The sequence below is a fragment of the Chitinibacter bivalviorum genome (assembly GCF_013403565.1).
Taxonomy (GTDB): Bacteria; Pseudomonadota; Gammaproteobacteria; order Burkholderiales; family Chitinibacteraceae; genus Chitinibacter; species Chitinibacter bivalviorum.
The window spans coordinates 2,821,862-2,877,785 of sequence record NZ_CP058627.1; the positions used below are offsets into that span (position 1 = coordinate 2,821,862).

The 55,924-nt window shown below is 49.4% G+C and carries 59 protein-coding genes, 1 other RNA gene and 2 pseudogenes (2 of these 62 cut by a window edge); 42 read left to right on the forward strand and 20 right to left on the reverse strand.

What is annotated here, in order from left to right; all coding sequences use genetic code 11:
• The 3 genes in view from HQ393_RS13415 to HQ393_RS13425 are tightly spaced (each overlapping or abutting the next) and all read right to left on the reverse strand, a layout consistent with a single transcriptional unit that may run on beyond the window.
• A protein-coding gene (locus tag HQ393_RS13415) for an ABC transporter permease (protein WP_179355657.1) crosses the window boundary here: on the reverse strand, positions 1-608 show its 5' portion. The gene continues 178 nt to the left of window position 1, outside the view; 608 of the gene's 786 nt are visible here — the first part of the coding sequence; its start codon is at positions 606-608; its stop codon lies beyond the left edge, outside the window.
• On the reverse strand, positions 605-1,630 hold the full coding sequence (locus HQ393_RS13420; RefSeq protein ID WP_179355658.1) for an ABC transporter ATP-binding protein: 1,026 nt from the start codon (positions 1,628-1,630) through the stop codon (positions 605-607). The genes HQ393_RS13415 and HQ393_RS13420 overlap by 4 nt, the downstream gene beginning before the upstream one ends.
• A complete protein-coding gene (locus HQ393_RS13425) occupies positions 1,624-2,628 on the reverse strand; it encodes a phosphotransferase (protein ID WP_179355659.1) in 1,005 nt (334 codons plus the stop codon). The genes HQ393_RS13420 and HQ393_RS13425 overlap by 7 nt, the downstream gene beginning before the upstream one ends.
• A gap of 58 nt (positions 2,629-2,686) precedes the next feature.
• On the opposite strand from HQ393_RS13425, the gene HQ393_RS13430 reads away from it, so the two are divergent.
• Positions 2,687-3,598 carry a helix-turn-helix transcriptional regulator gene (locus tag HQ393_RS13430; protein WP_179355660.1) on the forward strand — a complete coding sequence of 304 codons (912 nt, stop codon included), beginning with the start codon at positions 2,687-2,689 and terminating at the stop codon, positions 3,596-3,598.
• A 50-nt stretch (positions 3,599-3,648) separates the two neighbouring features.
• Here HQ393_RS13430 and HQ393_RS13435 read toward each other — a convergent pair whose 3' ends face one another.
• On the reverse strand, positions 3,649-4,155 hold the full coding sequence (locus tag HQ393_RS13435) for a biotin/lipoyl-containing protein (RefSeq protein WP_179355661.1): 507 nt from the start codon (positions 4,153-4,155) through the stop codon (positions 3,649-3,651).
• Positions 4,156-4,343: 188 nt separating this feature from the next.
• Here HQ393_RS13435 and HQ393_RS13440 point away from each other — a divergent pair, with 188 nt between their 5' ends.
• From HQ393_RS13440 to HQ393_RS13450, 3 genes are all read left to right on the forward strand, one after another.
• Complete coding sequence (locus tag HQ393_RS13440; protein WP_179355662.1) at positions 4,344-5,537, forward strand: acetate/propionate family kinase; 1,194 nt, start codon at positions 4,344-4,346, stop codon at positions 5,535-5,537.
• A 162-nt stretch (positions 5,538-5,699) separates the two neighbouring features.
• On the forward strand, positions 5,700-6,464 hold the full coding sequence (locus HQ393_RS13445; protein WP_179355663.1) for a BPSS1780 family membrane protein: 765 nt from the start codon (positions 5,700-5,702) through the stop codon (positions 6,462-6,464).
• Positions 6,461-6,835: a diacylglycerol kinase gene (locus HQ393_RS13450; RefSeq protein WP_246307893.1), complete on the forward strand. Its 375-nt coding sequence runs from the start codon at positions 6,461-6,463 to the stop codon at positions 6,833-6,835. Before HQ393_RS13445 ends, HQ393_RS13450 begins: the two co-directional genes overlap by 4 nt.
• Before the next feature lie 64 nt (positions 6,836-6,899).
• Here the strand turns inward: HQ393_RS13450 and HQ393_RS13455 are convergent, their stop codons facing one another.
• The 3 genes from HQ393_RS13455 to HQ393_RS13465 are packed head-to-tail and all read right to left on the reverse strand — an operon-like array spanning position 6,900 to position 9,070.
• A complete protein-coding gene (locus tag HQ393_RS13455) occupies positions 6,900-7,310 on the reverse strand; it encodes a DUF2721 domain-containing protein (RefSeq protein ID WP_246307894.1) in 411 nt (136 codons plus the stop codon).
• Positions 7,300-8,073, reverse strand: coding sequence for a LytR/AlgR family response regulator transcription factor (locus tag HQ393_RS13460; protein WP_179355664.1), 774 nt, complete (start codon positions 8,071-8,073; stop codon positions 7,300-7,302). Before HQ393_RS13460 ends, HQ393_RS13455 begins: the two co-directional genes overlap by 11 nt.
• Positions 8,042-9,070, reverse strand: a complete 1,029-nt coding sequence (locus HQ393_RS13465) for a sensor histidine kinase (protein WP_179355665.1) — start codon at positions 9,068-9,070, stop codon at positions 8,042-8,044. The genes HQ393_RS13460 and HQ393_RS13465 overlap by 32 nt, the downstream gene beginning before the upstream one ends.
• 58 nt (positions 9,071-9,128) lie before the next feature.
• Between HQ393_RS13465 and HQ393_RS13470 the strand changes: the two genes are divergently transcribed.
• From HQ393_RS13470 to HQ393_RS13480, 3 genes are all read left to right on the forward strand, one after another.
• Positions 9,129-10,622: a YifB family Mg chelatase-like AAA ATPase gene (locus HQ393_RS13470; RefSeq protein WP_179355666.1), complete on the forward strand. Its 1,494-nt coding sequence runs from the start codon at positions 9,129-9,131 to the stop codon at positions 10,620-10,622.
• Between the two features lie 110 nt (positions 10,623-10,732).
• Positions 10,733-11,491, forward strand: coding sequence for an HAD family hydrolase (locus HQ393_RS13475; RefSeq protein WP_179355667.1), 759 nt, complete (start codon positions 10,733-10,735; stop codon positions 11,489-11,491).
• Positions 11,492-11,565: 74 nt separating this feature from the next.
• Positions 11,566-12,039, forward strand: coding sequence for a WbuC family cupin fold metalloprotein (locus HQ393_RS13480; RefSeq protein WP_179355668.1), 474 nt, complete (start codon positions 11,566-11,568; stop codon positions 12,037-12,039).
• 15 nt (positions 12,040-12,054) lie between these two features.
• Here HQ393_RS13480 and HQ393_RS13485 read toward each other — a convergent pair whose 3' ends face one another.
• Entirely contained in the window at positions 12,055-12,279 is a 225-nt protein-coding gene (locus HQ393_RS13485) for a hypothetical protein (RefSeq protein ID WP_179355669.1), read from the reverse strand.
• Between the two features lie 53 nt (positions 12,280-12,332).
• Positions 12,333-13,253, reverse strand: coding sequence for a LysR substrate-binding domain-containing protein (locus tag HQ393_RS13490; RefSeq protein WP_179355670.1), 921 nt, complete (start codon positions 13,251-13,253; stop codon positions 12,333-12,335).
• Positions 13,254-13,357: 104 nt separating this feature from the next.
• On the opposite strand from HQ393_RS13490, the gene HQ393_RS13495 reads away from it, so the two are divergent.
• The 4 genes and pseudogenes from HQ393_RS13495 to parE all read left to right on the forward strand — a co-directional run bounded on the left by HQ393_RS13495 (position 13,358) and on the right by parE (position 16,888).
• Positions 13,358-13,621, forward strand: a complete 264-nt coding sequence (locus HQ393_RS13495) for a DUF2917 domain-containing protein (RefSeq protein ID WP_179355671.1) — start codon at positions 13,358-13,360, stop codon at positions 13,619-13,621.
• Positions 13,621-14,298 carry a glutathione S-transferase family protein gene (locus HQ393_RS13500; RefSeq protein ID WP_179355672.1) on the forward strand — a complete coding sequence of 226 codons (678 nt, stop codon included), beginning with the start codon at positions 13,621-13,623 and terminating at the stop codon, positions 14,296-14,298. Before HQ393_RS13495 ends, HQ393_RS13500 begins: the two co-directional genes overlap by 1 nt.
• Positions 14,295-14,792 (forward strand): annotated as a pseudogene (locus HQ393_RS17700) (DUF3291 domain-containing protein). The gene HQ393_RS13500 and the pseudogene HQ393_RS17700 overlap by 4 nt, the downstream one beginning before the upstream one ends.
• 122 nt (positions 14,793-14,914) lie before the next feature.
• Complete coding sequence (gene parE, locus HQ393_RS13510; protein WP_179355673.1) at positions 14,915-16,888, forward strand: DNA topoisomerase IV subunit B; 1,974 nt, start codon at positions 14,915-14,917, stop codon at positions 16,886-16,888.
• Between the two features lie 302 nt (positions 16,889-17,190).
• Here parE and HQ393_RS13515 read toward each other — a convergent pair whose 3' ends face one another.
• Positions 17,191-18,099, reverse strand: coding sequence for an HD-GYP domain-containing protein (locus tag HQ393_RS13515; RefSeq protein WP_179355674.1), 909 nt, complete (start codon positions 18,097-18,099; stop codon positions 17,191-17,193).
• Between the two features lie 147 nt (positions 18,100-18,246).
• On the opposite strand from HQ393_RS13515, the gene HQ393_RS13520 reads away from it, so the two are divergent.
• Positions 18,247-18,459, forward strand: a complete 213-nt coding sequence (locus HQ393_RS13520) for a DUF6500 family protein (protein WP_218871181.1) — start codon at positions 18,247-18,249, stop codon at positions 18,457-18,459.
• 225 nt (positions 18,460-18,684) lie between these two features.
• Here the strand turns inward: HQ393_RS13520 and HQ393_RS13525 are convergent, their stop codons facing one another.
• The 3 genes and pseudogenes from HQ393_RS13525 to HQ393_RS18140 all read right to left on the reverse strand — a co-directional run.
• Positions 18,685-19,266 carry a PEP-CTERM sorting domain-containing protein gene (locus HQ393_RS13525; protein WP_179355676.1) on the reverse strand — a complete coding sequence of 194 codons (582 nt, stop codon included), beginning with the start codon at positions 19,264-19,266 and terminating at the stop codon, positions 18,685-18,687.
• Between the two features lie 316 nt (positions 19,267-19,582).
• Complete coding sequence (locus HQ393_RS18135; RefSeq protein WP_438833124.1) at positions 19,583-20,005, reverse strand: CZB domain-containing protein; 423 nt, start codon at positions 20,003-20,005, stop codon at positions 19,583-19,585.
• Positions 19,991-20,275 (reverse strand): annotated as a pseudogene (locus HQ393_RS18140) (methyl-accepting chemotaxis protein); the annotation flags it as partial. The pseudogene HQ393_RS18140 and the gene HQ393_RS18135, both read right to left, overlap by 15 nt.
• A gap of 474 nt (positions 20,276-20,749) precedes the next feature.
• On the opposite strand from HQ393_RS18140, the gene HQ393_RS13535 reads away from it, so the two are divergent.
• The 7 genes from HQ393_RS13535 (at position 20,750) to HQ393_RS13565 (ending at position 29,133) form a co-directional block, all read left to right on the forward strand.
• Positions 20,750-21,256, forward strand: a complete 507-nt coding sequence (locus HQ393_RS13535; protein ID WP_179355678.1) for a nucleoside 2-deoxyribosyltransferase — start codon at positions 20,750-20,752, stop codon at positions 21,254-21,256.
• Positions 21,257-21,345: 89 nt separating this feature from the next.
• Positions 21,346-22,197: a transporter substrate-binding domain-containing protein gene (locus HQ393_RS13540; RefSeq protein WP_179355679.1), complete on the forward strand. Its 852-nt coding sequence runs from the start codon at positions 21,346-21,348 to the stop codon at positions 22,195-22,197.
• A gap of 126 nt (positions 22,198-22,323) precedes the next feature.
• Positions 22,324-24,708 carry a DNA topoisomerase IV subunit A gene (gene parC / locus HQ393_RS13545; protein ID WP_179355680.1) on the forward strand — a complete coding sequence of 795 codons (2,385 nt, stop codon included), beginning with the start codon at positions 22,324-22,326 and terminating at the stop codon, positions 24,706-24,708.
• Between the two features lies 1 nt (position 24,709).
• Positions 24,710-25,345 carry a glycine-rich domain-containing protein gene (locus tag HQ393_RS13550; RefSeq protein ID WP_179355681.1) on the forward strand — a complete coding sequence of 212 codons (636 nt, stop codon included), beginning with the start codon at positions 24,710-24,712 and terminating at the stop codon, positions 25,343-25,345.
• Entirely contained in the window at positions 25,345-25,875 is a 531-nt protein-coding gene (locus tag HQ393_RS13555; protein ID WP_246307895.1) for a M15 family metallopeptidase, read from the forward strand. The genes HQ393_RS13550 and HQ393_RS13555 overlap by 1 nt, the downstream gene beginning before the upstream one ends.
• Before the next feature lie 210 nt (positions 25,876-26,085).
• On the forward strand, positions 26,086-26,256 hold the full coding sequence (locus HQ393_RS13560; RefSeq protein WP_179355682.1) for a hypothetical protein: 171 nt from the start codon (positions 26,086-26,088) through the stop codon (positions 26,254-26,256).
• Positions 26,257-26,643: 387 nt separating this feature from the next.
• Positions 26,644-29,133: a carbohydrate-binding protein gene (locus HQ393_RS13565; RefSeq protein WP_179355683.1), complete on the forward strand. Its 2,490-nt coding sequence runs from the start codon at positions 26,644-26,646 to the stop codon at positions 29,131-29,133.
• A 36-nt stretch (positions 29,134-29,169) separates the two neighbouring features.
• On the opposite strand, the gene HQ393_RS13570 is transcribed toward HQ393_RS13565, so the two are convergent.
• From HQ393_RS13570 to HQ393_RS13580, 3 genes are read right to left on the reverse strand one after another with little or no spacing between them, the layout of a single operon-like run.
• Positions 29,170-30,312: an HD domain-containing phosphohydrolase gene (locus HQ393_RS13570; protein ID WP_179355684.1), complete on the reverse strand. Its 1,143-nt coding sequence runs from the start codon at positions 30,310-30,312 to the stop codon at positions 29,170-29,172.
• Entirely contained in the window at positions 30,305-32,527 is a 2,223-nt protein-coding gene (locus HQ393_RS13575) for an ATP-binding protein (RefSeq protein WP_179355685.1), read from the reverse strand. The genes HQ393_RS13570 and HQ393_RS13575 overlap by 8 nt, the downstream gene beginning before the upstream one ends.
• 2 nt (positions 32,528-32,529) lie before the next feature.
• On the reverse strand, positions 32,530-33,669 hold the full coding sequence (locus HQ393_RS13580) for an FIST signal transduction protein (RefSeq protein WP_179355686.1): 1,140 nt from the start codon (positions 33,667-33,669) through the stop codon (positions 32,530-32,532).
• Positions 33,670-33,884: 215 nt separating this feature from the next.
• Between HQ393_RS13580 and HQ393_RS13585 the strand changes: the two genes are divergently transcribed.
• Both HQ393_RS13585 and HQ393_RS13590 read left to right on the forward strand, forming a co-directional pair.
• Positions 33,885-34,259: a DUF2845 domain-containing protein gene (locus tag HQ393_RS13585; protein WP_179355687.1), complete on the forward strand. Its 375-nt coding sequence runs from the start codon at positions 33,885-33,887 to the stop codon at positions 34,257-34,259.
• 196 nt (positions 34,260-34,455) lie between these two features.
• A complete protein-coding gene (locus HQ393_RS13590) occupies positions 34,456-35,469 on the forward strand; it encodes a sensor domain-containing diguanylate cyclase (protein WP_179355688.1) in 1,014 nt (337 codons plus the stop codon).
• Between the two features lie 50 nt (positions 35,470-35,519).
• Here HQ393_RS13590 and HQ393_RS13595 read toward each other — a convergent pair whose 3' ends face one another.
• The 3 genes from HQ393_RS13595 to thiD all read right to left on the reverse strand — a co-directional run bounded on the left by HQ393_RS13595 (position 35,520) and on the right by thiD (position 37,788).
• The gene (locus HQ393_RS13595; RefSeq protein WP_179355689.1) at positions 35,520-36,017 is read right to left on the reverse strand and encodes a DUF1993 domain-containing protein; all 498 of its coding nucleotides are present in this window, start codon (positions 36,015-36,017) and stop codon (positions 35,520-35,522) included.
• A 68-nt stretch (positions 36,018-36,085) separates the two neighbouring features.
• Positions 36,086-36,664 carry a chloramphenicol phosphotransferase CPT family protein gene (locus HQ393_RS13600; RefSeq protein WP_179355690.1) on the reverse strand — a complete coding sequence of 193 codons (579 nt, stop codon included), beginning with the start codon at positions 36,662-36,664 and terminating at the stop codon, positions 36,086-36,088.
• Between the two features lie 254 nt (positions 36,665-36,918).
• Positions 36,919-37,788: a bifunctional hydroxymethylpyrimidine kinase/phosphomethylpyrimidine kinase gene (gene thiD, locus HQ393_RS13605; RefSeq protein ID WP_179355691.1), complete on the reverse strand. Its 870-nt coding sequence runs from the start codon at positions 37,786-37,788 to the stop codon at positions 36,919-36,921.
• A gap of 70 nt (positions 37,789-37,858) precedes the next feature.
• Between thiD and HQ393_RS13610 the strand changes: the two genes are divergently transcribed.
• From HQ393_RS13610 to HQ393_RS17720, 12 genes are all read left to right on the forward strand, one after another.
• Positions 37,859-38,023, forward strand: coding sequence for a rubredoxin (locus HQ393_RS13610; protein WP_179355692.1), 165 nt, complete (start codon positions 37,859-37,861; stop codon positions 38,021-38,023).
• Positions 38,024-38,036: 13 nt separating this feature from the next.
• Positions 38,037-38,885 (forward strand): M48 family metallopeptidase, encoded by an 849-nt coding sequence (locus HQ393_RS13615; RefSeq protein ID WP_179355693.1) that lies wholly within the window; start codon positions 38,037-38,039, stop codon positions 38,883-38,885.
• A gap of 71 nt (positions 38,886-38,956) precedes the next feature.
• On the forward strand, positions 38,957-39,379 hold the full coding sequence (gene hemJ / locus HQ393_RS13620) for a protoporphyrinogen oxidase HemJ (RefSeq protein ID WP_179355694.1): 423 nt from the start codon (positions 38,957-38,959) through the stop codon (positions 39,377-39,379).
• Between the two features lie 12 nt (positions 39,380-39,391).
• Complete coding sequence (locus tag HQ393_RS13625) at positions 39,392-39,778, forward strand: DVU_2496 family lipoprotein (RefSeq protein ID WP_179355695.1); 387 nt, start codon at positions 39,392-39,394, stop codon at positions 39,776-39,778.
• Positions 39,778-40,239, forward strand: a complete 462-nt coding sequence (locus HQ393_RS13630) for a CYTH domain-containing protein (RefSeq protein WP_179355696.1) — start codon at positions 39,778-39,780, stop codon at positions 40,237-40,239. Before HQ393_RS13625 ends, HQ393_RS13630 begins: the two co-directional genes overlap by 1 nt.
• A 111-nt stretch (positions 40,240-40,350) precedes the next feature.
• Complete coding sequence (gene hemL / locus HQ393_RS13635) at positions 40,351-41,634, forward strand: glutamate-1-semialdehyde 2,1-aminomutase (RefSeq protein ID WP_179355697.1); 1,284 nt, start codon at positions 40,351-40,353, stop codon at positions 41,632-41,634.
• A 353-nt stretch (positions 41,635-41,987) separates the two neighbouring features.
• Positions 41,988-45,209: a PilC/PilY family type IV pilus protein gene (locus HQ393_RS13640; RefSeq protein WP_179355698.1), complete on the forward strand. Its 3,222-nt coding sequence runs from the start codon at positions 41,988-41,990 to the stop codon at positions 45,207-45,209.
• Positions 45,209-45,730, forward strand: coding sequence for a GspH/FimT family pseudopilin (locus HQ393_RS13645; RefSeq protein ID WP_179355699.1), 522 nt, complete (start codon positions 45,209-45,211; stop codon positions 45,728-45,730). The genes HQ393_RS13640 and HQ393_RS13645 overlap by 1 nt, the downstream gene beginning before the upstream one ends.
• 22 nt (positions 45,731-45,752) lie before the next feature.
• Positions 45,753-46,256 (forward strand): type IV pilus modification protein PilV, encoded by a 504-nt coding sequence (pilV, locus tag HQ393_RS13650; RefSeq protein WP_179355700.1) that lies wholly within the window; start codon positions 45,753-45,755, stop codon positions 46,254-46,256.
• Entirely contained in the window at positions 46,256-47,026 is a 771-nt protein-coding gene (locus HQ393_RS13655) for a PilW family protein (protein WP_179355701.1), read from the forward strand. Before pilV ends, HQ393_RS13655 begins: the two co-directional genes overlap by 1 nt.
• A gap of 8 nt (positions 47,027-47,034) precedes the next feature.
• A complete protein-coding gene (locus HQ393_RS13660) occupies positions 47,035-47,520 on the forward strand; it encodes a pilus assembly PilX family protein (RefSeq protein WP_179355702.1) in 486 nt (161 codons plus the stop codon).
• Between the two features lie 23 nt (positions 47,521-47,543).
• Complete coding sequence (locus HQ393_RS17720; protein WP_179355703.1) at positions 47,544-47,921, forward strand: type IV pilin protein; 378 nt, start codon at positions 47,544-47,546, stop codon at positions 47,919-47,921.
• A gap of 8 nt (positions 47,922-47,929) precedes the next feature.
• Here the strand turns inward: HQ393_RS17720 and HQ393_RS13670 are convergent, their stop codons facing one another.
• Positions 47,930-48,409 (reverse strand): TlpA disulfide reductase family protein, encoded by a 480-nt coding sequence (locus tag HQ393_RS13670; protein WP_179355704.1) that lies wholly within the window; start codon positions 48,407-48,409, stop codon positions 47,930-47,932.
• A gap of 366 nt (positions 48,410-48,775) precedes the next feature.
• Here HQ393_RS13670 and ylqF point away from each other — a divergent pair, with 366 nt between their 5' ends.
• The 9 genes from ylqF to ptsG form a co-directional block, all read left to right on the forward strand.
• On the forward strand, positions 48,776-49,687 hold the full coding sequence (gene ylqF / locus HQ393_RS13675; protein ID WP_179355705.1) for a ribosome biogenesis GTPase YlqF: 912 nt from the start codon (positions 48,776-48,778) through the stop codon (positions 49,685-49,687).
• 172 nt (positions 49,688-49,859) lie between these two features.
• On the forward strand, positions 49,860-50,060 hold the full coding sequence (locus HQ393_RS13680; RefSeq protein WP_179355706.1) for a coiled-coil domain-containing protein: 201 nt from the start codon (positions 49,860-49,862) through the stop codon (positions 50,058-50,060).
• Positions 50,057-50,368 (forward strand): cell division protein ZapA, encoded by a 312-nt coding sequence (locus tag HQ393_RS13685; protein ID WP_179355707.1) that lies wholly within the window; start codon positions 50,057-50,059, stop codon positions 50,366-50,368. The genes HQ393_RS13680 and HQ393_RS13685 overlap by 4 nt, the downstream gene beginning before the upstream one ends.
• Positions 50,369-50,385: 17 nt before the next feature.
• Positions 50,386-50,581: non-coding RNA, 6S RNA (ssrS, locus tag HQ393_RS13690), on the forward strand.
• 11 nt (positions 50,582-50,592) lie between these two features.
• Complete coding sequence (locus HQ393_RS13695) at positions 50,593-51,201, forward strand: 5-formyltetrahydrofolate cyclo-ligase (RefSeq protein WP_179355708.1); 609 nt, start codon at positions 50,593-50,595, stop codon at positions 51,199-51,201.
• Positions 51,202-51,316: 115 nt separating this feature from the next.
• Positions 51,317-51,592, forward strand: a complete 276-nt coding sequence (locus HQ393_RS13700) for an HPr family phosphocarrier protein (protein ID WP_179355709.1) — start codon at positions 51,317-51,319, stop codon at positions 51,590-51,592.
• 316 nt (positions 51,593-51,908) lie between these two features.
• Entirely contained in the window at positions 51,909-54,452 is a 2,544-nt protein-coding gene (ptsP, locus tag HQ393_RS13705) for a phosphoenolpyruvate--protein phosphotransferase (RefSeq protein WP_179355710.1), read from the forward strand.
• A gap of 11 nt (positions 54,453-54,463) precedes the next feature.
• A complete protein-coding gene (locus HQ393_RS13710) occupies positions 54,464-54,811 on the forward strand; it encodes a PTS sugar transporter subunit IIB (RefSeq protein ID WP_179355711.1) in 348 nt (115 codons plus the stop codon).
• Positions 54,812-54,998: 187 nt separating this feature from the next.
• Positions 54,999-55,924: the 5' portion of a PTS glucose transporter subunit IIBC gene (ptsG, locus tag HQ393_RS13715; RefSeq protein ID WP_179355712.1), read on the forward strand. Its footprint extends 811 nt past the window's final position; 926 of the gene's 1,737 nt are visible here — the first part of the coding sequence; its start codon is at positions 54,999-55,001; its stop codon lies beyond the right edge, outside the window.

The window sequence follows — 55,924 nt, forward strand, 5'->3', positions numbered from 1 at the left end:
GTTTGCACGCCAGCTGGCAGAAAAGCGAGCGGAATCAGCGCACCGCCGAGAAACTGCACCACGACATCCTTGCTGGCAGTAATGCCCCATAAATCGGTGGCGATGAAACCCGCGAGACCGACGACAAAGTCGATACAAAACAGCAGGACGAAGGACAAGGCAATTGACGCAAGTGCCAGCAGCCACGAGCTAGGGCTCAAACGCAAACCAGCCCACAGCAAAAACACGCCAAAGGCGGGCAGAAAATAGGCGGCTTGCGCCAACACGCGCCCCAAGGATAGCGCGGCGTGCCGTAGCGGCAGCGAGATGGGTTGCGTCAAGGCAGTTGCCACTTCGCCCGAGCGGATTTCTCGCGCCAAACGCCAATCACCAAAGGCCTGCATCATGGCAAACAAGGTCTGCGCGGTAACTACGTGCAATAGCGCCGACGAAAAACTCATCCCCGCGCGGGTCGGGTCACCGGCGTACAGCGCTTGCCACAGGTAGTACAGCAGCCACATGCCGAGCAGATAACCCAGGGTGAGTATGGCTCTGCCGCGCTTATCTGTTGCGACGATGCGGGCATTACCCCATGCCAATGCAGCACAGGCTTTCAATCTATGCTTCATACCGTGGCATCCTCCGCTGCATCGGCGCGCAGATTTTTGCCGATATAAAAGCCGTGCAGCAGGTCTTCAAAGCTTTGCTCCACTGGCTTGATTTCATGCACAGTAAATGGGGCAAGCGTCTTGACCAAATCAGCAAAGGGCAAAGCGTCGTCTTGACGCGCGATTTCTAGCCAGTCGCCATTGCTGCGCACCGGCAGGGCAGCAGGGTGAGCGGCGAGCACTTCATTCGCCGCAGCGTGTTGGCTGGCATCGACTCGCGCCGCCCACCAGCGCCCGTCGCCGGCGTGAGCACGAAAATCGCTCAAACTACCGTCAAAACGCAGCGTTCCATGGTCGATCAGCAGCAAACGTCGGGTAAGTCGCTCAATATCACCGACATCGTGCGAGGTAATCAACACCGTCGTACCCGCTTCCTGATTGAGTTTACGGATCAGTGCGCGCATACGCGATTTCATTTCCAGATCGAGCCCAATCGTCGGCTCATCGAGGAAAACGACTTCGGGCGCATGCAAAAAAGCGGCTGCGATTTCGCATAACATGCGCTGACCCAAGCTCAGGGTACGCGCAGGTCTATCCCAAAATTCATCCATCCCGCCATCGGCGCGAAATAGTTTGAGCTGGTGCTGGTACACGGCGTCGGGCACGTCAAACAGCGCCTGCAAGATGGCAAACGAGTCGCGTACCGGCAGGTCTTGCCACAACTGCGAACGTTGACCAAACACCACGCCTATCCGTTTGACGTATTGCTGGCGCTGCCGCATCGGGTCAAAGCCCGCTACGGTGACGCGCCCACTTGATGGCGCCAAGATGCCCGTGAGCATTTTGATCGTCGTCGATTTCCCCGCACCATTAGGGCCAACCAGCGCGACACATTCGCCGCGCGCAATCTCAAAATTGACGCCGCTGACAGATTTGTTTTCATCGTATTGGGTACGAATCAACTGCGTAAAACGCTCACCCCACGTTTTGGCTGGGCGCGGTGTTTTATAAATACGGCTGAGATTTTCGGCTTGAATTAACATTCTTTATCCTGAGAGCATTGCTGCGAGCTTTGCGCCATCATCGCGCCAAACTCAGCAAACGATTTGTCCAAAATTGCTAAATTGGCAAACTTCGCGTTAAACCATGCTTCGTCGTACCAAGCCAGATTGCGGCTGTGTTTGGCATCGTCCCATAAGGAAAAAAACCAGCGTCGCGCGGCAAAACCTTCGGGGGCGGCGTGGTGCTGTAAATAGGTTTCCAGCAATTGCAATTCGGGCGCAACATCGGCGAGGTGGAAAATATCTTGCTCGCGGTGGCGAAAGGCCACATCACACGGGTCGAGCGCCGCCAATAATTCGCCAGTATGTTCATCAAACAGAAAATTGCCCGCGTGCGGATCATCATGCACCAAGCTCGACGGCATACCCGCCAGTGGCGCCAGCAAGCGCGAGCGCTCTTGCCAGAGCCGCTGGTACGCAGCTTTTTGCTGCGGCGTGAAAGGCGAAGCGGGGCTCTGCACATAGTCATGCAGCGGCAGCGTCCACGCCTCAAAGGCGGCGATCAAATCAGCGCTAAATTGCCCGTCGGGTAGCTCAAAGCCGCGCGCATCGCTGACCGCGTGCCAAGCCAGTAACACTGCCACGACTTGCTCGGCGGTGAGCTGCGGCTTGGCCCAAGGCTTGGCGACATGCCACGGCGCGACACCGGGTAGGCGATTGAGCATCAATAGGTCAACTATCTTGCCATTGAGCTCAATCTGGCTTTGCAACAAGATTTGCGGCATCGCCGCCGGGCTATGTGGCTGTAAGCGAGCGAGCCCGATCACTTCCCGCGCAGCGCGACCCGCTTGCCAACCCAGCTTAACGACCACATCGCCAGCCTCACCACTGAGAATGACCGCATGGCCATAAAAGGCGGCGATTTCTTGCACCAACTGCGCGGTTTGGCCGAAATGCGCCTGATAACAGGCGAGGGCGGTTTGGGCGTAGACAGATAATGCGGCTGGGGACACTTCTGCTGAAGACGTATTTTCTGACATTTGCTTACCAATTGCTGAATTTATGCCTTCATTTAATCAGCTTGCATACCCAGTTGGAATGTCCGAAGATGTCGCTTCATTTGTCCAAAAATCACATCAACTCATCATGGCGCTAATCTATTACGAACGATTTGATTGCGATGACGACGGCGAAAATCGCCTGGTGGGCGCGCATGTATTTCACAAAGCGTCACACCCGCCAATGCGGGAGCGTGGTTTGTTTATGTGCGGCATCTCCGAGGCGCGGGGTAAAAGCGAAATTGAGCGCATTGACGCCAATTTTCATGTCCTGCTGTTTTGCTTGGGCGGAACGGGAGAGCTGTTTGAAGGCGAAACAACATGGCCGTTTCACGCCGGGCAAATGGCCTTTCAACCCGCGCGCGGGCAGCGCGGCTTTCGCCGGACGGGCACTGCGCCGCTGCAAATTGCATGGTTGCTGCTCTATAACGACGTGCGCTGGGCGCACCTGATCCAGCCGCATTGCTATGTGAAAGACAGTGATGCGGGCTGGGAAATACACGATGCCCTCTCCCTGTATCAGCGTGAAGCCCAACGTCAAAATGATGGACAGAGCTATACCCTAGTGATGCCCGCCTTGGAAATGTTGAGTTTGCAATTGGAGCGCGCACTGGGATCGGCCGATACGAGCTTGGGCTGGCCGCAGCAATTACATGCTTTATTTGCCGAGGTCGCGAAAGCGCCCGAACGGGAATGGCCAGTCGAGCAATTGGCGCAACAATTGCAAATCACCGCCGCGCACTTGCATCGCTTGTGTTTAACGCACCTGGGCATGGCGCCAGGGCAGCGGGTGTTTGCACTGCGCATGCAGCATGCACGCGCTTTATTGGTCGAAGGTTTTCCAGTCGGGCAGGTGGCTAGCAAGGTGGGCTATCAGGAAGTGGCCAGTTTTTCGCGGCGTTTTCGCCAACACTTTGGCGTGCCGCCGAGCAAGATCAATAAATTACCCTAGCCACGTATAGCGATATAGCTCTTTTACAGAAAAGGGTTGAAGCCAATACATCAAGAAAGTATTTGACGCAGCTTGGCCAATTTTTTCAGCTCCTGCCGAGCAAATTCTAAAACCGCATCTTCATCGATCGTTTCACCCGTGGGTAAGCGACTTAAATCCAGCCCCAGCTTGGCTGCCAGCGTGGCGGCAGCGGGCTGCACCTGCAATGTGCTCGTCGCAGCCTGTGGCTGGGCGGCGGCAGGCGCTTCAGCGGCGCTCGGCTCGTTCACCGCCAGCTCGGGCTCAACGAGCCAAGTGCTCCCAGTGGGCTTTTCGATAATTTCCATTTGCAGCAGCAAATCACCCGTCGTCACGAAATCGCCATACTCAACCATCAGACTGGCAATTTGCCCCGCATCAGGCGCCAAAATGGGCCACTCCTGATCGGAGAGCAAGAGCGTGAGCAATAGGGTATCGGCCTCGACGTGCTGGCCCGGTTTCACGTGAAACAGCAGCACTTGTGCCGCATCGGGTAATTCCGGGGCACATATCAGATGGGTGGTGTAGTCAATTGTCATTATTTACTATGATTCTGGGCTGCCTACCTTGATATTTGCCAATACCCAATGCTGCATTGCAAATTAAACTATGCTGCATAAATTGGCGCTGCTGCTGCGTGTTTGTGCAGTAGAGCCCCTAGTATCGATTAAACGAAGCGCGGCAGGCAAGCAGTATGCGCTGTGATTATCCAACACGGAGTTTTGATATGAGTGATCTGGTCTTAGTAATTAATGCAGGTTCGTCGAGCATCAAGTTTTCTTTGTTTGAAACCGCTGCTGAAGGCGACCCGCAAGTACTATTCAAAGGCCAGATGGAAGGCCTCTACGTTGAGCCCAAATTCAGCGCGAAAGACGCAAACGATGAAAAAGTAGCGAACGAAACGCTACCGGCCGATGTGCCAAAAAACCACGACTATGCTTTGCGTCATATGCTGGCTTGGTTGCAAGCGCGTTTGGGCGGCCGTGAGATTAAAGTCGTTGGTCACCGTGTCGTGCATGGCGGCACCAAATACTCGAAACCTGAATTGGTAACGCCAGATTTAATCGCTGGCTTGGAAGCGCTGATTCCACTCGCGCCATTGCATGAGCCACACAATATTGCACCGATCAAAATCTTGCAGGACATCTTGCCAAACGCACCGCAAGTCACTTGTTTTGATACCGCCTTTCACACGACTCAGCCTGATTTGAATCAGCTGTTTGCGCTGCCGTATGAATTTGCGCAAAAAGAAGGCATCCGTCGCTATGGTTTCCACGGCCTGTCTTACGAATACATCGCCAGCGTCTTGCCTGCGATTGATACCCGCGCCGCGGAAGGTCGCACTGTGGTTGCCCACTTGGGTAACGGCTCTTCAATGGCTGCTTTGTTGGGCGGCGTCTGCCAAGCCACCACGATGGGCTTTACTGCGCTGGAAGGCCTGCCGATGGGCACGCGGTGCGGTAGCATCGACGGCGGCGTATTGCTGCACCTGATGAACCATCTGAAAATGGATGCGAAGCAAATCGAAACGCTGCTGTACAAAGAATCTGGCCTCTTAGGTTTGTCAGGCGGTATTTCTAGCGATATGCGCGATTTGCAATCATCTGATCAGCCTTTGGCGAAATTTGCGATTGATTACTTTGCGCGCCGTATCGTTCGCGAAACGGCGTCTTTGGCCGCTGCGATTGGCGGTATCGATTGCCTGGTCTTCACCGCAGGGATCGGCGAAAACGACGCTCTGACTCGCGCCAATGTTTGTCATCAATTACGTTGGTTAGGCGTTGAAATTGACGAAGCGGCCAATGAAGTACGCTCAGGCGAGCCACGTCGCATTAGCTTGGCCGACAGCAAAGTGGCGGTGTATGTGATTCCAACGAACGAAGAGCTGATGATTGCCCGCCAAGCGCTGGCCACAATCTAAGCCTCACACTGCAAAAAACCGCTGCTCGATCACACGATCGACAGCGGTTTTTTTTGTGTATTTATATTCAATTCATGCCACTTTAATAGAACGCATGAAAAATGCCCTATCCAGAGATGTTACTGCTAGCATTAGGGCACTCGTCATTACCTTGGGTTCACCATGCAAGAACAGGATGTCATTATTGATCTGGCGCTCGAACCGCGCAGCGTACCGGCTTCACGCGGTTGGGACTGGATCGTGCAGGCTTTTCAACTCTTTCGCCAAGCGCCAACCGCCTGGGTGGGCATTAGTGCGACCTTTGTCGCCGTGATGCTGGTCATGAGCCTGATCCCTGTCCTTGGCGGCTTTATTAGCACCTTGCTAGGTCCAGTATTGCTCGGTGGCATGATGGTCGCCGCACAGAGCACGGCGCAAGGCCAAAAGCCTTTGCTGATGGATTTATTTGTTGGCTTTAAACTGCGCACAATAGACCTAATCAAAGTCGGCGCATTTTATATGCTAGGCACCATGGTGCTGATTTTGTTGTTCTCCACCTTGCTGGTTGTCCTGCAGTATTTCGGGATGAATACCGAGCTACCTAAAGAAATCGAATCGCTCGATCAAATCAGTCATTTATGGCCATTAGGCTTGTTGATGTTGCTGTGTTTTTCGATTGTCTACAGCACCTACTTTTTTGCCCCGATGCTGGTGATTTTGACCGGAATGAATGCCCCCGATGCCATGAAAATGTCGTTTCTGGCCTTTTGGCGTAATTGGCCTGCGATTATGTTAATGGGGCTCATTGGCGGCGTCTTGATGATCTTGGCGGCCTTGCCCTATTTCCTTGGTCTGATCGTGGCGCTACCAGTGGCCTTGATCACCAGCTATGTTTGTTACGCCGATGTATTTCCAACACCTAGCCCATCTTCAGGAGATCCGCAGTGAACGAAAGCCCATTCAAAGGTAAAACCGGTATAAAACGCATTTTTAATGCTTTGGGCTATTCCATTGATGGCTTGGTGGCCGGCTGGAAAAACGAAGCCGCTTTTCGCCAAGTTTTGTTATTAGCGCTGGTCGGTATTCCAATTGCATTGATTTTACCCATGCCAATGTGGGGCCACGCCGTGCTGGTCGGTAGCCATTTAGGCTGCGTGATTGTCGAGCTACTCAATTCAGCCATTGAAGCGGCGGTTGATCACACCTCGCTAGAAAAACACCATTTAGCCAAACGGGCGAAAGATTTGGGCAGCGCAGCGCAATTGATTGGCCTCACCAACCTCACCATCATGTGGGCGCTGGTTTTACTAGCTCGCTAAGTACGGATTTAGCACATAAAAAAACGGGCCATCAGGCCCGTTTTTCGTTCGCGCTGCCGTTACATCAATGGCGGCGAATGTCGTCTTCAATATCGGCCAATAAGATTTTTAGCGCCGAATCAGAAACCATCACTTCCAGCAAACACAGCACCAGCGAGCCCACCATCAGGACGAGGCTACCAATAAACAAAATCTTGGCCCAGTCCGTGTGAGATATTGAAATCAACACCATAGACACAATGCACAACAACAAACTACTAATGCCAAATGCCTGCATATAGCGAATCAGCCAGACACGCATTTTCAGGTTGCCTAGCTGACGCAGGATATTTTCATGGGGATTGGCACGATGGTGTTCGTAGAGCTGGCGAATAATGCCCGAAATCGCCAAAAAGCGATTGGTGTACGCCAACATCAACAAGGAAATAGCAGGAAACAGCAGGGATGGTGTGTTGATACTGAAATTATCCATCATGGCCTTTCTTAAATTCTTTAATCACATGCTGCTGCCGACGACTCACTGGCAAACGCTCGGGTACATCACGCAAAATCACGACCCAATGCGAATCACCACCATTAATCATGGCGCGCTCGAATCCAGCAATACTATCGCGTGAAACCAAACAATTGCGGTGAATTCGCACAAACTTTGATCCAAATTCATCTTCTAGCTTAGTCAGTGAATCTTCCAGTAAATATTCACGATCATGTGTACGCAGGGTGATGTATTTTTGCTCGGCTTTCAAAAAGCGCGCTTCTGCAACGGGGATTAAATGGACGCGACCGCGTTCAGACACGCTGAAATGGGTACGTGCGCCGTCATGCTCATGATTGGCATTGCTACTGGTATTTTGTCCGTGATGCAGCTCCTGCGCACGGCGCAAAGCGGTCACGAGGCGTTCATGACGAATCGGTTTGAGCAAATAATCGATCGCCCGCACATCAAACGCAGCCACGCCATAATCTTCAAATGCAGTGGCAAAAATCACCGCTGGTGGACGAGAGAGATTGAGTAATTTTCGAGCCACCTCAATCCCGCTCATTTGCGGCATTTGAATATCCAAAATCACCACATCGATTTCATGTTCAGCAATTTGCGGCAATGCCGTCATCCCATTGGTGGCAGTACCAACAATGGTATGTGGACATTCTTCCGCACAATCGGCGAGCAGATCTTGCAGGCGCATCAGTGCGGGTAGTTCGTCATCAACTAAAAATAGGCGCAACGCTTTGTTCATTGTTTAGCTCCCGATAAGGCAGCACGATATGTATTTGATAATAGTCATTTCCACGCTGAATGCTGAGATTTGCCTCGGCATCAAAATATAACAACAACCTTTCTCGCACATTATCTTGGGCCATACCATTGCCGATTCTCTGTACACCTTCATGCACAATTGGATTTCGGATATCAATATGCACTTCGTTTCGCACCCGAAATGCATTGACCTGAATCGTGCCCGTATTGATGCTGGGCTCAATACCATGGTAGACGGCATTTTCAAGAAGTGGCTGTAAAATCAACGGTGGTATCGATGCTTTGCTCGGCATATTATCGATATGCCATTCCACATGCAGCCGATCACCCAGCCTGGCTTTCTCGATTTCTAAATAGCCACGCGCAAGCTCTACTTCACGCTCCAAGGTTGAAAGAGAAGTTTGATTTCCCATCGCAACCCGGAATAATTCAGACAGATTTTGCAACAACTGCTCGGCTAATTTAGGCTGACTACGAATTAAAGATAGCACTGCATTCAAACTATTAAAGAAAAAATGCGGCCTAATTCGAGCTTGCAGCGCAACTAATCGAGCTTCTGCCAAACGCGGCGATAAAGTTCTGAGCCACATCTGGTAATGCCACAACATAAATGCGGTCACCATCATCGCGACAGTGACCATCTGCATTAAATTAACCTGCAGCGTATCGAGCAGAATTTTCCCCATGCCCTGATAGACCAAAACAGTCCAGCACAGCACCAGACCATAAATCACCAATACACTGCGTGCGTAAGGCCATTTGGCTAATTGCGGCGCCAACAAGGCCAGCAAACCCATCGCGCCCATTAATATCGGTTCAACCCAGAAAGCCACATCCGTCAGCTGAGCAGCCCATTCAGCCCATGAATTCATCGCGGCAAATACATAGAGCAGCATGCCTAAATGCACCAATACCAAGGCGCGAAAAATAACGCCGAGATTGCGAAAATCCGGCGTGATTGGCGCGTTTTGTTCCATATTTCCCAAAATCCTTCTTACACTGTAGAAATCAGCATAGCACTTGCTAAGGTCCAATATGTCATTGGCGGTACTGTATTCGCGCGCTTTAGACGGTATGCACGCACAGCTTGTTACGGTTGAAGTCCATTTGGCCAACGGGCTACCTGCATTTAATTTGGTCGGGCTCGCCGACACCGAAGTACGCGAAGCGCGCGAACGCGTTCGTGCCGCGATTCAAGTGGCAGGTTTTGAATTCCCCTCGCGGCGCATTACCGTCAACTTGGCTCCAGCTGATTTACCCAAAGGGGCGGGGCATTATGATTTGGCGATCGCGATAGGTATTTTGGCTGCCAGCGACCAAATTCCGCTCGATCAGCTCAATGAATATGAATTTGCTGGGGAATTGGGTTTAACCGGCCAATTGCGCTCGGTACGCGGCGCGCTGGCTTTGGCCATGGCAGCGCGCGATGCAGGCCGTACGCTGGTCATCAGTCAATGCAGTAGCCCTGAAGCTGCGCTCATCAAAGATGCCAGTGTTTTGGCGGCGGAGCATATCCTGCAAGTATGCCAGCATTTTGCAAATGGCACGCCCATGTCGCCCGCACAAGCGCCAGAACATCAGCCCCAGCCTCAATACCCTGATCTGGCGGATGTGAAAGGCCAACTACAGGCGCGCCGCGCCTTGGAAATTGCCGCAGCGGGCAATCATTCGATTTTGCTCATTGGGCCTCCCGGCACGGGTAAATCGATGCTGGCGCAAAGGCTACCTGGGCTATTACCCGCATTAAGCGAGAGCGAAGCATTAGAGGCCGCCACGATCCAATCGCTAGGACATCAGGGGCTGGATGCCAGGCGTTTTGGTCAGCGCCCATTTCGATCGCCTCATCACACCGCCTCCAGCGTCGCTTTAGTTGGCGGGGGCAGTATGCCGCAGCCCGGAGAAATCTCGCTCGCTCATCATGGCATTCTGTTTCTCGATGAACTCCCCGAATACGATCGCAAAGTCTTAGAGGTGCTACGCGAGCCACTGGAAAACGGCAAAATTCATATTTCCCGAGCGGCGCGACAAGCCGAGTTTCCTGCGCAATTTCAATTGGTGGCGGCGATGAATCCGTGTCCATGCGGCTATCTGGGTCATCCGAAAAAAGCCTGCCGCTGCACGCCTGATCAGGTCGCGCGTTATCGGAGTCGTATTTCTGGGCCACTGCTGGATCGCATCGATATGGTCGTGGAAGTCGGGGCACTGGCCGATGATGTACTCAGTAGTCGGCAAGCGGGCGAGGCGAGCGAGCCTGTTCGCCTGCGCGTCGGCGTGGCCCGGCAACGTCAATTGCAGCGCCAAGCTCAGCATAATGCCGCGCTACCCAGCGCGGCGATTGATCAGCATTGCCAGCCAGATGCGGATGGCTTGGCGCTACTGCAAAACGCCGTCAATAAGCTAGGCTGGTCGGCCCGCGCCTATCATCGGGTACTGCGCGTGGCGCGGACTGTGGCTGATTTAGCGGGGAGCAAAGACATTAGCAAGGCACATATTGCCGAGGCGATTCAATATCGGCGCGGGCTAGAATAAGCGGTGTTTGCGCGGCAAACTGTTGTAAACACTATCAAAAAACGGTATGTCATCATTCTGGCACATAGCCGCACTATGCTCGGTTGCGTTACTTTGTCGATGTCATTGTCATGCGCTCATTCGCCCCTACAGATTCAGCACTTGCCTTCCCCCTCGCCGAATCGACGGGATCAACGCCACATTTCACCAGTCGCGATAAGCTCATTATTTTTGATGCCGACGGCACCATTATTGATGCCTACAACGCGATCGAAACTGCATTTGGCCAGCATGGCTTGCAATTGGGTGACCTGGGGCGCTTTCAAAAACGCCACAAATTATTCAAATATCTGGGTGGAATCAAAGAATTTCCGCGCAATCTGGCGCGGCATTTAGGTGGCGCCAGCCATAAAGAATTGATTGGCTCGCTCACCGAGGTGTATCGTGAGAAGGCCGTACTCTACCCAGGTATAGCCAGCTTAATAAAGCAAATAATGGCATCCAAAGATATACGTATTGGGCTGGTTACACGCAATGTCACCAATGAGCCACTGATTACCTTGGGTAAACTCTTCGCACGACACGATCTGGATCTGGGGGCCTTCGATTACGTGGCCTGCATTCCGCTGAAAACACCCAAGACCGAATACTTCGCCACAGCACGGCAACAGCTCGGCATCAATCCGGCTCGATCTTATAGTTGCGGCGATGAACACAATGATTACCTTTCCGCCATCGGTTCGGGTTTTAGCCCTTTTATGGTGTCCTACGGTTTTGAGGATTTTCAGCGCCTGACGCTGAAATACCGCGTTCCCGCCGCGATTATCTCGCGCACCCCACATGAGCTGGCAGATCGGGTGCGACATGGCTTGGATCTGGCGCAGGAATAACGCCAGCCGAGTCGCCGCTAGACGTCGCAACACAGCTCGCGTAGGCTGCCGCACACCACCCAATCGAGCACAGCATGAAACAAATCTCCAACGACGATCTCAGCGCCTTGGCGCAAGCCGCTCATGCCTCACCACGCAAACGTGCCAATCTCAATCTGCACGACACCTTGCCTGACCCCATCCAGCGTCTGGCGATTGCAATGGAGCCAGCAACGCTGGTGCGGCCACATCGGCATCCGCATACGTGGGAATTACTCTATCCGCTGCAAGGGCGTTTTATCGTGCTGCATTTTGACGATGCGGGCGTGGTCACTGATCGCGCCGTCTTAGGCGAGGGCACAGCGGTGCTAGAAACGCCAGCAGGGCAGTGGCATGCAGTCTTGTCGCTCGATAGCGGTGGCGTTATTTTTGAAGTGAAACACGGCCCCTACACGCCAATTGCCGATGCTGATTTTGCCATGTGGGCGCCGAGTGAAGATGAAGCTCAAATCGCAGATTTATTGCGTTGGTATGCAACGGCACAGATTGGTGATTGCTTCCCAAAATAGAAGCTAAAACCGACCTTAGATCGCCTCCAGGTCGGCCGCTTTATGCTCCATCACCACATCGCTTTCAGTCGGGCGACGCGCAATCCAGCGCACCTTCACACGTTGCTCGCGCTCGCCGAGCGGCACATACACATCGACCACAATGCCTTTACGACGATCGAGCTGGCGCGCCATGGCGGCGGCCATATATTGCAATTGGTCGAGGCGAATACGGACGGTTTGTTTTTCTTTAAATGACATAATGGGATTCAATCTGATTATTCATCAATCATACAGGCATTCAGCACGCTCAATTAGCGCTGCGAAGTCAGCTGGATGCTTTTAAGGTAGTCATCGACCTGCAATTGGTAAAGTTGAGCCTCCGCGGCAATCCAATCGGCAAAGTGCAGCACTTTGCTCGACCCTTCCATCCGCGCCGTCCATGCCAGCCAGTATTTACTCGGATGCGGTGCCAATACATTGCCGATCATGCGCAGGCTACCCGCTTGTAGCTCCTCTTGCACCATCGTTAGCCGCATCAAGCCAATGCCTTGCTGCTGGCGGATTGCTTGCAAGCACAGATTATTGTCATTGCAAAACAGCGGAAATGTCGGCGTCCACTCGCCCAACCCTGCGGCCAACGTCCAGCTACTCCATTTTTCCATCGACCCGACAATCCGCGCCTTGGGCACCTCGGCCACGGTTTGCGGGGCAGTGTGATCAGCACTCGCCGCCACCACCACGAGATAATCACCCATCAACTCGCGAGTTTTCAGGCCATCCCATTCGCCCGAGCCCATCCGCAGCGCCAAATCAATTTGCCCCGCCTGCAAATCTTCAAAATTTAAACTCGCGCGCAAAATCACGCGGTATTGCGGATACAGCGCCTGAAATTTGGGCAACCGCGGCAACAACCAAGCCATGCCAAACGAGGGCAAAGTCGCAATCGTCAGCTCATTGGGCTTGGGGCGTGCCCGCACCGAGCGCGTCGCCTCAGCCACATCATTCAGCGCAATTCGCACCTGCAAAGCGTAATGACGACCATCCTCGGTCAAGATCAGCTTGCGTCCCCTGCGCTCAAACAGCGGTAAACCCAAATACTCTTCCAAAATGCGCAATTGATGGCTGATGGCACTGTGCGTCACTGATAGCGCATCAGCTGCTTTCACAACGCTACCCAGGCGACTAACCGCCTCAAAAGCACGCAAAGCAGGTAAGGGAGGAAGAGGGTTCATTTAGACCTTATGTGAAATAAATTCACTTATTTACGAAAAAATCATCAGTAAAGATAAGCTAAATAATGGATATAGTGAATACAAATGACATTGGGGTAGAAAAAATGTTGAGCTATCTTCGCCTAACACTCAAAGCCGATGAAATCTTGATCGCAGATTTAGCCCAAGCCGCCGAACTGCGCTGCGTGCAAGGCTCGGTATGGCTGGCGAGCAATCAGCACAGCGCGGACATTGTGCTCAATGGTGGAGATCAGCACAGCCTAGCTCCAGGTCATTTACTGCTCGAAGGGCAAGCGGAGCTGCACTTTAGCGGTGAAGCTCTCAATATCCGTCCCTATTTCAAAACGTTGCGCCGAGGATCACGCTAATGTTTCATCTTTATATTGGTCACAAAAATTACTCCTCGTGGTCATTACGCCCATGGCTGTTGATGAAACACTTTGGTATTCCATTTGCTGAAACCGTGGTTGCCGTCAGCGGCAAAGGCGCCAACGCAAGCCATCGCGGCTATTCAGATAATGGCCTTGTTCCATGTCTGCATGACGATAACTTTAGGGTATGGGACACAATCGCAATTTGTGAATACCTTGCAGAGCAATACCCCGAGATGTGGCCAGCCGATCGTCAGGCTCGCGCTCGCGCGCGGAGCATCTGTGCCGAAATGCATTCGGGCTTTGGCGCCTTGCGCAGCCAACTACCGATGAATGTGCGACTGCGCGCCCAAGGCGTTGCGCCCAGCCCTGAGGTGGCGGCCGATGTAGCCCGGATTATCGCCATCTGGCGCAATGCACGAGAAATAGCGGCCACGTTGAATATCGCTGGCGATTATTTATTTGGCGAGTTTTCCATCGCCGATGCGATGTATGCCCCCGTCATCTGGCGCTTATATTGCTACGGCCTCGCCTTGCCCGACGATGCGCAAGCGTATGTGAACACCATGCTGGCGCACCCTGCAATGCGCGAGTGGGAAGCGGCCGCGCTAGCGGAAACTACGCGCCTACCTTTTGATAAGCTGGTCGATCAATTTGGCGGCGCGCGCGTATGAGTCAGTGGCAACTCGCGCAACTCAATATCGGCCGCGCCAAAGCCGCGATGGATAAGCCCATCATGGCGGGCTTTGCCAACCAGCTTGATGAAATCAACCAGCTTGATGAAATCAACCAGCTCGCCGAGCAAAGCCCCGGCTTTATCTGGCGACTGCAAAGTGACAGCGGCAACGCCACCGACATTGCCTTTGCCAGCGATCCACTGCTGCTCGTCAATATGTCGATCTAGGCGTCGCTAGAAGACTTGCAGCGCTATGTGTATTCGGGTGCGCATTTGGCTTCGCTGAAACAACGCAAAGCGTGGTTTGAAAAAATCGAAGGCCCGACGCTGGTGCTGTGGTGGATACGCGCGGGGCATATTCCGAGTCTGGCAGAAGCCAATAGCGCACTGTCATTACTCCAGCTCAATGGTCCCAGCCCATTTGCATTTACCTTTGCCAAGCCTTTTCCTGCACCAACAGCCAGCAAACCGCACGAAGTTATTTTTGCGTAAATTTGGCCTTTTCTATCGTCCAAATCGTATTTGCGCAACACGATAGGGCATACGCAAATCTCCTTCGGGCGCGTTCTCTGCTAGACTTAGCCGCAATTCATCATCTGGTTTCACGTGAAACAATGGCTGCTCCTAAATACGACGAATCCTCGGTCAAGGTTTTAAAAGGCCTTGACCCTGTCCGCCACCGTCCGGGTATGTACACCCGCACCGATAATCCACTGCACATCTGCCAAGAAGTCATCGACAATGCCGCCGACGAGGCGCTTGGTGGCTATGCGACGCAGATTGAGGTGACGCTATATCGCAATCAATCGATGCGCGTGGTTGATAATGGCCGCGGTATTCCGGTCGGCTTGCATCCGGAAGAAGGCGTACCGACAGTCCAAGTCGTATTCACGCAGCTGCATGCTGGCGGTAAATTCGACAAGAAAGACGGCGGAGCGTACGCGTTTTCGGGCGGTTTGCACGGCGTCGGCGTATCGGTCACCAATGCGCTCTCGACGCGTCTCGAAGTCGAAGTGCGCCGTGAAGGCCAGATTAATCAGTTGGTGTTCTCTGGCGGCGATGTGATCGAGCCCTTGTCGGTACTCGGCACTTGCTTGAAAAAAGACACCGGTACACGTGTTTTCGTGCAGCCTGATGCGCAATATTTCGATAGCCCAACGATTCCGCAAGCCGAACTAGAGCACTTGCTCAAATCCAAAGCGGTATTGCTGCCAGGCCTTGTTGTCATTCTGAATGTCGAACAGGCCAGCGGCGAGCTACTGGAAAAACGCTGGTGCTACCCTGATGGCTTGCTCGGCTATCTGAACGAGCAAGTCGCGGGCTACACGCAAATCGTGCCGATTTTGCAGGGCGAGAAATACATCGAGGGCGAAGACGACACTTTCAGCCGTGGCGAAGGCTGCGCTTGGGCGCTGACATGGACGGAAGACGGCACGATCAATCGCGAATCGTATGTCAATCTGATCCCGACGCCAGCCGGTGGTACGCACGAAAGCGGCCTGCGCGACGGCGTATTCCAAGTCGTGAAAACCTTTATCGATTTTCACAATCTGCTACCGAAAGGCGTGAAGCTGCTGCCGGAAGATTTGTTCAGCCGCTGCTCGTTTGTGTTGAGCGCCAAAGTGCTCGACCCGCAATTCCAAGGCCAGACCAAAGATAAACTAACCAGCCGCGATGGCCTAAAACTCGTCTCGGCCATGGTGCGCGCGCCATTTGAGTTATGGCTCAATGAGCACGTTGATTTGGGCAAAAAGCTCGCCGAATTGGCGATTCGAGCCGCGCAATCGCGGCAGAAAAACGCGCAAAAAGTTGAAAAGAAAAAATCATCCGGCGTCGCAGTATTGCCAGGCAAGCTCACCGATTGCGCGTCGGACGAAACCGAACGCTGCGAATTATTCCTCGTCGAGGGTGATTCGGCGGGTGGCTCGGCCAAGCTCGGTCGGGATAAAGATTTCCAAGCCATTTTGCCCTTGCGCGGTAAGGTGCTGAACACGTGGGAAGTCGATAAAGACCAGATTTTTGCCAATAACGAAGTCCACGATATGGCCGTGGCGATTGGCGTTGACCCACACACACTCGACTCGCCCGCCGATTTATCCGGCCTGCGCTACGGCAAAGTGATCATCATGTCCGATGCGGACGTGGACGGCTCGCATATTCAGGTCTTGCTGTTGACCTTGTTCTACCGTCATTTCCCGCAATTGATTTTGAACGGCAATATCTACGTCGCCCAGCCGCCGCTGTATCGCGTCGATGTGGCGGGCAGCGGCAAAGCCAAACCGCCGCGCAAATTCTATGCGCTCGACGAAGGCGAATTGACGGCGATTTTGGACAAACTGCGCGGCGAAAAACTACGCGAAAGCGCGTGGAGCATTTCACGCTTCAAGGGTCTGGGCGAGATGAACGCCGAGCAATTGTTCGACACCACAATGAACCCCGACACCCGCCGCGTGATGCGCGTCTCTATCCCGCAGGATGTCAGCGCCAATACGCGCGATTTGATGAATATGCTGATGGGCAAAGGTGAAGCCAGCAGCCGCCGCGCATGGCTGGAAGCGCGTGGCAATGAGGTTGAAGCGGATTTGTAATACCTTAGTGGGGTATTGCTCTCTAGATAAATCTTTGTTTAATCTTGATGGCAATACCCAACTAGACAAGGGCATGTTCAGATTATGTGTTGATATGAACAGAACTTGGTTTGACTACGAAAAACGATATTCGTAGGGTGGGTTAGGCTAAGCCGTAACCCACCGTTACGCTGCTTTTCTTTATGTCGCGTCACGGTGGGTTACGCCCTAAGGGGCTAACCCACCCTACGATTCTTGCTATCAACACGTTATCTGAACATGCCCCTAGGCAATACACTAGCCAGTCCGATTCTCAAGCTAAATTATTGATTAATCAACGCCAGCACGTTTTCCCACTGCCCAATCAGCGACTCAATCTGTAGCTCATCGGCTTTGGGCGCCAGTGCTTCGGCGCTGGCGGTTTGGCCGGTGGGTTTGGCGGTCAATTCGCCGTTCTCACCCGTTTCCCATTGATATTCCCCACAGCAATTCGGGCACGCTAACGTATCGCCTGCGTGTGCATTGCGTACTCGCACCAAGGTGGGCCCGCACATCATGCAATGACCCAGCGGGATACCTTCGTCGGAATGCGAAACGATATGGTCAAATTCGCTGGCGCGGCCAAGGCGAACAAAAACTTCGCCGCAGCGCTGATCAAACTGCTGACCTAACTCAGATTCAATAATATTTAGTGCTTTTTCAATCGGCATGCCTTTGCGATACGGGCGCGAGCTGGTCATGGCGTCAAAGGCATCGCTAATGGCAACAATCTTTGCCTCCAGCGTGATCTCGTCGCTTCGCAGGCCGTCAGGGTAGCCACGACCATTGGGCATTTCGTGATGCCCGACTATCGCATTCAGCACCAAAGGCGAAAAAGGATGGTTAGCAATCAGCCGCGCACCGATACGCGGATGCGTTTTAATTACCGCATATTCTGCGTCGGTGAGCTTGTCTGGCTTGCGCAAAATCGCGTCGGGGATGCCAATTTTGCCCAAATCATGCAAAAACCCAGCCATTGCAATGCGATTCACTTGGAATGGAGATTCGCCCAGCGCAGCGGCCAATCGGGCGGAAAACATCGCGACGCGCCACAAATGGCCGCCGGTATAGGGGTCTCGCGCCTCAACGACCCAAGCGGATGCCAGCAAGCTAGCCAAAAGTGATTTTTGCTGAGCCTGATGCTGCAATTGAAGCTGATTTAATTGCTGGCTAGCGCGACTTTTAAAAAACATAAGCTTCCCCTTGGGTGCGACAATAGCGCGAGACTGTGTTTCCTTATCTTAGTCGCTCACGCGCGCTAATTCATGACGATGCACGATGTTTAATTCACATCGTATTGGCGTCACTTTTTCCTCGAGGTTCGCGCAATGCGTAGCAGCTTGAAACAAAAAATCATCGCAGTCTGTGAGCAGAAAATCGCGCAAAAAGGCGAGGGAGTAGGGCTGTCGTTTTATGCTTTTTTCGCCAATAAAAACGACGATCCTGATTTACTGATGGAAGCGGCAACATGGTGGATACAGACCCATCGGCTGGATCATTTTGAAAAGGCGGAGAAGATCAAAGCCATGGTTTTGGCTGAAATAGCAAGTTAAATGACGGATACTTATGCGCGGTATTCAATCCAAAGCCATTAAAAAAAACAATCAAACAAATATACCCATAAAAATCACAAACTACTGATCATGATTCTGTTCAATTTATCCAGAGTCTCGATAGTTTGGCATTTGGCAATCGGAACATGCCTATCTTCAATTGGCAAATCCCCAATACAAAATAGCCACATTGAGTGGCTATTTTGTTAATGGCTAACGCTAGGTTTAAACTTTCGCTTTACGACGACGTGCAGCAAGTAATCCCACCAAGCCCATGCCCATCAAAGCATATGTTTCTGGCTCGGGTACTGGCGCTACAGGCGCTTTTTCTGAACCAAATCCATAGCCCAGTGTATTGAAACCACCTTGATTGAATTTTCCATTTAATGGATTTACCGCAACGCCATTTGCGACAAAGCTTTTGCCTAATTCAAATCCTTGGAAGCTGCCAGTTACAGTAGCTTGGTTGCCCGATTGCACGATACTAAAACTAAATCCGCTTGATGAGCCGTTTTGACCATAGTAGCCAAAAGCGGTTTTACCGTTCAATTGAGCACCTGCGGTAAATGTGCCCACAAACGTGTTGCGAGCACCATCAACAAATGAGGCTTTCGTTAAATCAGCAATACGCCCAAGCTGATTGAGAGTTAATGCAACGCCATTGACTGAAAGCGAGCTAAAGCCATCTACACCAATTTCAATTTTGTTATTGGCTAGGTCATCACCAAAACCGATAAATGCCGCATTTGCACCTGCCGATACTAATACCAGTGCTGCAGTTGTCATCTTAAGTACGAGTGCTTTCATTGAATCAAATGTCCCATTGAATTATATTAAACGCCCTGTAAGGGAAGGCGATTCTCGCAGAAAAATTATGGTGTATCAATATATCGAAGGTACAATTCAAACCTGAAATAATGTTAATTTTTGTAACTTTGTCAAATAAAGATCATGGTCAATTCAAAAATAATTGGTATTACACTTTTATTAAAAAAAATACATTTATATGCCGCTTTATCCGCCAGTTAGATCTACAAATGAAAACACCCCAGCGATTGGATTCATGTCCAACGTCTGGGGTGTTGTTTACTTGGGTGGGATTACATAACGACCAATGTTTGGATCAGTTCGCAATCCGATCCAGTATCGAAATCATCTTGGCGCTGGTTTGCTCCATGCGACTTAAAGCATCGAGCACCTGAGACTTTTGACCTGCTTGCCAAGCGTTGAGCGCTGCCGTACCAGCTTGATGGATCTCATTATGCGGCGTTTCCATTTCGCGGTAAGCGGGGTGTTTACCGACCATAGATTGGCCTTCACCATCGTAGTACCAATGACCAAAGCGGCATTGATGTGGGTCGCTCACCACATGCGCGCTACTGCGGCCTGCGCCAGATACGTTTTCATAGACTTTGAATTTGAACAGCAAATGATCCAGTTTGGCGACTTCAACAAAACTGTGCAGCATATTGTTATTGACCAGTTCTTCCATCTCGCCCGAGACCGTAATCAATAACTCCATATCGCTCGCGGCATCACGCCCCATACTGCTGTATTGGGCGGTTTGTTCGGCCATGGTGTTCATGGTCTGTTTGACCGACTGGGTTTCTTGGCGAATTTCACCGACTAATTTGGTGATGTCTTTGGTGGCGTTGCCAGTGCGTTCGGCCAATTTACGCACTTCATCTGCCACCACGGCAAAGCCGCGTCCTTGCTCACCGGCGCGTGCCGCTTCAATCGCGGCATTGAGTGCCAACAGATTGGTTTGATCGGCAATTTCCTTGATCAATTGCACAATGCCGCTGATTTGATCGGATTGCTGATCGAGTTTATCAACCTCAGTCACCGAATGCGCAGCAGTATTGGAGAGCGTAGTCAGGCTTTCCGCAATCGTGGTGATGGTTTGGCTATTATCGCTAGAGACACGGCTGAGCGCGGCGGCACAGCGACGCTCTTCTTTCATTTTTTCGCTCATTTGCCCCAGCGTGTGCGACGACAACTCCAGTGACTCGCCAAAATGAGCCAGCGTTTCAAACAGGGAAACGTAATATTTGCTATCGCCGTTATCCTGAGTTTGAAGAAAGCCGACAAAGTCTTGGTCTTTAATCAACTTTGCATTTTCCCGTTTCAGGCTTTGATTTTCCTGCTCCAGCGATGCAATCTTTCCATAGAGTTCGGCAATCAATTGTTTTTGGCCAAAAAACATCGGAGCCTCCTGCGCACTTTATAATCTGCTCAGTATAGCTAACTCACCGCACTATCGCTTTGACACAACCCTAATAGGTGCAAAATGCAGACGTTCTATTTGGCTGGCCCCGGCGTTTTTCGTCCTGATGCTGCAGAGTGGGGGCGGCGATTGCAGCAATGCTGCCAAGCGCATGATTTAGTCGGCCTTTACCCGCTTGATCAAGCGGCGCCAGATCACCTTAATGCCAATGACACTGCTGCGTGGATTTTCGCCGAAAATTGCCAGCTTATCGCGCAAGCAGACGCGATTTTCGCCGACGTTCGCAGTTTTCGTAGCTCGTCAGAACCTGATAGCGGCACCGCGTTTGAGATTGGCTACGCCCGAGCATTGGGTAAGCCCATTATTTTATGGTTGGCCGATGTAAACGAAGGCCAAACCCTACGCGATCGAATTGGCGCTGAAGTGGACTCGGCGGGGATGTCGGTCGAAGATTTTTGCGCGCCGCTCAACTTAATGCTCTGGCATGCGGCCGAGCATGTGATTTACGCCACTGAGCCAGAAGAAGCGATAGGCAAACTATCAAAATATCTAATAAATTCAACTAGATAGCAATTACATAGTTAGAGATAACCCTAATTATCATGCTGACAGGCAAGAGTATGATCCCATACTTTGTAAGCATTACATTGTCATCATCCATGAAAAAAGTACTTCTCGGCGCCATCGTTCTTGCCGCCGGCTCTTTTGCCGCGTGGCACTTCTTAGCCAAACCCCAAGCGCAATCCAACACAGTAGCGACAACCAGCAATACCGTCATTGCCTCTACTACAGGCGAGCAAAAAACATTGCGCATCGCGCTAGAGGGCAAATATCCGCCATTTGAATACATCAACGAACAAAACCAATTGGTAGGTTTTAACGTCGATCTGGCCAATGCCCTGTGCAAAGAAATGAAAGTGCGTTGCGAATTCACTCGCTTTGATTTCGATAACCTGATTCCATCGCTGAATGAAAATAAAGCCGATGCGATTGTGTCATCGTTATCGATCACAGATGAGCGTGAAAAACTGGTGCAATTTACCGACGTCTATTCCAAAGTACCCGGCGCATATGTGGCGGAAAAAAAAGCCAAGCTCATTTGGCCAGTGATTACGGCCGAGCGTATCAAAGGTAGCTCGATTGGAGTGGTCGAAAAGACGACATTTGACGACTACCTGAGCAATGAAATGGATAGCAAAAAGGTCAATATCAAGCGTTTTAAAAGCGCTGATGACATGATGGCGGCACTCAATAAGGGTGAAATCAATCTGGTATTTGATGACAGCGCAGTGCTCGGCCAGTTTTTAGGTAAACCACAAAACGGTGAGCGCTTCGAAATGGTCGGCAACCGCATTGACTCAGCCAAATGGTTAGGTCGTGGTGAAGCGATTGCGCTACGCAAAGAGGATGGCGAATTGCGTGATCAATTCAACATCGCTTTGCGCAAAATCATTGCCAACGGCCAACACAAAGAAATGGGCTACAAATACTTCACGCTGCGTATTTTATAAGCAACATCAAGCACTTTGGATGAGGGCCTGTTTCACGTGAAACAGGCCCTTATTATTTGTACTTGGATAAATTAGTGGATTACCCGCTAAAATAGCCGCAATTGTTAAATGAGCTTCACGGAAACCATGTCTGAACCGATCGATCTAGTAGAAGAAGAGAGCAACGAATCAGCCATTGAGCTAGCCCCCGCAGTGAGCGGCGGGCAGGGCGGCCGATTTATCGAAGCGCAAGTGTCTACCGCACCTGACGATGGCGAATCGGTTCAGCTTGGGCTTTATGCTGAGAAAAGCTATCTCGAATACGCGATGAGCGTGGTCAAAAGCCGCGCCTTGCCACAAGTTGAAGACGGCCAAAAACCCGTGCAGCGGCGCATTTTGTACGCGATGCACGAGCTGGGGCTCACGGCCACCGCCAAGCCGATGAAGTCGGCGCGTATCGTCGGTGACGTACTCGGTAAATATCACCCGCACGGCGACCAATCGGCGTACGACGCGCTGGTGCGCATTGCGCAAGATTTCTCGCTACGCTATCCATTGATCGACGGCCACGGCAACTTTGGCTCGCGCGATGGCGACGGAGCTGCGGCTTATCGTTACACCGAGGCGCGTTTAACGCCAGTGGCGGATTTACTGCTCGGCGAGCTTGATCAAGGCACGACCGACTTTATCCCAAACTACGACGGCGCGTTTAAAGAGCCCGTCTTGCTGCCAGCACGTTTGCCAATGCTATTGCTCAATGGCGCATCCGGGATTGCCGTCGGGATGGCGACCGAAATGCCGTCGCACAATTTGGGCGAAGTGGCCGATGCCAGCGTGGCCTTGATTCGAAATCCCAAGCTCACCACTGCCGAATTAATGGCCTATATCCAAGGCCCTGATTTACCGAGCGGCGGGCAGATTATTTCTTCGCCACGCGACATTACTGCGGCGTATGAAAATGGGCGTGGCAGCTTGAAAGTACGCGCACGTTGGGAAAAAGAAGACCTCGCGCGTGGCCAATGGCAACTGATTATTACTGAATTGCCGCACGGCGCTTCAAGCCAGAAGATCCTCGAAGAAATCGAAGATCTGACCAATCCGAAAGTGAAGAAGGGCAAAAAAGCCCTGACACAAGAGCAAATCCAGACCAAGCAATTGATTTTGAGCGTGCTCGATCGCGTGCGCGATGAATCAGGTCGAGATTGCGATGTGCGTTTGGTGTTCGAGCCAAAATCATCGCGCCAAAATGCCGACGAGCTAATGAATCTGCTGATGGCGCACACCAGCTTGGAAACCAGTTTGTCGATCAATATGGTGACCATCGGTCGCGATGGCCGCCCAGGGCAAAAAACCTTGCGCGATGTGATCGCCGAGTGGATCGACTTCCGCTTTGTCACCGTGACACGCCGTGTTCAGCACCGCTTGGGTCAAGTGAATGACCGCATCCATATTTTGGAAGGCCGCTTGCTGGTCTTGCTCAATATCGACGAAGTGATCCGCATTATCCGCAATGCTGATGATCCAAAAGCCGATCTGATGGTGGCGTTTAATTTATCCGAGCGCCAAGCCGAAGACATTCTGGAAATCCGCTTGCGCCAATTGGCGCGACTGGAAGGCATCAAGATTGAGCAAGAGTTAAGCAACTTGCGCAATGAAAAGGCCGAGCTGGAAAACCTGCTGTCTAACCCGCAGGCGATGCAGCGCCAAATCATTAAAGAAATCGAAGCGGATAAGAAAAAATACGCTGATCCACGCCGCACGCTAATCGAGCACGCCGAGCGCGCCTCGGTTGAAGTCGCCGTCGTCGATGAGCCGTGCACGATTATCTTGTCGGAAAAAGGCTGGCTGCGTTCGCGCCAAGGCCATGGCCTTGATTTGCAGAATCTGACGTTCAAAGACGGCGATACGCTGCTCGCGTCGATTGAATGTCGCACGGTTGATCAGCTCGCGCTGTTTGGCAGCGATGGTCGTGTGTACACGATTGCCGCCTCGATCGTACCGGGCGGGCGTGGCGATGGCGTGCCAGTGACGACCTTGGTCGATCTGGTCGCCAAAACGCGCATTACACAAATGATTGTCGCCAAAGCGGGTGAATGGCTGGTCATCGCCAATTCAGCGGGTTATGGCTTTGCATGTCAGGCCGATAATCTGATCAGTCGCCAAAAAGCAGGTAAGAGCTTTATCACGCTCGAAGGCACTGAAACGCTGCTGCGCGTGATGCCATTTACGCCAAGCGCGAATGCTATGGTGGCGTGTTTGTCGGCAGCCGGTAAATTGCACATCTTTGCCTATAGCGAATTTAAGCAATTATCTGGCGGTGGTCGTGGCGTGATCACGATGGCGCTCGATGAGAAAGACGAATTGTCCGCGATTACGATTTGCGATGGCGAAACGCTCAAATTATCTGGCACTGGCCGTGGTGGCGTACCGAAAGAAATGATCTTGGATGCCAATGAAATGGCGCCGTATATTGGCAAACGCGCCCGCAAAGGCAAGCCGATTAACGCCGGATTGAAATTCCCAGGGTTCTAAAATGGCATTCAGACTCCTGTTGTTGGCCTTCATTGCGGCGCTCATTTATCGCTACTTGAAATCGCGCCGACAGCAGGAGCAGTTTTATTATCTGAATCACTATCAATTCCCCAGTGGCATTCGCCGCAGGCTGGCGCTGAAATATCCCGAGCTCAATGACGAGCAATGGGCACTCGTCGCCAAGGCCATGCGGCAATATTTCCGTCTGCACCGGTACAGCAAGCGTGCGACACTGGCGATGCCATCTCGCATCGTTGATGATTTCTGGCATGAGTTTATTTTGCACACCGCCGTGTACCAGGAGTTTTGCCAAAAAGCACTGGGGCGCTTTATTCATCACACGCCCGCAGAAAGTACTGTCGAGAGTAAATCAGTGCGCAGAGCGTGGGACTTGGCTTGCCGTGATGAAGGACTGCGGGCAGGGCAAATTGACCGCCTGCCGCTACTGTTTGCGATTGATAGCCAGCTGCAGATTCCCGAGGGGTTCTTATACAGCGCCACGGCATTTCAAAACCAAAATAAAGACAGCAGCAGTTGCAGCGGCGGCAGCTGCGGTTCGGGTGCCGATTGCAATAGCAGTGACTGCGGAGACAGTGGCAGTAGTTGTGGTAGCGGCTGCGGTGGCGGCGGAGACTAATGATGCATTTACCCGAACATTTACAAAGTATCTGGCAGCAACTTGGCATTGCGCCTGAAGTATTGCAGCAAAAATCGCTGTGCGTTTTTGAAGAAGCCGCCGAGTTGCGAGATGTCGAAACCGCTGCTGATGGCCGCGTCTGGCAACTGACCCCGGCCGCCGCACAGGCATGGCAAGCGATGCAGGCCGCCGCGCTCAGCGATGGTATCGAGCTAAAAATTGCCTCGGCCTACCGCGCCAGTTCGCGACAAGTTGAGCTCATCGAGCGCAAACTCAATCTCGGTCAATCGATAGATGACATCCTGCAAGTACTCGCACCACCCGGTTGCAGCGAGCACCATACTGGCCGTGCCATTGATATTTACCAGCCCGGCGGGCCAATCGTCGAAGAAGCGTTTGAAACCACCTGCGCCTTTGCCTGGCTAAGCCAGCATGCCACGCACTATGGCTTTACGTTGTCTTTCCCGCGCGATAATCCGTTTGGCTATGTTTACGAGCCATGGCATTGGTGCTGGCAGCTACGGAGCTAAAATAAGGGTATTGCCTTGAAATCATCACAAATAAATAACTTAGAGGCTATACCCCATGATTATTGTTCGAAATGACCATTTATACCCCACAAAACAGCCAAGCTACGGCCTATAGGGGATAAACGGTACTTCATATTTGGCTAAATGAATCGATATTGATGTCAAGGGCATAGAAAAACGGCATCGGCCGCCGCCCTAAAGAAGAACATCATGGTCTACGCTATTCATCCCGTTTGGGGCACGACCCAACGCCCAGAGTCATTACGCTATGGCCTGTATCAGGTCAGCAGCCAAGGTGAAGTCGAAATTGCCCGCGCTTTGCGTTTGGAATCGGTCGAAACCTTGCGCCAGCACTTACTCAACCATAGCAATACAAAGTAATACGTAAGCTTCAAATCAAGACTACGAAGCAATACTCTGTATATTGAGCCGCGCTCTCTCGCCTACAGCCTTGATCTATATGATGATTCAGGCTCACTTCCTTACTTCAAGCTGATTAAGCTTCTCGAATGCGAAAATAGACGTATCGTAAAAAGCTGACGAGAAAAGGTGAGCTGATTCATTGCAGTATTAGGGTTTTTACTTATCTATGTGTTTGTTCTAGCTAATTATTTACGAATATTTCATTTTTATTTTACTTTTTACTTTCATATAAGATCAAAAGTAGTAAGTTATTGATTGAGTACACCCCCTGTAAATTAGAAAATAGTGATGTTTATTTTGGCGGTTACAGCCAGAAAAACACCATAAAAATCAGGGGAAAACTCAATGAAATACCAGTTGAATCAAGCCGCGTTCGCCATTTTGGCTGCCGCAGCTTGGCATAATTCAGCCAGTGCCGCATCGTGCGCGGATGCTTGGCAAGCCAGCAAAGCCTATTTCGCAGGTAGTACCGTCAATTACCAAGGCAAAGACTACCGCGCAAAATGGTGGACGCAGGGTGAAGACCCCGCCAATAACGCCATCGTTGGCAAACCTTGGGAATTAATCGGCGCTTGCAGCACCAGCAGCACACCGATACCCACAGCGAGTATTCCCCCCACAATCAAACCAACGAATGCGCCTACAGCAATACCCACACCCACAGTAAGCCCGACACCAGCGGCTACATTAGCCCCCAGCCCTACGCCAACGCCGAAACCGACTGCGATTCCAACGATTGCACCTACCGCAACTCCGACAGCAGTCCCAACCGCAGCCCCAACAACAGCTCCGACACTAAACCCAACAAGCGCCCCCACCAGCACGCCTGCTGCAAGCAATAGCTGCAATGCGGAATGGGTCGCAACGAATACCTATGTGGCTGGTAATAAAGTCACGCGCAATGGCGTCAATTACCAAGCCAAATGGTGGACGCAAGGCAATGATCCAGTCTCCAATTCCGGCGATGCACAGCCATGGCAAAATATGGGCCCTTGCGGTAATACAGCGACGCCCACGCTGACGCCAACACCGGCAGTCACCCCCATCGCCAGCGCATCATCCTCAGCCACACCCAGCACCAGCATCACACCTAGCCCGCAGCCAAGCAGCACACCAACGGGAAATGGCATTGATCATTTGCTGATTAATGAAGTGGCCGCCGATCCAAGCGGCCAAGGCAGCTGGTTCGAGATTTACAACCCGACCAATCAAACGATCACGCTCAACGATGTGAGCGCGCGTATTCAAAGCAAACAGCTCGGTAGCGCCAGCAGCTATGCGCTGAGCGGCACGATCAATGCGAAATCCTACGTGGTCGTTTCAACCAACACCGACGCCGTAGCGCCCAAGAAAAATACGCAATTGCAATACATTGGCAATGCGCAAGATTGGCCGGTGTGGAGCAATGACAATGGCGCGATTGAGCTGGTACGCAATGGCCAAACCGTCGATTTTGTCCGCTTCGGTAATAGCAATAGCCAGCCATTGAGCGCCATGGCATGGCAAGGCAGCAATGCACCGGCGCTCACCGGTAATGCGAGCTACTCATTGGTGCGCTATTTCACGCAAACAGTCGATAGCGATAGTGCCGCCGATTGGCGCGTCGTGCCTTTTGGAACACCAGCAGGCCAGAATGATATCGATAGCAATGCCACCGACAGCGATCACGATGGCATTCCAACGAGCGCCAAGCAGCCTGGCGGCACTTATGCTGGGATGGATTTATACGCCATGGGCGCACGTGCAGCCCGTCCAACGATTTTGATTCACATTGATTGGATGCAAACCAATACCGATGAAGGCATCAAGCCACGCAAAGAAGCGCTGCAACTGGTGCGCGAAGCCTTTAACCGCAAAGGGATTGATGTGCTCTTTGATGCGGGTCAGCTGCATAATCCAAACTTTAGCCCCGCCGATTTCAATCTGGGTAATGGCAAGGAAGTGCCGTTTGCGCGTTGCGTGACGCTGTATAAAAACGCCGATTGCGCCGATGTAATGGCGTATAAAAATGACAGCATGGATGTACGTCGCCGCTTGATTTTCCACTATATGTTGATGGGCTCAACACAAAACACCAATGGCTACGGTGGCTCATCGGGCCTCGCTGAAATCAATGGCAATGACCTGCTAATTTCACTGGGTTTCTGGGGCCTGAATAGCAGCTCAGGCACCGAGCTATACAAGCTGATCAATTACCAAGCCGGTACCATCATGCATGAATTAGGCCACAATCTGGGCCTGTATCACGGCGGCAACGAAGGCACGAATAACAAACCCAATTATCTAAGCGTAATGAATTACGATTACCAGCTCAATGGCGTGCCGAGTGATCCGGCAGGTCAAAGCATGAGTGAGCGGATTTATTATCGTCAGAATAATCTGGGGCGCGCCACGCCCAGCAAAGCGGCCAATAGCTATGGCGTATGCGATTTGCTCGACGGGCCGTGCGGTAATCGCTTTGTGATTGATTATTCCAATGGTAGCAGTATGGCGCTCAATGAATGGGGTTTAGATGAATCACGCCTCATCGGTCGCGGAGCCAATAATGGCGCTTTTGCCGATTGGAATGTCAACGGCAAAGTCGAGCAAAGCGTCGCTTTTGACAGCAATGGCGACGGCATCACGCAAACTGCACTGAGCGATTATGATGACTGGGGTCATATTCAATTGGCGTTTAATGTCGGCTCAATCAGCGCCTTGGGTCTACGCACAGCAGCCGAGCCGATCACGCCTAATTCAAAACACAGTCGCAAATTGCATGATGAGCGCAAGGAAGTGGCAGCAGAAAGCCCGCCGCCAGCGCATATGTTGAAAAAACACTCAGCAGCCAATTAACTAAGCCCGCCCACATTAAGCCGCGCTCGTCGCGGCTTAATGATTTTGCGCGAACTGCATATCACTGATCACTTCATCAAGCGGGTCGGCATATTCAATCGCAATCTGTTCAAATTGATCCGCCACCTGCAAAAATGCATCGACTAAATCAGGGTCGAAATGGCTATTGCGTCCTTGTTTAATAATATCAACCGACATCTGATGGCTAAATGGCGGTTTGTAAACACGCCGACTCAGTAGTGCATCATACACATCGGCCAAGGCCATAAGACGAGCAGAAATCGGTATTTCATCCCCTTTGAGGCCTTGCGGGTAGCCACTGCCATCCCATTTTTCCTGATGACCGTAGGCAATCTCACGGGCATACAGTAGAAATTTGCTGTCCTCACCTAAAACCCGCTCCACCTCCAAAATGATATTTCGCCCATAGGTCGGGTGATTTTTCATAATGGTAAATTCTTCGTCACTGAGCTTGCCTGGTTTGTGCAAAATCGCATCGGGAATACCTACTTTGCCAATGTCGTGCAAGGGTGCAGATTTAGCCATCCATTCGATATTTTCTGCGCTTAACTCATGGCTAAACCTTGGATGCTGCGCGATGGTGTTAGCCAAGAGGCGCAAATATTCTTGCGTCCTTTTCAAATGCAAACCAGTTTCTTCATCGCGTAATTCGGCCATCACCCCCATCGCCATAATCGTGGCGTCCTGCATTTTGAGCAGCTCAGCCGTCCTTTGTGCGACCCGCTCTTCGAGCGTTTGATTGTGCATTTTTAATGCCGTTTTTAAATCCTGTACCTGCAAATGAGTTCGAATTCGCGTTTGCACAATCATGGGCAGTAAAGGCTTATGAATATAATCGACCGCACCCGCCTCAAAGCCGATCAGTTCATCAGACTCCTGAGTTTTGGCGGTGAGAAAAATCACCGGGATATCCGCCGTAATCGGGTTGGCTTTTAAGCGACGACATACTTCGACACCGTCCATCTCGGGCATCATGACATCCAGCAAAATCAAATCAGGAATAGGCTCGCGTTCAGCCAGCTCCAGCGCCAGCCTGCCATGAGTAGCGATCCGCAATTTATATTGATCTTTCAATAACGCATTGAGTACCGCCAAATTGGCAGGCGTGTCATCCACCAACAATATGGTACGTCGATAGGATTGGTAAAATTCAACCATGCGCCACTCCCAATACTTTGCCCCTTAGTTCGGTCAGGTAGCGTTGCGCCAGTGCAAAATTGAAATCATCATGAATGGCATGCCCTAATCGATCTAATAATTTTTGATCCGGCCATTGCGCCAAGAGCGCACGGAGCTGCTCAAATTCATCGACGGCATCCCCATCGCAATTTTGAATCAACTTCTCTAATGCCTTAAATAAGACTTCGACACTGGCAGTATCGACCGCCAAAATTTGATTTGATTGATCTTCAGACGGATACACCCTAGCCACAGCCTGCAACATCTGCTGTATTGCTTGCTCAAACTCACCCTCGAGTTGACCACGCTGAGCAGGATGTTGGTGCAATTGTATTTCCAGCCTAGCCGCCACATCGGCCAATTTACTCATCCCTAAGGTACTGGCAACGCCTTTGATCGAATGCACTAAGCGGACTGCCGAGCGATGGTCGCTCAGTAGTAATTGCTGAAACTGCGCATAGCTCGCTTGATAATCGTGCAAAAATTGCCGAAACAGTGCTTCATATAATTGAGCATCCCCCATCAATCGCACCAAGACATCGTGCGTATCAACCCCGTCAATCTGAGGCACCAAGCTGTCATCAAACGACCCAAAGCGCTGATCTACCACTTCGGGCGCGGTAATTTTATCGCCGACCCATTTGGCAATCGTCGCGAACAAGACATCGGGTTGGATGGGTTTGGTAACGTAATCGTTCATGCCATTATCGAGGCAACGCTGACGTTCATCCGACATGGCATGCGCCGTCATGGCAATAATCGGTAGCTGTTGCAAGCGTGGCTCGCAGCGTATCAGCCGCGTCGTATCATGCCCATCGAGCACCGGCATCTGCAAATCCATCAACACCAAATCGCAGGGCAAAGGTTCAATCGACAACCAACCTAATGCTTCGCCGCCATGCTGGGCCATAATCACGCTCGCACCAACGCCGCTGAGTAATTCGCTGGCCACCTGCTGATTGAGCGGATTATCTTCCACCAGCAAAATCCGTAAGCCATGCAAGAATTGGCTATCCTGATTGGCCAGCACATGCGACTCGACTGGCGGCTCGTCAGATTTTTCCAGCACCAGCGTGAAATGAAAGGTACTGCCTATATCGGGCTGACTCACGACCCAGATATCGCCGCCCATCAACTCCACCAAACGCTTAGAAATCGACAATCCCAAACCAGTGCCGCCAAATTGCCGCGTCGTCGAGCCATCCGCTTGAATAAAAGGTCTAAATAAGCGCAGTGATTGTTCTGGGCTAAGCCCAATCCCAGTGTCTTGTACCGTGGTATGCAGGCGAATTTGCTTGCCAATTTCCGCAACGCGTTCGATATAGACCTTAACTTCTCCTTGCTGCGTAAATTTGATTGCATTGCCGACCAGATTATTCAAAATCTGCCCTAAACGCAGCGGATCCCCCAGCAGCACCGACGGGCAATCTGCGGCGATCTCTACTTTAAATCGCAGGCCTTTTTCTTCGGCTTTGACCTGATGCAGCGCATACAGCTGCTCCATCACCGAAGCCAGCCGAAAGCTCGTGGCTTCAATCTGCAGTTTGTCAGCCTCGATTTTCGAAAAATCGAGAATATCATTCAGGATATGCAGTAAAGATTCCGCTGCCGCGCTGGTTTTTTGCAAATAATCGCGCTGCTTTTGCGATAAATCGGTTTTCAAGGTCAGATGCGTCATGCCCAGAATGGCATTCATTGGCGTGCGGATTTCATGACTCATATTGGCGAGAAAATCGCTTTTGAGCCGATTAGCCTGATCAGCAGCCTCTTTGGCCGCCAGCAATTGCGCTTCGACTTGTTTTTTCTCCTGCACCAAGCCGCGCAATAAATTACTTAATTGCTCGAGATTGGTTTGATCTTGCACCAGCACTTTGTGCCCCAAATCTTGCAGCAAGACATTGGCGGTATCCCATAAGGAATCTAATACGCGCTGACGGGCGATTGCCTCAAGGCGTAAATCTTGATTTGCCTGGGTTAATTCGGTCGAGCTTAATTCCAGGCTACGCGAGCGTAATTCCAAATCACGCTCACCCTGCTCATAGGCTTCGCCCACGGCCAGCAAAAAACCTCGCACTTTATCAGGCGACAAAACACTGAAATCACCCGCTTCGATCGCAGACAAAGCCATCTCGCAGGCGGCTTCATCGCCCCAGGCAAAATGTCGTTTTAATTGCCGTAACAGCAGGCGATTCATAATTAGACTTCGCGCAAGATGCTGATGGTCATCGTTTGATTGTGTAATTTACATTCGGTCGATTTAACGAAGGGACTGATTTCACCGTAGGAATAAAAACCAGTAATGGTCGCTCCTTGCCCCAATACATCAGCGACCGCTTCGACTTCTTCATCGACGCGTCCACCCATGACCAATTTGCGCCCGACACAGCTCACCAAGATAGCCAATGCATGGTCACAACGACTGAGCATGTCATGGGCCGCGTTGGCAGCCACTTCAGCACCTTCGATTAAGGCATCATTGCTGGCATGCATCAGGCGCAAATAGCCATCAGGTAAAATATCGCCGGCCAAGATCAATGAACCAGCCGTTTCATCCACGCCCAATATCGTTCGCACCAAACCAATCGCCGAATGATCTTGCCCCAGCATTTCAAATGGAAATAACAGACCCGATGCCGGTAATTGCGCGGCATAATCGCCTAAATAGCGTTTATATATATCCAACGCTGACTCGCCATCCAGTTCATACAGCACATTGCCTGCACTGCGCGTCACTTTGCGTGCGGGGCCAAATGGCTTCCAACCGCCAAATGAGCCGTGTCCTACCAAGATGCCTTTTGGTAGCCCCAGAGCCACAATCGTGTGTTGGCTGACGCCGTCATTATTGAGCACGCAGGTTTTTTTAAACTCACCCCCATCCCCCGCCAAACCACCAATAATGGGTAAATCAGGGGTCAGGTGCCGAGCTAGCCCTTCAATCAAAGCACTGCCATTGATATTGACGCCTTGCCCTAGCAACAATACGGCAGATAATTCCAAATCGGCTAATTGGCTGGCCAAACGCTCACCCGCTGCGGCGCTGTCTTCCATTTCGAGTAATTGCGTGCTGGCCAAATAGGGTTGACCGACGTTCCAGCTCACCGTAGTGATAACCGCAGTATCATCATCGACGCCATGAGCGCTGATCTCGCCCGCCGTCGAACAACCAGCTAATACCGCGGCGGGAAATGCTTGCCGCAATTGCGCATAAAAAACCGGATTTTCGAGTAGTGCGATGCTGGCAAAGACCAAAACCCAATCGGGGTTAGGATTGGCAAAACGATTCAGTGCCGCGTGTAGATCATTGATAGTTCGGATGTGTTGTTGTTCGATCTGCATGAAAATACTCCATCAGCTGATGCTTTAGTCTAGTCAAGCAAATCACAGTTTTCATCTTAAAGAATACAAGCCTGAATTTCGATTTATACCCCCATACACCCACTCAAATGATGGGCTACAAAATTCAGTCTTTATTCAGCCAAATTCAATCACAATGGGCATACCATCAGCACCAGCGTCCTGTATTTAAAACTAAATATTGCGTAGGTATATATATGAAAATCAATTTATATTTGGCATTGATCGCTATACCCCAAGCAGTTATCTCATTCGTGCTATTAGCAATGCTGGCTTTGACTAGCGCAAGCAGTCAGGCCGATACCAATATGCGCTGTGGCAACAAAATAATTGGCATCAATAGCAGCCAAAGTACGGTGCGCGCGCGCTGCGGCGAGCCAGCTGAAATGAACCAATACAGCGAGCCGGTGAAATACCGTAACCATCGCGGACTGTGGGTCGCTGATCCGAATCAGCCTACTAAAACTGTCACAGAGTGGGTTTACAATTTTGGCCCTGACAAACTCATGATGCGCGTTAAATTCGTCAATGGCAGCCTCGTTGATGTTCAAACTTTGGGTTACGGTGATTAGTTTGAATGCATTGATCCAATGCGAACCCAAGCATGAGTCACATGCTGCAACGCAGCAATAAGTCCTTGATCTGTCGTCATTTTGAACTAATACGCCGTCAAAATTGACGCTAGCAAGACTTCATGAAAAACTAGCAATAACATCCCTTCACGCTAATTCGACGTGAAGCAATCCACTATTCCTCGGCCCAGCTTTCATGATCTCTACCGATCTGTTGCAAGCATTGTTTGAGATTTCCCCTTCTGGCATCGCCATTGCAGATGAGCAGGGCCGCTATCTGCAAGTGAATGATTCTTATTGCCGCCTGTTTGGCTATACGCGCGCAGAATTAATCGGCCAAACTTTTGGCCTGATTTTAAGCGATACCGAAAAAGTGCTTGAACCGATGATCTTGAATTTGGCACTCAGCCAAGATCAAGGCGCCCCAACTGAATGGAAAGTCAGGCACAAAGATGGCCGCACCCTGTTTGTGCACTCCGCGTTTCAAACCTTTATCAATGCCGATGGTAGCGCGCAAATTCTAACCATCCTGAGCGATGTGACCGCCTTGGTTTGCACGCTCAATGCCGTGCAAGATCACGAAGCGCAGCTGATTAAAACCAATGAATCGCTCGAACAAATGGTTTTCCGCCGCACTCTGCAATTGGAGCAAGCCAATGAAGAGCTAGCCCGCCTTGCGACACAAGATTCGCTAACTGGCATCTTAAATCGACGCGCCTTTGAATACGAAAGCAACAAAGCCATATACAGCGCAGATCGCCATCATCGACCGATCTCTTTCCTGTTTTTGGATATCGACCACTTTAAAGCCATCAACGATAACTATGGTCATGCCGTCGGTGACCATGTATTGCAAACCTTGGCCAGCACCATCCAAGCCTCGCTACGCACTTCCGATTTGCTCGCGCGCTGGGGTGGCGAAGAATTTGTTATTTGCCTACCCGATACGCTCTTATCTGATGCGATCGTGGTGGGTGAAAAAATTCTCGCCGCGTGTCGCCGACTCAAGATCAAACATCAGCAAACGAGTATCGCCATCACCATCAGTGGCGGCTTGGTCGAGCGCGAATTCAATTGCGCACTGCAAGAAACGCTACAACAAGCGGATGTTTTACTCTATCAAGCCAAAAAAGCCGGTCGAGATTGTCTACTGTGGCCAACCGACAAACAACTTAATTCAGCACTGATATTTAGCGAAACTACCGCATAAAAAAAGCCGCTTTTCAGCGGCTTTTTTGCTTTTAGTGCTTTGACTGCTCATTAAATCGCACCCAAATAATCGGCTTTGCCAACTTCAACCCCATTGCTGCGCAAGATGGCGTAGGCGGTGGTGAGGTGGAAATACAAATTGGGCGCAACAAAATTAAGCAAATACACTTCAGCGCTCATCGGGTTGGGCAAGAACGACAGCTTGATCGTTTTGCTGCCCGCATCGGCAAATGCCGCTTCTGGAATTGCCTCAATAAACGCCAAAGTTTCATCAATACGCGTTTTGAGTTCGGCAAAGGTTTTTTCATTGTCATCGTGTTTGGGCGCTTCGGTGCCCGACAGGCGCGCGACGGCAAATTTCGCGGTGTCACAGACGATCTGGATTTGCTTCACAAACGGCAGCATATCGGGCGCTAGGCGCAAGCCGAGCATCGTTTCATCGCTGACCTTTTTGTTCAAGGCAAATTCAACGCCTTTATCGAGCAGATGAGAAAGCTGTGTCAAAGCGCGGGTATAAACCGGTACAGATAATTGGTAGTAGCTGAACATCAGGGTGTCTCCAGTTAATTTTCCAGCAAACTCATTCATCGCAATGAGCATCTCATCAGCATTGGCGCTTAGCCCAACATATTCAAGTGCTCTAAGCTATCGATTGCGCCATGCCAGATACGGTCACGATGTATCTCATCAAAGACCATATCAGCAATAGTCTCTGGCGATATACCCGTAGTATCAATTTCGAAATCGTACGTTAATTCTTGATGAACGCGCTCAAATTCCCACGCCGCCATCCCGATCGCGCGATCACCGCGCGCTTGTTCACGCCGATTTAATTCATCCAAATCGCAATGCACGCCGATTAGCGCAATGCGATAGCCTGCTAATTCCGTGAGCAATTCCCGCTTCTCAGCCCGCTCGCACCAGGCATTATCCAAAATCAAATGGCAACCGGCCTGCAGCAGACCCGGCAAAGCATAGTGATAGGCGCGCACCAGTTGGCCAAAATCATGGCCACGCCGCTGGATCGGCTCACCGCGTTGCATCGCCGCCAAGTCACTGCCTGGCAAGGCGTACAGCACGGCATCAATGCTGAAATTGAGATATTGCTGCGGCAGCTTTTCCTGCAAAGCTTTGGCCAAGCTGGTTTTGCCCGAGCTGCTACAGCCATTCAAAATAATGATTTGAGGGAGTTCCATAATTCACATCGGATGATTGGATGTTAAAAAACCCGAGGTGTTATGCTTCGGGAATGTTCAGCTTGATGACATGCCCCACTCGCGAAGCGAGGCACCCCTCAAGGAGGGGTCGGGAGGGGTGGGAATAGCACATCAAGGCTGCGCTCCAACACCTAATTTCTTAGGCTCGGCTTTGCCGAGACTTGGAAAACGTAATCTCTTAGCTTGTCAGCAGCCTGAAAAATCCCGAGGTTTTACACTCGGGATTGCTAGATTTACTGTACCGATTTGGGCTCGTCGCCGTCGATCTCGATCTCACTGACCGGCACTTCTTCGGCGGGCGGTCGCGCCCAGAACATGCGATCGGGAATCATCTGCCCCATGCCAGGGCGATAGGCATTGCTAATGGCTTGGAAGGTATATTCCTGCGCTTCCTGCATCGCGGTGGCAATGTCAGCGCCGTTGGCCAAAGCCCCCGCCATCGCCGAGGCCAATGTGGCACCCGCACCGTGGAAACTGCCCGGCAGGCGCTCCCATTTATCCGAACGCACGCGACCCATCGCGCTGTACAAGGTATTGACGACTTTCGGTGTTTTTTCGTGCGTACCGGCGATCAATACATACTCGCAACCACATTGCAGCATGCGCTGCGCGGCGGCATCGAGCGGCAAATCTTCTTGCTCGTCTGGATCATCCGTACCCAATTTTCGCGCATCATCGCTATTACATGTGACTAGAAAACTATGCGGCAACAACAGCTCGCGCATGGCGCTATATAAATCTTCATCCGATAATTCCTCGCCGCGGCCCATGCTAAACACGGGCTCCAGAATCAGCGGAATATCGGGGTAATCGGATGCAATCTCGGCGATCACCGCCAGATTTTCCACGCTGCCGACCATGCCGACTTTGATCGCATCGATTTTGATGTCTTCTAAGATAAAACGTGCTTGTTCATCGACAAACTCGCTATCAACCGCCTGAAAACTCTGTACGCCAGCGGTGTCTTGCACCGTCATCGCCGTGACGATCGGCAAGGCATGGCAACCCAATGAGGCCAAAGTCAGAATATCGGCCATTAAGCCTGCGCCGCCCGATGGGTCGTTCGCGGCAAAAACCAGTACTGTGGGCGGGGTTGGAGTCATAGGTGGCGTCAATTTCAAGAATGATTCAGGTAGAATCTGAATTCTAAACTACTCTGCCCCGGTAAAGCTGATGAAAAAGTATATGTGCTTGATTTGTGCGTTTATTTACGACGAAGCGGCAGGTCGCCCGGAAGATAACATTCCACCCGGCACCAAATGGGAAGATGTGCCCACCAACTGGACCTGTCCCGATTGCGGCGCGCGTAAAGACGATTTTGAAATGGTGCAAATCTAACAAGTCGACTCCCATGAAAAAAACACTTCTTCTTGCAAGCATGGCGCTGGCTTTACTCACCGCTTGCCAACAAGTGAACACCACCCAAGGCGGCGCAGTGGGTGCCAATCGCAAGCAAAGTATGAGTACGCTATTGTCGGCGAAAGACGTCGATCAAATGGCCGCTGCTGCCTACACCGATTCGCTCAAGCAAGCGCGGCAGAAAAATGCGCTCTTGCCCGCCAATGATCCCGTCGCCATTCGAGTGAAAAATATTGCGGCGCGCATCATTCCGCAAACAGCGGTGTTTCGCCCTGATGCGGCAAATTGGAAATGGGAAGTCAACGTCGAGAAAAGCCCCGAGCTCAATGCCTATTGCATGGCCGGCGGTAAAATCATGTTTTACACAGGCATTATTGATCAGCTCAAACTCACCGATGATGAAATCGCCCAGATTATGGGCCATGAAATCAGCCATGCGCTGCGTGAACACAGTCGCGAACGCCTGAGCGAGCAATACAATAAACAGCTGGGCTTGCAAGGTATCTCGATTGCCGCATCGATTCTGGGCGGTGGCAAATACGATGGCCTCACCAATGCAGCACTGGGTGTAGGCAGTCAGGCCTATGACGTGGCTTTGGCGCTGCCCAATAGCCGCACACATGAATCGGAAGCCGATATGATGGGGCTGGAATTGGCGGCTCGCGCGGGTTACAACCCCAATGCAGCAGTCACCCTATGGCAAAAGATGGCTGCCGCTAGCAAGGGTGCGCCACCGCAATTTTTGTCGACTCACCCATCCAATCAAACGCGCATCGCCGAGCTACAGGCTAAGATCCCAGCCGTGATGCCACTGTACGAAGCGGCGCGTAAAAATAAATAGTCTGCTTTAAGACAACGGACGCCTCGGCAGTTTCGCCGACAATCCGAGCTTCAATCACTTGGAGTCGCTGCATGTTATGGGTTAAAGCATTTCATATTATTTTTGTGATTAGCTGGTTTGCCGGGCTGTTTTATTTGCCACGCATTTTTGTGAACCACGCAATGGCAACCGAGCCCGTCGAGATTGAACGCCTGAAATTAATGGAGCGAAAACTATTTCGCTTTATGACGCCCATCGCCGTTCTCGCGCTCGGCTTTGGTATCTGGATGTGGGGCTATTACGCCTTTTATATGGGCGCAGGCTGGTACTGGATGCACGCCAAACTGGCTTTGGTCGCGCTCTTAGTCGCCTATCACCTCTGGTGTGGCAAAATCTATCGCGATTTCGCGGCCGATAAAAATCGTCGCAGCCATGTGTGGTATCGCGTATTTAACGAAATCCCTGTGCTGATTTTGATGGCCGTGGTGATTCTAGTCGTGGTTAAACCTTTCTAATCTGAGTATTCCATGAAAAATATCGTCCTGATCGCTGCGCTGGCAGCCTTGCTTAGCGCCTGTGGTGAGCCCAAATCGAGCTGCGGCGTTTACGCCATTGGCCCCGATCAAATTCGCGAGCTGATCAAAGAAAACAAAGCCGAGCCAGCGCCAGGACGTACCGAAAAAGCCAAACTACCGCCGAATTTCCCCACGGAATTACTCGATAAAGACGGTTTTTATCGCGGCATGGCGGTATTTTGCAAAATAGATGAAGCCAAAGCAGCGCTCACCGCGCAAGGCCATCAAGGCTGGAGCGTGTATGAGCTCAATACCGATTGGGATAAAAACGTCTATCAAGCCGACGATCAGGCTTTCCATTTAAAAGACATCGCAACCATCAAACAGGCGATTGAATAATGGCCATCGAAATCGAGCGCAAATTCCTACTCAATAATCAACATTGGCGCGAGCAAGTTTCACGCAGCACCCGCATTGCGCAAGGCTATCTGAATGCCGAGCCAAGCCGCACCGTGCGCGTGCGCGTCAAAGGTGATAGCGGCTTTATCACCATCAAAGGCAAAAACGAAGGCATTAGCCGCGTCGAATTTGAATATGAGATACCCGCCGCAGATGCGTTGGAACTGCTCAAGCTCTGCCCCAATGTGCTCGACAAAACACGCCACTTGGTCAACATCGACGGCCATACGTTTGAAATCGACGAATTTCACGGCTTAAACAATGGGCTTATCGTCGCTGAAATCGAGCTTGCCAGCGAAAACGCCAGCTACCCGCAACCCGATTGGCTAGGGCCCGAAGTCTCGGGCGATGTGCGTTATTACAATAGTGCGCTGTCGGAAAAACCGTTTTCAAGCTGGTAAAATAGCCGTACACATCAGGGTCGACTTAGTCGGCCCCTTATTTTATCTGGGGTATAGCTCTGAAAATAAATCAGAATATAAACTTCAGATAAATACCATATAGAGGTATTTATGAATCGCAATGAACAACTCTTCGCCGCCGCCCAGCAACACATCCCCGGTGGCGTCAATTCTCCCGTGCGTGCATTCGGCTCGGTTGGCGGTACACCGCGCTTTTTTGCCAAAGGTGAAGGCGCTTATGTGTGGGACGCTGACGGTAAAAAATACATCGATTATGTTGGCTCTTGGGGCCCGCTCATTCTTGGCCACGCGCATCCTGCCGTGATCGAAGCCGTGACACGCACCGCGCAAAACGGCATGAGCTTTGGTGCACCCACCGAAGGCGAAGTCCATATCGCCGATTTGCTATGCCAGATGTTGCCCTCGCTCGAGCAAGTTCGCCTTGTTTCGAGCGGCACCGAAGCCACGATGAGCGCCATCCGCCTCGCGCGTGGCTTTACCGGCCGCGATAAGTTGATCAAATTTGAAGGCTGCTACCACGGCCATGCTGATAGTTTGCTGGTGAAAGCAGGCTCGGGCTTGCTGACGTTTGGGAATCCATCATCTGCTGGTGTCCCTGCTGCCGTGGCCGCCGATACCATCGTACTGCCGTATAACGATGTCGCCGCACTCGAAGCGCTGTTTGCTGAACAAGGCGACAAAATCGCCGCGCTAATTGTTGAGCCAATCGCCGGCAATATGAATCTGGTGCAACCCAGCAAAGAATTCGTCGCGGCCATGAGGAAATTAACGCAAGATCACGGCGCAGTATTGATTTACGATGAAGTGATGACAGGGTTTCGCGTTGGACTCCAATGTGCACAAGGCCTGCACGGCATTACCCCCGATCTGACCTGCTTGGGTAAAGTCGTCGGCGGTGGCCTGCCACTGGCCGCATTTGGCGGTCGCGCCGACATTATGGCCAAACTCGCCCCCCTCGGCCCCGTTTATCAAGCCGGTACGCTCTCAGGCAATCCGCTCGCCGTCGCTGCGGGTATGGTCACCTTGCAAGAGATCAGCAAACCGGGTTTCTTTGAAGCATTAAGCGCCAAAACCCAAGCTTTCGCCGACGGCCTGAACGCCATTGGCCAGCAATTAGCCAATACCAAAACCATCAGCGCCCAATCGGTCGGCGGTATGTTCGGCATTTATTGCAGCCCAAATATTCCGCACAGCTACAGCGATGTGATGAATAGCGACCGAGTGCGCTTTAACGCCTTCTTCCACGCCATGCTCGATGAAGGCATTTACCTTGCCCCATCGGCATTTGAGGCGGGGTTTGTTAGCGCTGCACATACAAATACTGAGATCCAAATCACTCTGGACATTGCCAAGGCAGTTTTGCATAAAATTTAAGCAAAATCGTCTGATTAATACAACTAAGCCCCTAATTATTAGGGGCTTTTTTATTGCCATCCCAAAATCGAAAGCAACCACTCATACGGATTCTCACCGCGTTCGTCAAGCTAACAAGACAAAGCTAAGGTCTTGTTCTAATTTGAAAATCAACACAAGCAATTTATAAACTGATCCGAAGCTTAAGCAATGCAAAACATACTAGATCAGCACCGTTCAGCTTGGAAAAAGCTACGTTGAATTTTTGTACGGCTAGGTCACATACAGATCCATATAAATTAGTATATTCTAATATTACCATTGTAAAAATTTCCTGATGTGCGCAAAAACGTCAGTTCTTAGGAGTACCGGACATGAGTAATACTTTTAAAGTAAACACCATCGCAGCTTGGCTCTACCTTGCGTTCCCCATGGTCGTTATTCCACTTTATGCAGCGGAACCCTATCCTGCCTTGCCACCGACACTTTCCACATCAGTCGATCCAAATGTAATGCTGTTGATAGATAACTCGGGGAGTATGTTGCAAGACGGTAGCAATAATTGGATTACTCAATCAAGCAATTCAAGCTGTAATCAAACCAACGAAATTTGGACTGGTTGTATTGGAAATTCGACCTACCGCAATTGGATCGACAGCGAATCAAGCAATCCAAATACCAAAATGAATATTGCAAAAAAGGTTGCTAGGTCTTTAATTACCAATAATCCAAAATTACGTTGGGGACTTGCATCATTTAGGGTGAATGACACTACAACTGTAGGCGGCTCAGAACGCGGTGAATCTGCAAAAATAGTAACACCGATTGGCAGTTCAATTGGCACCTCAACTGATAGCAGTACTGCGACTGTACTGGGAGGTATTAATAGTTTGCGAGCAAGGACTGCAACACCACTAGGTGAAGCATTGCTGGAAATTACTCAATATTATCAAGGCAAAGCCTCTTTATATGGGCTGATTTCAGAGAATTACACCAGTCCAATTCAATATCGCTGCCAAAAAAACTTCACGATTGTGATTACCGATGGAGATGCAACAAACGATGACAATTTACCAGGCAGTGGAAAAAGTGCAATTAGCTATACCTCTATCGATGCTGCGAATAATTCAGTTAATAAAAGTTTTAGTGTTTGTACCGCAGTTTCAAGCCCAGATTGCCCTGCAGCCTTAGAAGGAAGTTCAGGAACACCTGGCTTTGGTGATACAACAAATCGCCCACGTGCAATTCGCGATGTCGCGAAATATGCCAATGATTTAGATATGCGAACTTCTGGAAATGATCTGGATGGAAAATCATTTGATGATACCAAATTTAAAAAACAAAATATGCAAACCTATACCGTCGGATTTAGTGTATTGAATGATGTTTTACCTGCAACAGCAAGTGTGGGTGGAGGTAAATATTATACTGCCACAGATGAAACAACTTTATCGACTGCGCTAACAAATGCAGTCAATGAAATTATTGCTTCTATTTCAAATGCCGGCGGGGTAGCAACACAAACAGAAACTTATACAGCAGGCAATAAAGTATTCCAACCAGTATTCAATCCAAAAGGTTGGTATGGTGAATTACGTTGTTATAACCTAGATTCATATGGCAATTTTGATCCAGTTACTTCCAAATGTACACCAAATGCGAAAGCAGTATTTCCAGCTGTAGCTAGCAGAAAAATATACTCATCAACCAATCCAACTAGCACAAGTACCTCCACTTCAAGCGGTACAACTGCCTTTAGTTTTGATACCAGCACTGGTTTAACAGCAATGAGCACAACTCAGAAAACAGCATTAGGTGCTACTGCTACAGATCAACAAAATATCATTAATTATATCCGTGGTACCGATGGGACATTTAGATCACGAACAAATGGACTATTGGGAGATATTGTAGATAGCCAACCTATTGTCGTTTCGAAACCGGCAGGAGAATCTACAGATACCGATTATGCAACATTCAAAACGGCGAATGCATCGCGAAGTATGGTCTTTATAGGTGCGAATGATGGCATGATGCATGGATTTGATATTAATAATATGACGGAAATTTTAGGGTATATACCCGCCACACTGTATTCAAAATTACCAAATTTAAGTAAAACAGATTATGGTGAAAATACAACTCCACATAATTTTTATGTGAATGGTAGTATGCGCCAAGCAGATATTAAAGCAGGTGGTAGCTGGAAAACAATATTAGTAGGTGGACTAGGCCAAGGTGGTAAAGCCTATTATGCAATTGATGCGACTCAAGCAAGTAATTTTTCATCAGCATCAGCAACAGTCAAATGGGAACGCAATAATTTAAATTCACCATCAATTGGCTATACTTTACCAGCACCAATAATTTACAACGTACGAACTTCATCTTCAACTGTTGTCCCTGCCGTAATTTTAGCTAATGGTTATGAAAATAATTGGGGTGTAACTCCTGTAACGGCAAACACATCTTCCTTACTCATAGTTAATGCCAACACGGGCGATCTTATTAAAGAAATCACCGTGCCAAATAGCACGGGGCTATCTTCACCAGCTGGTGCTGATTTTGGACAAGATGGAATATTGGACTATGTTTATGCCGGTGATATGAGCGGAAAATTATGGCGTTTTGATTTAACTGATAACAATCCAAATAATTTTAAAGTTGCACCTAACCCTATTTATGATGCCGGTACTACAAAACCAATTGCAATGCGGCCAGCAGTTATGGCACTCAACAAAACAAATGGTGATGCAATTGGGAATTTAATATTTTTTGGCACTGGTAAATTATTAACCGATACAGATAGAACAAATACAGATCAACAAACATTCTATGCTGTCATTGATAAGATGGTTGATACACCAGTTACGGTAACACAATCTGATTTACAAGTACAAACAGTGATAGACACAAAATCAACAACAAGTAATCGTATTGGAAATTATCGAAAAGTATCAAATAACAGTTTAGACCTCCAATCTGCTACAAATACCAAATTAGGATGGTATATAGATTTTCCAATATCCAGCGAAAAATTAGTTACATCACCGATGCTTTATGACGACAAATTAATTTTCGGTACGGGTGTACCTTTAGCAACAGAAAAATGTATTCCTGGGGGTAAGGGCTGGATTATGGGTTTGAATCCATTAACAGGATCAGTAACTACTAATAAAAAAGGTAATAAATACAGTTTTATTGATATAAATAGTGATAATAAAGCAACAGCAGCAGACCAAATTTCATTTACGACTGGTGCGGAATATATGAGTGGATATGAAAAATCAGGTATTCCAACCGAATTATCGTATGTATCTTCTGAGAATAAAATTATAACCCCGACTAATTCAGACACTAGTTTAGGCGCAATAGGTAGTGTTATTGCGCAACGCGAGTCAAATTACGCGGCCGTCTATATTGGCAATGCAAAAGCAGGTGTGAAATCAGGGGTTCCTCAACCTAAACCAGCTTCAACAGGTAAAGGATCTCTATATGGTGGAACAATTGGTAGTGATACAGTCGATAAAGAAACATTATTATCTCCATCAACAGGTGTAAAAGTTGAAATTAGTACTTGGCGGGAGATCAAATAATGAGTATATATTCCCGAAAGAAAATGCATGGTATGACCTTAATTGAAATGATGATTACCATTTCTATACTGGGGATTTTATCTGCTATTGCAATTCCCAATATGATGGATTGGGTAAGAGATGCTCGATTAGCAAGTCAAAGTGATCTATTAGTAACAGGTCTTAGCTCAGCACGATTAGAAGCAGTGAAACGTAGAAGTGATGTTGTCTTTTGTCCAGCTAATGATGCAAACACAGCTACGGCCTGTTCTGGAACTGCAGCTGATTGGTCCAAAGGCTGGCTAATAATGACAGGGACAGAAATCATTCAAAGATTCGTGGTTCAAAAAGGGATCACAATTAGTCCAACAGTTGCAGGAGCGGCAATTACATCTACAACATTTAATGCCACATTGGGAAGCTCTCAAGCTGCTGGTTTAGTCAACTTTAGTGCTTGTATTACAGGCCGAAAAGGACATTCGGTAGCAATTTATCAATCAGGTCATATAAGTAAAAGTATCACTAGCACAACTTGTTCATAGTTGATGAATTAAAGGCATAAATATGAAACGCCAACGTGGTTTATCACTAATTGAAGTCATGGTTTCAATTTTAATACTTGCTTTAGGCCTTTTAGGTTTAGCAGGTTTACAGACCCGCGCCGTAATTATGAATCAAAGTAGCTATTATCGAAGTATTGCAGCGGATATTGGTGCAGAGCTAGGCGATCGAATCCGCGCAAATAGAACGCCATTTCTTGCAAGCAGCGACGCATTGCCCGTGCGATTACCACCTGACTTTTCAAAATGTACTCAAAATTCTGGAGATGAAGATCATATTACTTGTCAGGCACAAGATACGGGTCATGATGTATATTTGGTTTCAACAGAAATGACAGAGTGGAATTCATTTTTAAGATCGCAATTACCAAATGCAACATATACATTAACAAGTGGAGCTGGACAATCAACTGGGTTTTATCGTTATACATTAACAATTACTTGGAATGATAATCGAGCAGCAGCGACGGGCTCACAGTCAACAAGTTATAGTACGGTGCTCGAATAATGAAAAAAAATACCGGTTTTACTTTAATTGAGTTAATGGTTGCAATGGGAATTGCAATGGTAACTTTATTGGCTGTTTCAACCTTGTATATCAATACAAAACAAACTTTCAATTTGCAAGGAATGCAAAATAGATTATCAGAAGATGGACGCTTTGCTATATCAATGTTACAACGTGTAATTAGCCAAGCCGGTTTTCGCCCCAATCCAAATGCATTAATTACTTCCGATCGAATTTCAGCTATTTCAAACAGTTCATTATCAGTACGATTTAATTCTGATGGAACAAATCAAATAGGTTGTAACGGGACATCTACTGCTGCAGGAGATACAACATTAACAATTTCATCAGCCAGTAATAAACTGCAATGTGACACCATCGATTGGATTACACCTAGCACAACCGGAACGGGTAATGCTACCGAAGTAGTTGATTTTAAAGTGCAATATGGTATTGATGAAGCTGACACTGATGCAGGTCTGCCAAATACGCCTGCAGACTATGGGTGTGGAGCGCTTGCAACAGATACTTCATTCAGAGTACGAAATTGTATTCCGAATAGATATGTAAATACATTACCTGGTGGTGTAAACGCTGATCAAATTGTGGCAGTTAAAGTTTGTTTAGTATTAAGAACAGAAAAAACTGATAATTCATTAGTAAAATCAGCAGCAATCAATGATTGTAGTGGTACTGCAATTACCAATTCTCAAAATGATAAAAAATTATATAGAACTTTCAGATCGACAATTATGATTAAAAATAGGTAAGGCTTAATATGAGAAAAAATCAGGAAGGTTTTATTTTAATTGTAGCCCTAATGCTGTTGGTAATTGTAACTATTCTAGTAGTAAATGGTATGCGTAGTACAACTATGAACGAAAAAATGGCTGGCAATTATATGGATAGAAATAGAGCTTTTCAAGCCGCTGAACAAGGAATCAGGCAAGCATCGGCTTTTTTACAAAGTAATGCGGATGCTTGCCTATCTGGTTGTACCAATAGCAATACTTCAGGATCAGGACCCTTAGTCACTTCAATACCTGCAACTTGGAGTAATACATATGCGAGAGATGTTTCACTTGGTACTGGTCAATTGTCATCAGCAAAATACCTTATCAATCAATTACCAACTACTTTTTTACCTACTGATGGATCAAAAGCAAGTTGTATCCCTTATAGCATTATGAGTCGAGGACAAGGTATAGATTCACGTTCTGTAGTTATTCTTCAATCAACTGCATTTGTTTGCCCTACAAGTTAATCATAACTAATTGGATATATAACATGAAAAAAAATAATGATGGTTTTACTTTGATTGAATTAATGATTGTAATTGCAATTATTGGCATTCTTTCAGCAATAGCGTTACCTGCATACCAACAATATATTATTAAAACACGTAGGGCTGATGTTCAGCGACAATTGACATCACAAGCACAATCATTGGAAAGATATTTTACGTCTAATGGGACCTACGTTTCTTCTGGTACAACTTGTGCAGTGAATAATGAAACCAATACCTACTATACGATTACAAGTGTATGTAATACTCCAACTACATTTACTATTACTGCAACTGCAATAACTACAAAATCTCAGGCAAGTGATGGTGATCTTACACTTGATAATACAGGTGCAAGAACAGGGAAGTGGGCAAATTAATTACTTACTTATAATTTACTAATAATTTCAGTATAGTCTGGAATTCCTATATATTTTTTTAATAATTTTCCATCTTTTCCTATCAAAAAATTGGTTGGCGTTAATGTTACTCCGCCAAAACTTTGCGCAATTTTCCCATCTGCATCATAAATAATTTTGAATGGTATTTTTTCTTTATTTTTATAGTTTTTAATATATTCAATATTGTCATAACTCATTGCGATGGCAACTGTTTGAAAACGATCAGCACCATATTTGAGCTGTAATTTTTTCAATTCAGGCATTTCTTGCATACAGCCCGTACAGCTGGTGGCCCAGAAGTTGACCAATACAACTTTACCTTGGTAGTCAGATAATTTGATCTGTTGTCCATCTAAGGTCGTCATTGGTGCTTGAGTTGGTAGCTGTTCTTGCTGTGAGTACAGCAAATAGCCACCAAGTACTACTGCAAGTAGGCTAACACTGATCACTTGTAGACGGGTTTTCATACGTATTCCTTCTGTTGCTGTTTATTTTATGCGAAGTATGCTGTTCTGAGTGCGTGTTGGAGTGATGTTTTCTCAGAAAGTTTTCTTTACATATATATTGATAAGAAGAAGATAGTAATAATAGATAAGGGCAAGCTAGGTCTGTGGATAAGTCATTTTCCACAATTAAAACAATATTTTACGTTATCCACAACCCAGTCTAGGGTTTTGGTATTGCCTGTGGGTAATTTGGTGGGGGTTTTGTCCACATCCGGGTTTGCCTATTTATCCACAACGCCAGATTTGTTTCTCCACATGCCAAGTGGCTGATTTGATAAGACGTTTGTGAATAAAGCGTATAATCGCGCTTTTTCTTGGGGGTGCATAATGGCGATTCAGTGGTTTCCGGGGCATATGCATGTGGCTCGCAAGAAAGTGGCTGAGACTTTGGCCATCGTTGATGTCGTGATCGAGATCGTTGATGCGCGTATGCCTTTGTCGAGTAGCAATCCTATGATTGAAAAGCTACGTCAGCATCGTCAGCGGCCAGCTTTGAAAATTTTGAATAAAGCCGACTTGGCTGACCCTGCGCTCAATAAGGTGTGGTTGGAGTGGTTTCGAGCCCAACCGGGTACCGAAGCGATTTTGCTGGGTGAAGATAATAAGAAAGAAGCGCTCAAAAAAATCCCGCAACTGTGTTTGCGTTTAGCTCCGTTTCGCACTGGGGTGGAAAAACCTTTGCGTGCGATGATTATGGGTATTCCGAATGTCGGTAAATCGACGCTGCTTAATACTCTGGCGCAGCGTAAAGTGGCCAAGGTGGCCGATACGCCGGGTGTGACCAAATCTCAGCAGCGGATTGAAACGCTGGGTGGGGTGATTTTGTACGATACGCCAGGTTTGATGTGGCCAAAAGTGGAGCACGAGCCATCTGGATTTCGATTGGCGCTGGGCGGCTCAATTGGTCGCAATGCCTACGATGAAGTTGAAGTGGCTTACTTTGCAATCGAGCAACTGAAAGAGCGTTATCCAGCGGCTTTGATGGCACGCTATAAATTGCCTGATCTGAATGGTGAAGTGGAAGAGTTATTCCAGCGTATTGGCCGCAAGCGGGGCGCGGTCATGAGCGGTGGTGTGATTGATGAGCAAAAAACTGCGGATTTGATCATTACCGATTACCGAACCAAAGCGATTGGCCGGATGACGCTGGAAACGCCTGATGATTTTATCGGGGTGGATTTGGGTTCGGGTGAAGATGTACCGCCTGAAGCGGTTGAAAACGAAGAAGATGCAAATTAAGGCGGCTATCGATATTTTGATGGGTATGGCTTTGAAATGCTTTTATGGATTGCTTCTTGTTTAAATACCTAGGGTATGTATTTTTGCTGATTAGCAAGTCTCGGTGCATGAGCGTGTTTTCACGAGAAAATAGCTTAATATTGCAGGGGTACTTTGCAGATGGATGGTCGTTATGGAAGCAGAATTGGGTAATTTGGAAGAAAAAGTGCGGCAGCTCGCTGACCTTTGTCGCCATTTACGCGATGAAAATCGCACCTTGCGGCAAGAGTTGCTGCAAACACAGCATGAAAATCAGCACTTAACGACCAAATTAGCCGGCACCAAAGAACGTGTCGCGACGATTTTGGCCAAGTTGCCGGAGGACATGGTATGAGCGATGCGATCAAGCAGTTGGATATTTCGATTATGGGGCGCGAGTTTCGCGTCGCTTGCCCTGAAAGTGAAGAGGCCACTTTATTGCAAGCGGTGCAGTTGCTCGATAATCGAATGCATGAGATTCGCGGCAATGGCAAAGTGATCGGTTTGGAGAAGATTGCGATCATGGCGGCACTCAATATGACGCATGAGTTTCTGCAGACCAAAGTCCCCGGTGGAATTGACATTGGTGCGTTTCAGCGTAGAATCGATGGCATGAATTCAACGATTGATGCGGTGTTGCAAGAGCAAACCGAGCTCTTCTAAGCATCAGTTGTACGCTTGCTTTCCTGCGGTGTTCGTGACGGCTCAGATTCTTTGAACCGATAAGCTGTATAGCATGTTTGCCGGGTCTCCCGACGCCTGTTGTGAGCATTCCCCAGTTTCGACTCGGATGAATGCACCTGATGGCATCGACTTGGCAGCGACTTGAACCATTGGGTTCAAGATGCGAGTCGGAACGACATTCGCGGGAAGCCCCCCTCTTTTTTATGCTTCAATCAAACCCCCCCACAAATCCTGAGCTAAGACGGCAACTACGTCAGGCTCGTTTAGCGATTTCTCCAGTAGATCGACTTGCATCAGCTTGGTCCATTACGCGATCACAACCTATACTCAATCGCCTACGTCGCGGCAAAAAAATTGCGCTGTATGTTCCCGTGGGTGGTGAATTTCCAACTTGGCCTTTGATCTTGACCGCGCTGCATCGCGGGTGCCAGGTTTTCCTGCCGCAAACGCCGCAGCGAGGACGACAATTGCGCTTTGTTCGGCTGGATGCGCGTTCAAGCTGGAGTTTGGGCAAATTTAATATTCCAGTCCCCAACCACACTGAACAATGCAGGCCAAAAGATTTGGATACCGTATTTGTGCCTTTATTGGGGTTTGATCATCAATTGGCGCGAATGGGGCAGGGCGGCGGTTACTACGACAGCACTTTTGCGTTTCGCCGTCTGCGGCGAACTTGGCAACAGCCCAAATTAATTGGCCTTGCATTTCAGATTCAGCAGGTCGCTAATTTGCCCGTAAATACTTGGGATTTACGACTCGATGCGCTGCAAACTGAGTGCAACTATTTACACCCTGCTTTGCATCAAACTTAATCTCAATACTGGTTATTCCGCAGGTACAGGTGTCAGAAAGTTGGCTATGATGATCACATAGTTTTTGTTTTTAGCTGTGAACCGATTTACATACCAATTTTTAGAAGAGGTCAAAATGGCTGCCATTGTTTCTTCCCCAGTGAGTATCGTTAACGCCACCGGTCTGCACGCTCGTCCAGCTGCGAATGTAGTGAATGTAGCGAAACAATATCAATCGGATATCAAATTGGTGTTTAAGGCGATTGAAGCTAACGCCAAATCAGTGGTGTCGGTGATGGGTTTGGACGTTAGCCTAGGTGACAAAATCCAGATCAAGGCCGATGGCCCCGATGCTCAGGCAGCGATTACTGCCCTGACTCAGGTTATTTCTTCTGGCTGCGGCGAAAAGTAATCGTCGGCCAATCAAAAAAGGGTAGCTTGCTGCCCTTTTTTGTTTATCAGCGCTTCTGTAAATCAAAATAATGAATTGTAAATTTAAGTAATAAGCCTGCCATTACATGTATTTAATCTGATAACAGACAATTTTTCGCCTGTTTGATTCACGCACAATGCAGTCCTTTCGAAGAGCAAATGCAGCTATTGTGTAATTGTTGGCAGTAAATATCGCTACAATTTACGTCATGCCGCTGGAATATCCTATTAAACTAGGTTCCATAGAATATCGAACACGCTATTAGCCAGATATCGCACAAAAAACGAGGTAAATTATGTCGAGCAACCCTGTGACCCAGATTGAACTTAAAGCACCCTTATCAGGGGTGATGGTGCCTTTGGAAAAAGTGCCTGATCCTGTTTTTGCCCAAAAAATGGTTGGCGATGGGATCTCGATTGATCCAACCAGCAATGTTTTGCTGGCACCATTAACAGGTAAAGTAACTCAGCTGCACTCGGCAAAACACGCGGTTACGATTACTGCACCCTGCGGGATCGAAGTATTAATGCACATCGGTCTGGATACGGTGATGCTGAAAGGGCATGGTTTTACGGCCAAAGTAAAAGAGGGTGACATCGTGGATGTCGGCCAGCCCTTGATTGAATTTGATATGGATTTGGTTGCTCGCAAGGCAGTTTCTTTGCTCACGCAAATTGTTATCACCAACAGTGATCAAGTTAGCCAATTTACGCCAGCCACCGGTTTGGTGCAGGCGGGAAAAAACACTGCGCTGACTTTGCAATTAGCGGCGGGTGCCGCAGCGGCCACGGCCACAACTGGCCCGTCGGGCGAAGCTTATTCTGACCCCATCAAAGTACCAAACCACACAGGTTTGCATGCTCGTCCTTCAGCGGTGTTGGTCAACGCTGCAAAAACTTATCAATCAGATATTAAATTGGTCCGTGCTGGTAGTGAGGCCAATGCCAAATCCGTGGTAGCCATCATGGGCTTGGAAGTACAACACGGTGACGAAATTCGCGTCCGTGCTGCTGGCCCAGATGCGGCGGCGGCTGTGAAAGCATTGTCAGAATTAATTCAAACAGGTTGCGGTGAAGACATTGGTGGCCCAGTGCCCAAAAATAAACCTGCACCGTTGAATATTAAAACGGCAAAACCACAGCCAAAATCGACAGATCCTAATGTATTGAGCGGTGTGTCAGCTTCACCGGGTTTGGCGGTCGGTAATGTGTTTCATGTGAAACAAGAAGAAATATCTGTCGTTGAAAAAGGTGAAGATCAGCACGTTGAAAAACGTCGCCTCGATAAAGCGTTGAAAGACGCTCACCTGCAATTGGAAAGCCTAAAAGCTGAAATCTCTGATGCCAGCAAAGCCGAGATTTTTGCGGCTCACCAAGAATTGCTGGAAGACCCAGACTTGCTGGCGATTGCGATTGCCAATATCGGCAAGGACAAGAGCGCTGCCTTTGCGTGGAAAGTGGCATTCAATACCTATGCAGACAAATTGGCCGGCTTGAAAAATGAAGTCTTGGCGGGTCGCGCGAATGACATCCGTGACGTGGGTCGTCGTGTGCTGCGTTTAATAGCAGGGATCGAAGAAGCGGCAATGGTGGTGCCAGAAAACGCCATCTTGATCGCCGAAGAACTCACGCCATCTGATACGGCGAGTATGGATCGCACCAAAGTATTGGGTTTCTGCACCACCGGTGGTGGTGCAACCAGCCACGTCGCTATTTTGGCACGCTCACTTAATATCCCTGCAATCTGCGGTATTGACGAAGATGTCATGCAATTGGCCAATGGCACGCCTGTGATCTTGGATGGTACACGCGGCACATTGCGCAAAAACCCATCGACCGCTGAAGTGGCTGCGATTCGCGAAAAACAAGCGACGCAAGCGACCAAGCGTGCGGCCGAAATGGCGGCAGCGTTTGAGCCTGCGGTGACCAAAGATGGTACGCATGTGGAAGTCGTTGCCAATATCGGTGGTTTGGACGACGCAGTTGAAGGGGTGAAATTGGGCAGTGAAGGTGTGGGTCTGCTGCGCAGTGAGTTCCTGTACCTAGAGCGTACCGACGCGCCAACGGAAGAAGAACAAAGCCAGATTTATATCGACATCGCTAAAGCCTTGGGCAATGACAAAACGTTTGTCGTACGTACCCTCGATGTGGGCGGTGATAAACCATTGGCTTACTTGCCAATGCCAGTCGAAGAAAATCCATTCCTCGGTATCCGTGGTGTGCGTTTGTGCTTGGCTGAGCCAGAAATTCTGCATACCCAAGTTCGTGCGGTATTGCGTTCAGCACCGTATTCAAAATTGGCCATCATGTTCCCCATGATTACCAGCTTGGAAGAAGTGCGGGAAGTAAAACGCGTGGTCGCCGAAGAAAAAGCGGCGTTGGGTATTACGCAAGACGTGCAAGTCGGCATTATGGTTGAAGTGCCTGCCACTGCCGTGATGGCCGAGCAATTTGCGCGCGAAGTCGATTTCTTCTCGATCGGTACCAACGATTTAACGCAATACACTTTGGCGATGGATCGCGGTCACCCGAAACTGGCTAAGCAAGCCGACGTGATGCATCCAGGCGTATTGAATCTGATCAATATGACGGTGCAAGGCGCGCATAAACACGGCAAGTGGGTAGGTGTATGCGGTGGTATCGCGTCTGATCCAATGGCAATTCCATTATTGCTGGGTATCGGTGTGGATGAATTGTCGGCCAGCGTGCCAACGATTCCTGCGATCAAAGCTTTGGTTCGCACTTTGGATAAAGCTGAATGCCAGAAATTGGCGGCTGAAGTATTGCAGCTAGGCACTGCCGCTGAAGTTCGTGCGCGCTTGTCGCAATTGGTTGATTAAGGAAAATTCAAATGGTAATGATGGTCATTGTGTTTCTGGCGGGCTTGATTATTGGTGTGGGTGTCGGTATGTCGATGCGTAAAGCCCCCGCTGCTCAGCCCGTTGTGCAGCAAGCGCCGGTGAAAGCGGTCGCACAAACAGCTACCTCAGACAGTGCGGTGCAGGCAGCATGGTTGCCAGCGCTGGGTGGTGCTGGCAATGTGAAAGAAGCTGAGGCTATTGCTGCAACTCGGGTGCGCGTGACATTGCTCGATGGCGCCAAGCTCAATGAGTCGGCTCTAAAGCAGGCCGGGGTGCAAGCCGTTGCGGCAATTAATGCGCAAGTGTTTCATTTGATTGTGGGTCCAAAAGTAGCCTGATCAGGAAAAAACCCACTCATTGCAGTGGGTTTTTTTTGATCTAGATCAAAATACCCATATGGGGTAAATCCCGCTAATCCTTTTACCTTATTGTTTGTAGTTACATACCCAAGATAGATTATTGGCATTGTTTTAAGAAATTCATAAGTTGGCCAATTGGTTCGACCGGAAACTCAGGAGAAAGTCGATGTTTAAAAATGCTTTTGCAGTGTTACAGCAAATTGGTAAAGCACTGATGCTGCCCGTTGCCGTCCTACCGGTGGCAGGTTTGTTATTGGGGATCGGTGCTTCTCATTTCTCATTCATTCCAACCATCGTCTCGCAATTGATGGAGGCGGGCGGGGGCGCAATTTTCGGGCATCTGCCTTTGATTTTTGCCATTGGTGTGGCATTGGGTTTAACTGAAAACGACGGTGTGGCGGCAATTGCTGCCAGTGTGGGCTTTGTAGTGCTCTTGGCCACGATGGGCGTGATGGCGCCGGTCATGGGTGTTGAGCCTGCGACCGTGATGGGCATGAAATCAATGGAAACCGGCGTATTCGGCGGCATTATCATTGGTGGCGTGGCTGCGACCTTATTCAATAAATACTACCGCATTGAATTGCCACCTTATCTGGGCTTCTTTGCTGGTAAACGTTTCGTGCCAATTGCCACGGGCGTGGTGGCGATTTTTGTCGGTGTGATCATGTCTTTGATCTGGCCTCCGATCCAAGGCGCGATTAACACCTTCTCGCAATGGGCTGCGCATTCTGATCCACGGATGGCGGCAACGGTTTACGGCTTTGTGGAACGGATGTTGATTCCTTTTGGTTTGCACCATATCTGGAATGTACCGTTCTTCTTTGAAATCGGCTCTTTCACCAATACAGCTGGCAAAGTAGTCCACGGTGATATTGCCCGCTTCTTTGCTGGCGACCCTACGGCAGGTATTTTGTCGGGCGCATTTTTCTTCAAAATGTTTGGTTTGCCAGCGGCCGCTATTGCGATTTGGCATACGGCCAAGCCTGAAAATAAAGTCATGGTCGGCGGGATTATGATTTCAGCGGCGCTGACGTCATTTCTGACTGGGATTACCGAGCCAATTGAATTTGCGTTTATGTTTGTAGCGCCAGT

What these genes read in the sequence shown, in the direction of transcription:
- HQ393_RS13555 (WP_246307895.1), top strand. Translation starts at nt 25,345, where the DNA reads ATGATGCATTTACCCGAACATTTACAAAGTATCTGGCAGCAACTTGGC.
- hemL (WP_179355697.1), top strand. Translation starts at nt 40,351, where the DNA reads ATGAATCGCAATGAACAACTCTTCGCCGCCGCCCAGCAACACATCCCC.
- HQ393_RS13565 (WP_179355683.1), top strand. Translation starts at nt 26,644, where the DNA reads ATGAAATACCAGTTGAATCAAGCCGCGTTCGCCATTTTGGCTGCCGCA.
- HQ393_RS13425 (WP_179355659.1), bottom strand. Translation starts at nt 2,628, where the DNA reads ATGTCAGAAAATACGTCTTCAGCAGAAGTGTCCCCAGCCGCATTATCT.
- HQ393_RS13710 (WP_179355711.1), top strand. Translation starts at nt 54,464, where the DNA reads ATGGTAATGATGGTCATTGTGTTTCTGGCGGGCTTGATTATTGGTGTG.
- HQ393_RS13455 (WP_246307894.1), bottom strand. Translation starts at nt 7,310, where the DNA reads ATGATGGATAATTTCAGTATCAACACACCATCCCTGCTGTTTCCTGCT.
- parE (WP_179355673.1), top strand. Translation starts at nt 14,915, where the DNA reads ATGGCTGCTCCTAAATACGACGAATCCTCGGTCAAGGTTTTAAAAGGC.
- HQ393_RS13445 (WP_179355663.1), top strand. Translation starts at nt 5,700, where the DNA reads ATGCAAGAACAGGATGTCATTATTGATCTGGCGCTCGAACCGCGCAGC.
- HQ393_RS13420 (WP_179355658.1), bottom strand. Translation starts at nt 1,630, where the DNA reads ATGTTAATTCAAGCCGAAAATCTCAGCCGTATTTATAAAACACCGCGC.
- HQ393_RS17720 (WP_179355703.1), top strand. Translation starts at nt 47,544, where the DNA reads ATGAAAAAAAATAATGATGGTTTTACTTTGATTGAATTAATGATTGTA.
- HQ393_RS13500 (WP_179355672.1), top strand. Translation starts at nt 13,621, where the DNA reads ATGTTTCATCTTTATATTGGTCACAAAAATTACTCCTCGTGGTCATTA.
- HQ393_RS13660 (WP_179355702.1), top strand. Translation starts at nt 47,035, where the DNA reads ATGAGAAAAAATCAGGAAGGTTTTATTTTAATTGTAGCCCTAATGCTG.
- HQ393_RS13685 (WP_179355707.1), top strand. Translation starts at nt 50,057, where the DNA reads ATGAGCGATGCGATCAAGCAGTTGGATATTTCGATTATGGGGCGCGAG.
- HQ393_RS13430 (WP_179355660.1), top strand. Translation starts at nt 2,687, where the DNA reads ATGTCCGAAGATGTCGCTTCATTTGTCCAAAAATCACATCAACTCATC.
- HQ393_RS13700 (WP_179355709.1), top strand. Translation starts at nt 51,317, where the DNA reads ATGGCTGCCATTGTTTCTTCCCCAGTGAGTATCGTTAACGCCACCGGT.
- HQ393_RS13630 (WP_179355696.1), top strand. Translation starts at nt 39,778, where the DNA reads ATGGCCATCGAAATCGAGCGCAAATTCCTACTCAATAATCAACATTGG.
- HQ393_RS13470 (WP_179355666.1), top strand. Translation starts at nt 9,129, where the DNA reads ATGTCATTGGCGGTACTGTATTCGCGCGCTTTAGACGGTATGCACGCA.
- HQ393_RS13625 (WP_179355695.1), top strand. Translation starts at nt 39,392, where the DNA reads ATGAAAAATATCGTCCTGATCGCTGCGCTGGCAGCCTTGCTTAGCGCC.
- parC (WP_179355680.1), top strand. Translation starts at nt 22,324, where the DNA reads ATGTCTGAACCGATCGATCTAGTAGAAGAAGAGAGCAACGAATCAGCC.
- HQ393_RS13550 (WP_179355681.1), top strand. Translation starts at nt 24,710, where the DNA reads ATGGCATTCAGACTCCTGTTGTTGGCCTTCATTGCGGCGCTCATTTAT.
- HQ393_RS13460 (WP_179355664.1), bottom strand. Translation starts at nt 8,073, where the DNA reads ATGAACAAAGCGTTGCGCCTATTTTTAGTTGATGACGAACTACCCGCA.
- pilV (WP_179355700.1), top strand. Translation starts at nt 45,753, where the DNA reads ATGAAACGCCAACGTGGTTTATCACTAATTGAAGTCATGGTTTCAATT.
- HQ393_RS13595 (WP_179355689.1), bottom strand. Translation starts at nt 36,017, where the DNA reads ATGTTCAGCTACTACCAATTATCTGTACCGGTTTATACCCGCGCTTTG.
- ptsP (WP_179355710.1), top strand. Translation starts at nt 51,909, where the DNA reads ATGTCGAGCAACCCTGTGACCCAGATTGAACTTAAAGCACCCTTATCA.
- HQ393_RS13440 (WP_179355662.1), top strand. Translation starts at nt 4,344, where the DNA reads ATGAGTGATCTGGTCTTAGTAATTAATGCAGGTTCGTCGAGCATCAAG.
- HQ393_RS13570 (WP_179355684.1), bottom strand. Translation starts at nt 30,312, where the DNA reads ATGGTTGAATTTTACCAATCCTATCGACGTACCATATTGTTGGTGGAT.
- HQ393_RS13600 (WP_179355690.1), bottom strand. Translation starts at nt 36,664, where the DNA reads ATGGAACTCCCTCAAATCATTATTTTGAATGGCTGTAGCAGCTCGGGC.
- HQ393_RS13655 (WP_179355701.1), top strand. Translation starts at nt 46,256, where the DNA reads ATGAAAAAAAATACCGGTTTTACTTTAATTGAGTTAATGGTTGCAATG.
- HQ393_RS13695 (WP_179355708.1), top strand. Translation starts at nt 50,593, where the DNA reads ATGCTTCAATCAAACCCCCCCACAAATCCTGAGCTAAGACGGCAACTA.
- HQ393_RS13560 (WP_179355682.1), top strand. Translation starts at nt 26,086, where the DNA reads ATGGTCTACGCTATTCATCCCGTTTGGGGCACGACCCAACGCCCAGAG.
- HQ393_RS13435 (WP_179355661.1), bottom strand. Translation starts at nt 4,155, where the DNA reads ATGACAATTGACTACACCACCCATCTGATATGTGCCCCGGAATTACCC.
- HQ393_RS13535 (WP_179355678.1), top strand. Translation starts at nt 20,750, where the DNA reads ATGCAGACGTTCTATTTGGCTGGCCCCGGCGTTTTTCGTCCTGATGCT.
- HQ393_RS13590 (WP_179355688.1), top strand. Translation starts at nt 34,456, where the DNA reads ATGATCTCTACCGATCTGTTGCAAGCATTGTTTGAGATTTCCCCTTCT.
- HQ393_RS13515 (WP_179355674.1), bottom strand. Translation starts at nt 18,099, where the DNA reads ATGTTTTTTAAAAGTCGCGCTAGCCAGCAATTAAATCAGCTTCAATTG.
- HQ393_RS13615 (WP_179355693.1), top strand. Translation starts at nt 38,037, where the DNA reads ATGAAAAAAACACTTCTTCTTGCAAGCATGGCGCTGGCTTTACTCACC.
- HQ393_RS13490 (WP_179355670.1), bottom strand. Translation starts at nt 13,253, where the DNA reads ATGAACCCTCTTCCTCCCTTACCTGCTTTGCGTGCTTTTGAGGCGGTT.
- HQ393_RS13640 (WP_179355698.1), top strand. Translation starts at nt 41,988, where the DNA reads ATGAGTAATACTTTTAAAGTAAACACCATCGCAGCTTGGCTCTACCTT.
- HQ393_RS13575 (WP_179355685.1), bottom strand. Translation starts at nt 32,527, where the DNA reads ATGAATCGCCTGCTGTTACGGCAATTAAAACGACATTTTGCCTGGGGC.
- hemJ (WP_179355694.1), top strand. Translation starts at nt 38,957, where the DNA reads ATGTTATGGGTTAAAGCATTTCATATTATTTTTGTGATTAGCTGGTTT.
- HQ393_RS13610 (WP_179355692.1), top strand. Translation starts at nt 37,859, where the DNA reads ATGAAAAAGTATATGTGCTTGATTTGTGCGTTTATTTACGACGAAGCG.
- HQ393_RS13475 (WP_179355667.1), top strand. Translation starts at nt 10,733, where the DNA reads ATGCGCTCATTCGCCCCTACAGATTCAGCACTTGCCTTCCCCCTCGCC.
- HQ393_RS13680 (WP_179355706.1), top strand. Translation starts at nt 49,860, where the DNA reads ATGGAAGCAGAATTGGGTAATTTGGAAGAAAAAGTGCGGCAGCTCGCT.
- HQ393_RS13495 (WP_179355671.1), top strand. Translation starts at nt 13,358, where the DNA reads ATGTTGAGCTATCTTCGCCTAACACTCAAAGCCGATGAAATCTTGATC.
- HQ393_RS13585 (WP_179355687.1), top strand. Translation starts at nt 33,885, where the DNA reads ATGAAAATCAATTTATATTTGGCATTGATCGCTATACCCCAAGCAGTT.
- thiD (WP_179355691.1), bottom strand. Translation starts at nt 37,788, where the DNA reads ATGACTCCAACCCCGCCCACAGTACTGGTTTTTGCCGCGAACGACCCA.
- ylqF (WP_179355705.1), top strand. Translation starts at nt 48,776, where the DNA reads ATGGCGATTCAGTGGTTTCCGGGGCATATGCATGTGGCTCGCAAGAAA.
- HQ393_RS13670 (WP_179355704.1), bottom strand. Translation starts at nt 48,409, where the DNA reads ATGAAAACCCGTCTACAAGTGATCAGTGTTAGCCTACTTGCAGTAGTA.
- HQ393_RS13540 (WP_179355679.1), top strand. Translation starts at nt 21,346, where the DNA reads ATGAAAAAAGTACTTCTCGGCGCCATCGTTCTTGCCGCCGGCTCTTTT.
- HQ393_RS18135 (WP_438833124.1), bottom strand. Translation starts at nt 20,005, where the DNA reads ATGGGGCGTGATGCCGCGAGCGATATGGAGTTATTGATTACGGTCTCG.
- HQ393_RS13580 (WP_179355686.1), bottom strand. Translation starts at nt 33,669, where the DNA reads ATGCAGATCGAACAACAACACATCCGAACTATCAATGATCTACACGCG.
- HQ393_RS13645 (WP_179355699.1), top strand. Translation starts at nt 45,209, where the DNA reads ATGAGTATATATTCCCGAAAGAAAATGCATGGTATGACCTTAATTGAA.
- HQ393_RS13485 (WP_179355669.1), bottom strand. Translation starts at nt 12,279, where the DNA reads ATGTCATTTAAAGAAAAACAAACCGTCCGTATTCGCCTCGACCAATTG.
- HQ393_RS13465 (WP_179355665.1), bottom strand. Translation starts at nt 9,070, where the DNA reads ATGGAACAAAACGCGCCAATCACGCCGGATTTTCGCAATCTCGGCGTT.
- HQ393_RS13525 (WP_179355676.1), bottom strand. Translation starts at nt 19,266, where the DNA reads ATGAAAGCACTCGTACTTAAGATGACAACTGCAGCACTGGTATTAGTA.
- HQ393_RS13480 (WP_179355668.1), top strand. Translation starts at nt 11,566, where the DNA reads ATGAAACAAATCTCCAACGACGATCTCAGCGCCTTGGCGCAAGCCGCT.